The following is a 57142-nucleotide window of genomic DNA, read 5'->3' as shown; positions in this document are numbered from 1 at the left end:
CACCGGCGTGCCTGGGGTCGGCAAATCGACCTTTATCGAGGTCTTCGGCAAGTACCTGATCGATCGCGGACACCGGGTAGCGGTGCTGGCCGTCGACCCGTCATCCAAACTGAGCGGCGGGTCGATCCTTGGCGACAAGACCCGGATGGAGGATCTGGCGCGCGACCCGGCGGCTTTCATTCGGCCGTCGCCGACCGGTCGCACGCTTGGCGGCGTCGCTCGGCGCACCCGCGAAGCGATGTTGATTTGCGAGGCCGCCGGCTTCGATATCGTAATCGTCGAGACCGTTGGTGTCGGTCAATCGGAGACCACGGTCGCCGACATGGTCGACCTTTTCATGCTGCTGCTGTTGCCTGGCGGTGGCGACGACCTGCAGGGCCTCAAGAAGGGTATCGTCGAAATCGCCGATCTGCTGGTCGTCAACAAGGCGGACGGCGATCTGGTCAAGACCGCGGGCCGGACGGTCGCCGACTATCGCAGCGCCCTCCACCTTCTGCGGCCGATGAGTCAGGGCTGGTCGCCGCCGGTGCTGGCGTGCTCGGCCCGCGAGGGCAGCGGTATCGACGCGATTTGGGAGGCGATCGGGGCCTACCGCGAGGCCTTCGGTCCCGACGGGATCGCGGCGCGGCGCGCGGGCCAAGCCAAGGCATGGATGTGGAACGAGATCTCCGAGACCCTTGTCGAGGCGTTTCGCGCCGACGCCGATGTCGCGGCGCGGGTGGTCGAGCTCGAAGCAGAGGCGGCGGCGGGACGGGTAACCGCCGGCCGCGCCGCGCAGGAGCTGCTGGCATTGTTCCTCGACCGCCAATCGGGGTGAGAAATGCGGGCTTTGGCCTTGACGGCGGCTACCCTGGTGGCCTACATAACCGGCCGCGGGCCGCCCGGACTCAGTTCGGCTGACGGCCCCTGTTTTTCGAGAGGATGGGACAATGGCACGACGCTGCCAGATTACCGGTAAGGGCGTTCAGTCCGGAAACAACGTCAGCCATGCGCACAACAAGACGCGCCGTCGGTTTTTGCCGAATCTGCAGACGGCTTCGATGATCAGCGAGGCGCTCGGCGAAGTCGTGAGCTTGCGCCTGAGCGCGCATGCCATCCGCACGATCGATCACAAAGGTGGGCTCGATGTCTACCTGCTCGGGATGCCGAACACCAAGCTTCCGGACGACGCGCGGCGCCTTAAGCGCCGGATCGAGAAAGCCAAGGCGCGGGCCGAGGCGGCCGGCTAATTCGTTTCCAACCGGCGGCCCGTTGTGAGGGCGGCCGGATTTTCGTTCACCGTCAAAGTTCTTCCCATAACGCGATCATGCGGGCCCGTTCGGCCTCGTCCGGCAACCGGCCAAAACCGGCGCCGGTATTGTCGCGCATGTGTTTCGCCTTGCTGGTGCCCGGAATGACGCAGGTGGCGCCCGGATGGCCGAGAATGAATTTGAGGAAGAATTGGCCCCACGACGCGCAATCGAAATCGGCCGCCCACGCCGGTAGCGGCCGGCCCTTGACCCGGCCAAAGACGGCGCCCCGCTCGTAGGGCCGATTGATCAGGGTGGCGACCCCGTGCGCGCGGCACGCCGGCAGCAGCCGTTCTTCCGCCGCGCGGACACTGATCGAATAGGCGCATTGCACGAAATCGAGCGGTTCGGTTTCGACGATCCGGGTGAGCTCGTCGAGCGCCGAGCTGGTGTAGTGGGTAATGCCGAGATATCGGATCAGGCCTTCGTCCTTCCATCGGCGCAGGGTCTTCAAGTGAGTGTGCATGTCGACGAGGTTGTGGACCTGTATGAGGTCGAGCGGCCGCTTGTGCAGCAGGTCGAACGACTCGTTCATCTGCGCGATTCCGTCGGCGCCGCCACGGGTCCAAACCTTGGTCGCGATGAACGGCAGCTCGACGTCATCGAGTTCGACCAGAAGCTCGCCCACGACGCGCTCCGAATTGCCATACATCGGCGAGGTGTCGATGACCCGCCCGCCGGACGCGAACAGGACCTCCAGTACCTCGCGCCGCGGCGCACGCTCGGCTTCGCTGGTGCCGATATTGAAGACACGCGACGTTCCCAGGCCGACCACCGGCAGAGGTTCTTCGCTTTTCGGGATCGACTTGGTCCGCATCGGTTCCCGGGCGGTTGCCCGGAACACGCCGGGACCGGTTGCGGCCGCGAAACCGCCGGCGACGGCGAGTTTCAGAAATTCGGCTCGGCTCAGGTTTGGCATCGGCAGTCTCCGTCAGGCTGAAGCGGGGAGGTCGACGATTTCGGCGCGGCGGTCCTGTTCGCGGCCGAGCCGGTGGCTGACGACGAGCCAGAGCGCGGCGAGCGGAACCGTCACGGCGGCAATCCACGACAGGCTGAGGCCGAGATTCGACGACAACGCCTTGAACAGCCAGCCGCTCAGGGCATCGCCCCCGCGATAGACCAGCGTGTCGATCGCGTTCTTCGCCTTGTACTTCAGCTCTGGGCTGACGACCGTGAACAAGACCTCCCGCGCTGGCCTGGATACGGCGAAATTACCGGCCCGACGCAGGCCCTGGATGACGACGATCGCGGTGAGGGTCGGGGCCACGGCGAGGACGGCGAGGCCGATCATGGACAGCACGGGCAAGAACGCGAGCAGCCATCCGACCCCGAATCGTTTCATCAAGCGCCCCGTCGCGGTCAGTTGAATGGCCAGCGTAAGCACCGCGACGAGCAGATCGATGACGGCGAACACCTGGGTCCGCCGACCCGGATCGTCGAACGCATCGGCGACGATGTTGGCCTGTTGGAAGTACAGAAATGTCGAGGTCGTCGTATAGAACACGATATAGAGGCAAATACCCTGGAGATAGCGAGATCCCGCGATTTCGGTCACCCCCGCCCATATGCTTCCGCCGAGGGGCGCCGATCGGCCGGATGACGTGGCGCCCCGGGGTTGCGGCAGCACACGGAGCAGCCCGGCGATACAAAGCACCGCCGCTTGCAGCAGCACCGCCGAGATCAGCAGCAAATTCGTCGGCCCGAGCGGCACCGCCAGCCCGGCGGTCAGGCTCGGCCCGAGCAACGCCCCGGCCGAACCGCCGGCGGCGATGAAGCCGAACAGCCGCCGTCCCTGGGCGTTATCGAACAGGTCGGCCATGAAGCTCCAGAACACGGAGACGACGAACAGGTTGAATACGCTGACCCAAATGAAGAAGAACCTTGCGGTCCAGGCCCGCACCGCCACGTCGTCGACGAGCGCGAGAACGGCGAAGAAGACGAGCAGGTTGAGGGTGAAGAAGTGATAGACCCACGGCACGAAGCGGCGGCGCGGAAAGCGTTTGACGACGGCACCGAAGACGGGCACCGCGGCCAGCATCGCAATGAAGGTGCCGGTGAACAGCCACTGCAGGTTCTCGACCCCGGCCTGGACCCCCATCTCGTCGCGGATCGGACGCAGGACGTAATAGGCGGCCAGCAAAGCAAAGAAATAGAAGAAGCTGAGGAAGAGAGCGGCGATTTCCCCGTCGCGGACGTCGACCGCGCGGCGGAGGAGAGCGGAGGATGGGGCCGAAAGATTCATTCGGCCGCGGCGCCGCCATCGGGGTCGATCGCGAACATCAACAACAGCGTTTGCTGCAATGGATTGAAATTGTCATCCGAGATGAGAAACAGGCGCGTCTCACCGGAACCCGTCCGGTGGACTGCGATGCCTTCGAAATTATCGATCGGCAGTGGGTCCCGGAGTTCCGCCACGATAGCGGAATCGACGACCGCGCCGGCGACCAAATCGGCGGGCGCGATTCGTCTGATGCGGGTGTCCTGGCCGTCGAGGATGCTGAAATACCGTTCGACCACGATGATGTCGCCATTGGCCAACGCGGCGGCACCGGTCGGCCGGAACTTGTCGTGGCGCTGGTAAAAGAACATCGACCATGCTCCCGGCTCGCCGAACCAGCCGGCAACGGTCTCGGGTCCGGTCTCAAGCCCTTCGGAAAGCATGAGATAACCGCCGTCAGGCAATGCGGTCAGCGCCTCGATGCCGCCATTCGGGGGCGCGAACGCCATTTCCGCCGGGGCCGCGGTTCGCCGTGGCGGCGAGTCGCCGTCATAGAACATCAGGCGGTGATCGTGCTCGAAGGCGACCACCAGGGCATCGTCGCGCGACACCGTCAGCGCTTCCGCATCGGCGCCTTGCTTGATCCCGGGGAGGTCTTTCCCGTTCTCCCTGATAAGCGGCTCGAGGGTAACCTCGCCGAGCCCGGCCAGATTTCCGTCGCTGTCGAGAACGGGTGTCATGGTCAGCAGGTAACCGGTGTCGCTGACGGCGAAGAGGCGACCGCCGTCGGGAGTGACGGCGAGACCGGACAGGCCGCCGAATCGGGAATCGTCCGAATCGAGAACGAGTCCGCCGCGGTAGGCCAGACCGTCGATCTGGGCGACCTCGGGATAGCCCGCCAACAGGGGGATCGGTTCGGCGTCGACGGATATCGGTTCGGCAAGCGTCGGTGGCGCTGCGATCCAAACGACACCGGCCAACAACAATGGGCGGTAAATCGAACCCCGGTTTCGCATCCGCTGAAATTCACCCGATTGTGAAGTCGGTTTGCACAGGACACCGCATATTGTCACGGTTGTGGAGACGAGGCTGCGGTAAAATCCGGTTCAAATTGTGACGACCACGGGAGCGAGACATGACAGCAAATGCGGATATCGGACGGCGTACGGTGATCAAGAGCCTCGCGGGTGCACCGGTGGCCGGATTGTCGCTGGCCGCGGTCCTCGCCGACCCGCTGATTGCGCGTGCCGTCGCGGCCGGCCTGACGACGGTTTCGACAACCACCAAGGGCGGACGCGCGGTCAACGCGGCCCTGGCGCTCCCTGCCGAGACCCCGGCGCCGGCGGTTCTCCTGGTCCATGAATGGTGGGGCCTCAACGACCAGATCAAATCGGTGGCCGCCGAGCTGGCCAAGGAAGGGTATGTCGCGCTCGCCGTCGACTTCTACGGCGGCCGCGTCGCCGACACGCCCGACGCGGCCAGGGCGCTGATGTCGAATGTCGATGGTGCCGCCGCTGTCGAGACTGCGGTCGCCTGGATAGATTGGCTCAAGTCGAACGACCAGACCAATGGTAAGATCGCGACCATCGGCTGGTGTTTCGGTGGCGGATGGTCGCTCAACGCGTCGCTGTCGGCACCGGTCGATGCGACCGTCATCTACTATGGCAGCGTCGGGCCCGAATTCGGCGGCATCGACCGCACGCCGCAATCCCTCGCCAAGCTGGCAGGCCCTGTACTCGGCCATTACGCGGACAGGGACGGTTGGATCACCAAGGATATGGTCGCCGGCTTCGAGGCCGCGATGGCCGAGGCCGGCAAGAGTAATGCGAGCTATTGGTATCAGGCCAACCACGCCTTCGCGAACCCGACCCAGGCGCCCTATGACGAAGCCGATGCCGCTCTGGCGTGGACGCGGACGCTCGATTTCTTGAAGGAGAATCTGCGCGGATAGGGCGCCGCTATGCCGCCCCGCGGCGTCGCCATTGATCGCCGGGCTGTTCGCCGTCTTCGTCGAACAGCTCGGTCAATTTTTCCAGCATCGTGCCCCCGAGCTGCTCGGCGTCGACGATGGTCACCGCGCGCTGGTAGTAACGCGTGACGTCGTGGCCGATGCCGATGGCAATAAGCTCGACCGGCGAGCGCCGCTCGATCCAGCCGATCGCCTCGCGCAGGTGCCTCTCGAGATAGTTGCCGGGATTGACCGAAAGGGTCGAATCGTCAACCGGAGCGCCATCGGATATGACCATCAGGACGCGGCGCTGCTCGGGTCGAGCCAGTAACCGCTCGTGGGCCCACAGCAGGGCCTCGCCGTCGATGTTCTCCTTGAGAATGCCCTCGCGCAGCATCAAGCCGAGGCTCTTGCGTGCACGGCGCCACGGCGCGTCGGCCGATTTGTAGACGATATGGCGCAGGTCGTTGAGTCGGCCGGGGTTGCTGGGTTTGCCGGCGGACAGCCATTTTTCGCGCGCCCGTCCGCCCTTCCAGGCCCGCGTCGTGAAGCCCAGGATCTCGACCTTCACTCCACAGCGTTCCAGCGTGCGGGCGAGGATGTCGGCGCTCATCGCCGCCACCGAAATCGGCCGGCCGCGCATGGAGCCCGAATTGTCGATCAGCAGCGACACCACGGTGTCGCGGAATTCGGTCTCCTTTTCCTGCTTGTAGGACAGCGGTTCGACCGGGTTGACGACGACCCGGGCCAGGCGCGCGCTGTCGAGCAGGCCTTCCTCGAGATCGAACCGCCACGACCGCGACTGCTTGGCCAGGAGACGGCGCTGGAGCCGATTGGCAAGGCGGCTGATCACGCCTTGAAGATGCGACAGCTGCTGGTCGAGGTGATGGCGCAACCGCGTCAGCTCGTCGGGGTCGCAGAGGTCTCCCGCTGCCACGAACTCGTCGAACTCGGTGGTGAAGGCGCGGTACGGAATGTGATCGGGGTCGTTCCAGCGGGACTCATCCGGCCGCAGGCCGCGGCCGGGCTGAGGGTCATCCTCGGTGCCGCTGCCCGGCATGAGCTCTGATTCGGCATCCTCACCGGCACCATCCGGGTTGTCCTCCGATCCGTTCTGATCGGCCTCCGACGCGCTGACAACCTGACCGTTCTCGCCGTCGCTGTCGCCTTCTTCGCCTTCGCTCGCGGCCTGCAGTTCGTCTTCGTTTTGGCCGTCGGAATCGTCGGGCTCCTCGGACAAAGGCTGGTCGTCCGGCAGGTCGAGATCGGCGATCAATTCGCGCACGATATCGGCGAAACCTTCCTGGTCCTCGATCCGGCGGTTCAATTTCTCCATATCCTTGCCGGCGCGGGCCTCGACGATGGGCCGCCACATGTCGACCACCTTGCGGACCTGGGGCGGCGGCGAGCTGCCGGTCATCGCCTCGCGGGCAAGCAAGCCCAGGACTTCGGGAAGCTGGCTGTCCTGCTGTTCGGCGACGGCGTCGTAGCCCTCCGCGCACAATCGACGCTGCAGCGCGGCCGACAGGTTTTCCGAAACGCCGGCCATGCGCCGGGCGCCCAATGCCTCGCAGCGCGCTCGCTCGATCGAATCGTGGATGCGGCGGCCCATCTGGCCGCGCGGCGCGACCCTGGAATGCACCTTGGCATCGTGAAAACGCATGTGGAGCGCGGTCGCATCCGCTTCGCCGCGGACGCAGGCGACCTCTTCGTGCGGCAGATCGCGGGGCGGCAGCGGCAGATGGATCTCTGCGCCGTGGCCGCCCACCGCCTCGGCGGTGAAGGTCACATTGATGTCGTCGCGATGGGCAATCGCGCGCATCGTCGCCGCGGTGGTCCTGCGGAAGGCCTCGACCGGGTTTTCGTTCTCGGACATGGCGCTCTAGACGAGCTGAGCCTTGACCCCGGTCTCCGGCAGCTCGGTGCCGAAGCAGCGCTGGTAGTACTCGGCCACCGTCGGACGCTCCAGCTCGTCGCACTTGTTCAGGAATGTCACCCGGAACGCGAAGGCGATGTCATTGAATACGGTGGCGTTCTCGGCCCAGGTGATGACCGTGCGCGGCGACATGACGGTCGAGATGTCGCCATTGACGAATCCCGAGCGGGTAAGGTCGGCAAGCGCGACCATGGCGCTGATCGTCTGGCGCCCGTCGTCGGTGTCGTAGGCCGGGACCTTCGACAGCACGATCCGTTGCTCGTCCTCGTGCGGTAGGTAGTTGAGCGTGGCGACGATATTCCAGCGATCCATCTGGCCCTGATTGATCTGCTGGGTTCCGTGATAGAGGCCGGTCGTGTCGCCCAGTCCAACCGTGTTGGCGGTGGCGAACAAGCGGAACGCGGGGTGGGGATGGATGACCTTGTTTTGGTCGAGCAGGGTCATCTTGCCCTCGACCTCGAGAACGCGCTGGATGACGAACATCACGTCGGGGCGGCCGGCGTCGTATTCGTCAAAGACCAGCGCGGTCGGATGCTGCAGCGCCCACGGCAACAGGCCCTGCTTGAATTCGGTGACCTGCACGCCGTCCCTGACCACGATCGCGTCCCTGCCGATCAGGTCGATGCGGCTGATATGGCTGTCGAGGTTGATCCGGATACAGGGCCAGTTGATCCGCGCCGCCACCTGTTCGATATGGGTCGACTTGCCGGTGCCGTGATAGCCGGCGATCAGAACGCGGCGGTTGTAGGCGAAGCCGGCCAAGATGGCCAAGGTGGTGTCGTGGTCGAAACAATAGGCGTCGTCGATCGGCGGAACGAGCTCGGCGGCTTGGCTGAACGCCGGAACTTCCATATCGCTGTCGAGGCCGAATGTTTGGCGCACCGAAACCTTGATGTCGGGAATCGACTCGGCGGGCATCGGATCGGATGTCGTTGCTGTCTGGGGCATGAGCTTGCTTTGGTCGCGCTGGTTTACGGATGCGCCGGCCGCTAACGGGCGAGCGCGCTGTTTCTTAACGTGGCATAGGCCTGGTTGACGAGCTTTAATTTCTCCTCGGCCGCCTTGTCGCCGCCGTTGGCGTCGGGGTGCAGCCGCTTCACCAGTTCCAGATACCGAGCCTTGATATGGTCCGGGTTGGCCGGTCCGTCCAGGTCCAAAAGGCTCAATGCACGCTGTTCGGCCGATTTAATGACGGTTTTCTCGTGCCTGCACCGTGTTCCCGGCGTTTCACCGCTCTCATCGAACAGCCCGAAGACATCGGCGAAGGCGTCGCCGGTGGGACCATGCAACCCGGCGCCGCGTCCGCCCAGCGGCCAGGTCGGTCGCCGCCATTGCAAGTCCTGCTGGAGGTGCCACTCGATCTCTTCCGGCGTCATGCCCTTGTAGTAGTCCCAGGCCCGGTTGTAGTCGCGCACGTGGTCGAGGCAAAACCAATAAAAGTCGTCGAGCCGCTGGCGCGATTGCGGCGCCCGGTGTTCGGCGATCGCGGAGCATCCGGGCGCGTCGCAAATCCTGCCTTCCGGTTTTGGCAGGTCCAGCGGTGCCTTCAGGCTTTCTTCGCGGGCGCGTCGCATGGATTTAGTATGGGCAGTCGTCAGAAGCGTGGCAAGGAAAGGTCGGTCTTGACAATCGTCCCTTTAAGCCTCGTTCATAGGGTGTTTCCAGTTACTTAACGGATGCCATACGCGTCGGCGGCGTACCCTCGAGGGAGAGAAGGATCGGCGGAATGAGCGTGGCCCGGATCATCGAAAACAAGCTGAACGCCGAATTCAATCCGGTATCGCTCCGCGTCATCGACGAAAGCCATCTCCATGCCGGTCACGCCGGCGCACGCCCGGAAGGTGAGACACATTTCCGCGTCGAGATGACGGCCCAGGCGTTTGCCGGCCGTTCGCGGATCGAACGCCACCGCTTGGTCCATGATGCGTTGAGTGCGGAACTTAAGGGTCCGGTTCACGCCCTGGCCCTGTCCCTCACGGCACCGGGCGAGTAAGGACGGCTCAATCTAAGCGAGACCTTTGGCTTCGATTTCCTGCTTGCGCTTGGCGACGAAAGCATCGATCGCCTCGATGCGCTCGGGCTCCAGCGTGGGTTCCTCGTAGGCCGCCAGGAGTTGCTTGTAAGTTTCGTGCGCGCGCTGGGTGGCGTCGGGCGAGCCGGCTTCCTCCCAGCTCTCGAAGTTGCGCCAGTCGGATAGGATCGGCGCATAGAACGCACGGTCGTAGCGCTCCAGCGTATGACCGACGCCGAAGAAATGGCCGCCGGGAGGCACCTCCTCGATCGCCTTGAGGCCAAGTTCGTCGTCGTCGAATTTCAACGGCTCCAGGGCGGCCGCCATCATTTGCACCATCTCGGCGTCGAGCACCATTTTCTCGAACGAGGCGGTCAATCCGCCTTCGAGCCAGCCCAGTCCGTGCCATACGATGTTGGCATGGCCGAGGACGACCGCCCACAGCGACATCAGCGATTCATAGGTCGCCTGGGCGTCGACCGCGTTGGAGGCGTTGACGTTGCTCGACCGGTAAGGCAGGCCGAGATGGCGGGCGAGCTGGCCGCCGGCGATAACCGCGCGCACATATTCCGGCGAGCCGAAAACCGGCGCCCCCGACTTCATGTCCACGTTCGAGGTGAACCCGCCATAGACCATCGCCGCGCCGGGGCGGACCATCTGGACATAGGCGAGTATGCCCATCGCCTCGGCATGCTGCTGCACCAGGCTGCCCGCGAGGGTGACCGGGCTCATCGCGCCCGACAGCGTGAACGGGGTGATCATCACCGGTTGGCCGGCCTCGACCAGACCCATCAGGCCGCCGATCATCTCGGCATCGACCCGCCGCGGCGAGTTGGTGTTGATGTTGGCGACGATGCCTGGCCGGTCGAACGCCTCTCGCACGGTCAGCCCGCGCGCGAGGCGGTTGATCTCGACCGCATCGAGGACGCGGCGACGGCCGATGGCGCGCGCGCCCCAGCATTTATCCGTAAGCGTCGCGAAGCTTCGAGACACGTCAAGATGGCGGCTCTCGGCCGGCAGCTCCTGGGCCTCGACCGAGGGTGATGCGAGCATCGTGACGGCGTTCAATTGATGAGCGAGCTTGATCAGGTTGGTCTGGTCCTGGAAATTACCCGGCCGTCGGCCACCGGCGAGATCCGAGGCGTTTGGAGGCCCGGAGACGGTGGTGAAATTGATCCATTCACCGCCGACTACGATGTCGCGTTCGGGGTTGCGGGCGTGGAGCGCGATCTGCGCGGGCGCACGGCCGATCAAATCCTCGACCAGCCCGCGGGAGAAGCGCACCATGGTTCCCGCGTCGGCCGGGCTCAGATCACAGCCGGCATCGCGGAAGATCGGCAGCGCCTCTTCGCTCAGAACCTCGAGACCAAGCTCCTCGAGAATGGCAAGAGCACGGTCGTGGATGAGTTCGACCTGTTCCCGGCTCAGAACCTCAAGCGGCGGATAAGGAACCCGAATGCGGCGCCACGGCGCCTGGACAACGCCGGTTGCGCGCGGCCGGCGGCGTTCTCTACGCGACATCGCGGATCCCTTTTTCTGTGCCTAACCGCGTCGCCGCCACTCCACCACTGAATCGGATAGATGTCGACACTTTCGAAATGCCCAACCGGAGCGCGCGGTGGCCTCAGACTTTAGCGGTATGGATGAATTGATTTGCGGTGTGAGAATCGTCACTGCGTGCGGGGTTTATCTGCCGTTGCATAGGAACGTCGCAGGCACCTCCCTGTCTGGGTCATATCCTTGGCCCCGCTTCGGCGGGGCCATTTTTCAGGAACCGTCTTGTGTCCGCCGTGGAATGGGCGAGGATACCTTGGATGGCAGCGTTTTGCCCGCATAGGTGTCACCCAAAAGCCGCCGTGTTGCCGCGTGCACGTTCAGCCATAGCCGATTTCGACTGCTGTCACCTTTCGCTTGCAACTCATCCGCCCGCCTGGCCGCCTCCCGCGGCGCCGCGGTGCCGTAATTCCGGATCAGGAAATTCGCCAGGCGATAGACCCTTAAATCATCCATCCGTGTTTCTCCTCAGCCACAGGTAGAGCGTCCACGGATTCCCGCAACAGGTCTGTGGGATTCACCACAGGTACCGGCGGAGCCTAGGCCCCGCCCAACGCCACGACCGATCGGCACCGTCCGGTCGCGCATTTCAGTTTGGTACCCAGCCATCACGTCCACCTTGTTAAACTATAGGGCTCCCGATCGGTCCGGTTGGTGACAATAATCGGGCACGAACCGACTGCGGGACGCCGCGGACGGGCGCCGGCGGCCCATTTCCATGCGATTCATGCAACTTCGCACGCGAAGCCATAGGGCGACGGGACATCGCAAAGTAGGTGCAGGGTGAGACGTGATCGTGTCGACAATATGGCCTCGGGTTTCGCATCGGCGGCGGCCGGACGAGCCCACGGCTTGCAATATCGGGTCTGGGAAGGTTTCGCGGCGCGGTTCGGCTCAGCTGATGGCGAATGGCGGCAGAATCACCAGCCGATCATCGATCGCCATGGCGCCGAATTGTCCGTGGCGATGGACCAATTCACCGGTCATCGCGCCGATGAATGCCTTCAACTCCCAGTGTAGAACTCCGGCCAGTGCTGCTTGACAACCGGGCCGTCGCTCGCCAGAGCGTGACAGGTGTCGAGGTGCCCGGGTTTGGTCCGGTTGGGATTTGCCCGCTCCTTCCGATCGCGGGCCGGGAAGATCGTCTGGTAGGTGGTCGTCGCGATGGGGCCCAAGAGCTCGACCAGGTGGGTACAACCCTGGGTGCCGCCGAGCCGCCTGCGCACCTCACCCATCCAGCCCGGGCCAATGCGGAGCCCGATCAGTTTTCGGAATGCCGGCGTAATCGCCGGGCAAGTCGGGAACGGGTGGTCGTCGGTGGCCGCTTCGGCGTCGATGATCTGCAAATCGTCATCGACGGTGACGCGAATCCACATGTCGTGGACCGCATCGCCGGCGCGCAGGATGCCACGGTGCTCGTTGCGGAAATCGTATGCCTTGACGTCCCTGACGCGGCCCTCGATATCCCACAATCCGTCGGCGCGGTGGTAGCCGTGGCAGTCGACGGTCCGGTGGTGCATCGGCTCGCGGTCGACGGACTCGGAAAGCGGCATGGCGTCCTCGTGTCTCAACAACGGTAGCGGCGAATATAGGCGCGGGCATGGCCCCGTCAACCGGTGCCGGCGGCCTCCGTGTCGCCGTCGTCGGGGGGCGGGGGGTGGATTCGAATGAGCGTTATCTGGTTGCGCTGGCGGCGCTGCACGTCGAACTGGAAGCCGAAGAAGCTGAACTTTTGCCCCACCGTCGGAATGACCCGCGCCTCGTGCATGACCAGCCCGGCGATTGTCGATGCCTCCTCGTCCGGCAGCGACCATTCGAATTCCCGGTTCAGATCGCGGATGGTGACATCGCCGTTGACGATCAGCGTGCCGTCCGGCTGCGGCCGCACGCCCGGCAGCTCGACATCGTGCTCATCGGTAATCTCGCCAACGATCTCCTCGAGAATGTCCTCCAGGGTGACGATGCCGAGGAGTGCGCCATATTCGTCGACGACCAGGGCAAAGTGTTCCTGGCGTTCGCGAAACGCCTGCAGTTGGTGGAACAGGTCGGTCGTCTCGGGAACGAACCACGGCGTGGTCGCGATGCGTTCGATGTCGAGCTTGTCGACCGCGCCGTCCAAGGCCCGCACCTCGCGCAGCAGCGCCTTGGCGTGGAGGATGCCGAAAATGTTGTCGGGGTCGTCTCGCCACAGCGGAATACGCGTATAGGGGCTGGCCAGGACGTCGTCGAGGATCTGCGCCGGCGGCAGGTCGCCGTCGATGGTGACCACGCTCTTGCGGTGGGTCATGATCTCGCCGACTTCTACGTCGTTGAGGTCGAGCACGCTGCGCAGCATCTTGCGTTCGTGCGCGATCTCCACCCCAGCGCCTTCGTAGAGGTCTATCGCGCCACGCAATTCCTGCTCGCCATGTTCGGGGTCGAGATGGGTGTCGTAGCCGACGCCGAAGGCGCGGAAGGTAAGGCTGACGATGGACTGAATGGACATCGTGATCGGGCCGAGGACGGAAACGAAGGGGCGCAGCACCGGGCCCACCCGCAACGCCATGGTGTCGGCGTGGTGGATGGCATAGCTCTTCGGCAGCACTTCGGCGAAGATCAGGATCAGCACCGTCATGACGATGGTGGCGTAGACGACGCCGGTGGCGCCGAACCAGGTCACCAAGACGCCGGTCGCCAACGCCGAGGCCATGATGTTGACAAGGTTGTTGCCAAGCAGGATGGCGCCGATCAGCAATTCCTTCCGCTCGCGCAATTGATTGACGGTATCGGCCCGCTGGTCGCCGTCGGCTGCCAGGCGGTGGAGCCGCGGCCGCGAGGCGGCGGTCAGCGCCGTCTCCGATGCGGAGAAGAAGGCGGAGAGGAACAGCAGCGCCAGGATGGCGCCGTAAATCAGATAAGTACCGGTCATGGTGCTATTTCGTTGGTTTGCTGTGGAATAGGAATCAGGCGGCGATGGCCTGCGCCAACACTTCCTCGACCTCGGCGAGGCTGACGTCGGGGGCGAGGAAGGCTTGGCCGATGCCGCGCGCGAGGACGAAGGTGACCCGGCCGCCGGCGACCTTCTTATCGGCACGCATGTGGTCGATCAGAGCCGCCGCACCGCCCCCGGCATGTTCGGCAGGGGTCGTCGGTAGGCCCATATCGGCGAGGTGGCGGCGCACCCGGGTGACATCCTCTGGCGGGCACAGGCCGCGCCGCGCCGAAAGCTCGAAGGCCAGGACCATGCCGATCGCCACCGCCTCGCCGTGCAGCAGAGCGCCGGAATAGCCGGCCCCGGCTTCGAGGGCGTGGGCGAAAGTATGGCCAAAGTTGAGCAGCGCACGCGGACCGGCCTCGCGCTCGTCCGCGGCGACGATCCGCGCCTTGGCACGGCAGCTGGTGGTGATCGCGTGACGCCGTGCGGTGGCGTCGCCGGCGGTAATCGAGGCGCCATGCTCGACCAGCCAATCGAAGAAGTCGGCATCGCCGATGAGGCCGTATTTCACCACCTCGGCATAGCCGGCGAGCAATTCGCGTTGCGGCAACGAGTCCAAGGTTTCGGTATCGGCCAAGACCAATCGGGGCTGGTAGAAGGTCCCGACCAGGTTCTTGCCGTGGGAAGTGTTGATGCCGGTCTTGCCGCCGACCGAGCTGTCGACCTGTGCCAACAGGGTGGTCGGAATTTGGACGAAGGGGAGGCCTCGCAGAGCGATGCTGGCGGCCAAACCGGTAAGATCGCCGATAACCCCGCCGCCCAGCGCGACCAGGGTCGTCGTGCGCTCGATCCGCCGCCCCAGCAAGGCATCGATGAGTTGTTCGAGATGAACGAAATCCTTTGTTCCCTCGCCCGCGGGCAGGACGATGCGCGCGTTGTCGATACCGGCGCCGGCAAGCGACGCGGCCAGCGCATCGCCGTAGAGACCGCCGACCGTTTCGTCGGTGACCACGATGGCCCGATCGGACACCAGGACGGGCTGCAGCAGCGGACCGGCACGCGCGATCAACCCGGCACCGACAACGATGTCGTAGCCGCGTGGGCCGAGATCGAGGGAAATGCGTTCGTCCGTGGTCATGCGGGTATCTCCGCGCGGGTCAGGTGGTTGCGGAGCGCTTCGAGGACACGCTGCAGTGTCGCCTCGGTCGGGCCGTCGACGCTGTCGACGGTGATATCCGCTTGGGCGTAGACCGGGTACCGCTCTTCCATCAGCCGGCTGAGGATGGCTCGCGAATCGCCGGTCTTGAGCAGCGGGCGGTTGTCGCGGCGCGAGGTCCGTTCCAGCAATACGTCGAGTTCGGCGCGCAGCCAAATCGAAATTCCCCGGTCGCGTATACGTTGCCGCGTTTCGTCATCCATGAACGCGCCGCCGCCGGTGGCGAGAACACAGACCGGCCCATCGAGGAGCCGGCTCAACACCCGCCGTTCGCCGTCGCGGAAGGCGGCCTCGCCGTGGAGATCGAATATATCCTCGATCGAACAACCGGCGGCCTTTTCGATTTCGGCGTCGGCGTCGATAAAGGCCAGCCCAAGCAGCTTGGCGAGGTTGCGCCCCATGCACGACTTGCCGGCGCCCATCAAGCCGACGAACACGATGGTCTTGGTCACTTCCGGGAGGTTATAAGGAGTCATTGGCCGTCAATCGGGGCCCGAATCGTTCCGTGTCCATCAGAATGGTTGTCGTCTGGCCAAAGCATCGTAGAATTGCCCTATTGCAACTCTATCACAATATCGGCACCCGGCCAGACCGCGTAAAGGGGGCGCGTGGTTCGAACGGGTTACCACGTTAAGGAACATCGATGAAGAAATTCGTTCTCGCGCTGATAATTCTCGCCGTTCTCTGCGTCGCCGGCGGCATCGTCTTCCTCGGCACCTGGGACTTGCCGGCGCCGACGAAGACGGTCGAAAAGACCATCCCGAACGATCGGTTCGACCGCTAGGATAACGGTTCCGGGTAATGAGGTGACCGCCGCCGCAAAGCCGACATTGCCGCCCTTGGCGGGCGCATTCCTCGAAATGGTCGTCGCCGAGCGCGGCGCATCGGCCAACACCGTGGACGCCTATCGCCGTGACCTGGAGGGGTTCATCGCCATCGCGACGGCGCGCGGGGTCGCGCTCGACGCCGCGGCCGACGATGACGTCCGCGCCTACCTGGACGCCCAGGCGGCGGCCGGAATGACGAGCCGGACCGTCGCCCGCCGCCTGTCGACGCTGCGCCAGTTTTACAAGTTCCTGTTTACCGAGGGCCTGCGCGCCGACAACCCGACCGCCGCCATCGACGCGCCGCGGCGCGCGCAACCGTTGCCAAAAATCCTCTCGATCGACGAAGTCGACCGCCTGTTGGCGGCGGCGCAGGCCCGCGAGGGAGCCGAGGGCGCGCGTCTAGTCGCCTTGCTGGAAACCCTCTACGCCACCGGCCTGCGGGTGTCCGAGCTGGTCGGCCTGCCGCTGGCCGCGGTCAGCCGGGATCAGCGGTTTCTCATCGTTCGCGGCAAAGGAGAGAAGGAGCGCGCGGTCCCGTTGAGCGACCCGGCGCGCGACGCGTTGGTCGCCTACCGGGCGGTCCGCCGGCGCCACCTCAAGGGCGGTGCCGAATCGAAATGGTTGTTCCCGTCGCGGGCGGCGAGCGGCCACCTGACCCGCCACCGCTTCGGCCAACTGCTCAAAGAACTCGCCGCCGCTGCTGGAATCGAGCCGCGGCGGGTATCGCCCCACGTCCTGCGGCATGCCTTCGCCACCCATTTGCTCGACCGCGGCGCCGACTTGCGCAGCGTCCAGGAGATGCTGGGGCATTCCGACATTTCCACCACTCAGATCTATACCCACGTCATCAGTGAACGGTTGAACGCCCTGGTCCGGGAGCACCACCCGCTGGCGCGGAAGCGCAAATAACGCCCCGGCCGCCTGCGGCGGGTTGACATCCGAGACGCCATCGGCTCTTTTCAGCGACCTTGTTTCTGAGGCGCCTGGACGAGCGCCGCCGCCGCCGCCAAGAGAGGGGTAAGCATGAGTTTTCACATCGTTTCCGCCGCCACGGCGCGACTCAACCGCAGCGAACTCGCGGTGCCGGGGAGCCGACCGGAGCTGTTCGAAAAGGCCGCGAAATCGGCTGTCGACGTCATCTTCCTCGACCTTGAGGACGCGGTCGCGCCGGATGACAAGGAAGCGGCGCGCAAGAACATCATCGAAGCGCTCAACGATATCGACTGGGGCGGCAAGGTGATGTCGGTGCGGATCAACGGGCTCGATACCCACTACATGTATCGCGATGTGGTCGACGTCATGGAGCAGGCCGGCGACAAGCTCGACCTGATCATGATCCCCAAGGCCGGTACGGCAAGCGACATCTATGCCGTCGACATGCTGGTCACCCAGATCGAGGACGCCAAGGGCCTCAAGAAACGCATCGGCTTCGAGATGATTATCGAAACCGCGCTCGGCATGATGAACGTCGATGAAATCGCGGCCGCCAGCCGGCGCAACGAATCGCTCCATTTCGGCGTCGCCGACTATGCCGCCTCGACCAAGGCCCGGACCACCAATATCGGCGGCCCCAATGCGCATTACGGCGTTCTCACCGATGCCGATGGCGATGCGCCGCGGGACTTTCATTGGGGCGACATGTGGCACTATGCCATCGCCCGGATGGTGGTCGCGGCGCGCGCCAACGGGCTGCGTCCGATCGATGGCCCGTTCGGCGATTTCTCGGACCCCGAAGGCTTCCGCGCCCAAGCGCATCGGGCGGCGGTCCTGGGCTGCGAGGGCAAATGGGCGATCCACCCGGCCCAGATTGCACTCGCCAACGAGGTCTTCAGCCCGTCCAAGGAAGAGGTCGACAAGGCGCGCCGCATCATCAAGGCGATGAAGGAGGCGACCGCGAAGGGTCAGGGAGCAGTCGCACTCGACGGCCGGCTGATCGACATTGCGTCGATCAAGCAGGCCGAGGTCATGATCAAGAAAGCCAGCCAGATCAAGGCGATAGGCAAATCCGCGGCGGGCAAACCGAAGGCCGGCAAGCGCCGCTCAAAAGCCAAGTAGATGGACAGGTTGCCGCGGCGACCGATATAACGGCGGATCGAAGGGGACGCGGCGCGTCGGCGAAGACGTCGGGGCTGCGCTCCGTGGTGACAGCGGAACGACATGCCGACATTTCTCGACTTTGAGAAGCCGATCGCCGAACTCGAAGGCAAAATCGAGGAGCTGCGCCATCTCAGCGATGACGGCGAGTTGAATATTGCCGACGAAGTATCGGACCTGCAGGAAAAGGTCGAACGGCTGCTCAAGCAGACCTACGCCAAGTTGACCTCTTGGCAAAAGGTTCAGGTCGCACGTCATCCCGACCGGCCGCATTTCCTCGACTATACGAAAATGCTGATCGAGGATTTCACACCGCTCGCCGGCGACCGCAGCTATGCCGAAGACGCGGCGATCATCGGCGGTCTCGGCCGGTTTCGCGGGCGGAACGTAGTCATCATGGGCAATGAAAAAGGCCACGATACGGAATCGCGCGTGCGCCACAATTTCGGCATGGCGCGGCCCGAGGGCTATCGCAAGGCCCAGCGGCTGATGCGGCTTGCCGATCGCTTTCGCCTGCCGATCATCACCCTGGTCGACACTTCGGGCGCCTATCCCGGCATCGGCGCGGAGGAGAGGGGACAGGCCGAAGCCATCGCCCGATCGATCGAATCGTGCCTGTCGATGCGCGTGCCTCTGATTAGCGCGGTCATCGGCGAAGGCGGATCGGGCGGAGCGATCGCACTCGCCACCGGCGATGCCGTGTTGATGCTGGAACACGCGATCTATTCGGTGATTTCTCCGGAGGGGTGCGCGTCCATCCTGTGGCGCAGCTCGGAGCAGGCGCAGGATGCCGCCGAGGCGCTGAAGCTGACGGCCCAGAATTTGTTCAAGCTGGCGGTCATCGACCGCATCGTCGAGGAGCCGCTCGGCGGGGCGCATCGTGACCCGGCCGAAACCATAACGCGCGTCGGAGATGCGCTCGACGGTGAACTTGTTAAGCTAGGGGCGGTGGACGGTGACGAGCTGCGGTCGCGCAGGCGTCAAAAATTCGTAGCCATGGGTCAGAAGGGGCTAGGGTGACCGCTATGGTGTTTAAGGTTACATCGCTGATGATGGTGATGATCGCGTTGGTGCTCAATGACTGCGGACAGAACGAAGGCATCGATGAGGCCGCGCCGCCGCCGGAACGCCCCGGCAAGGAGGAAATTTGCATTGCCGGTACGCTGACCAGCGAAGGCGTCGAATGTCCTGCCTTCCGCAGCGACAAGGGTGATCTTTACAGCCTGCTCGGCGACATCGAAGGCGTCGATACCGGCGATCCGATCTGCGTCTGCGGCGCGCTGGTCGAGCTTTCGACCTGTCAGCAAGGCCAGACCCTGGCGATCAATTATCTCGATATCGGCTGTCCGCAATAGTGCTCTAGGCGGCGATCTGCGGCGCGGCCGCCACGGCACGCGACGGCCGGGTGAGGACCACAACGTTTCCGGCCAGGATCAGGACCACTCCGGCCAGCGCCCACGGCGTCCATTGGTAATCTTCGAACAGGGTCGAAAGGCCGAGGGCGATGATCGGGAATATGACCGTCACGTAGGACGCCCGCGGCGCACCGATGCGGCCCAAAAGGGTCAGGTAAGACGCGAATCCGATGACCGTTGTGAAGACCGCGAGGAAGGCCAGCGAGCCGATATATGCGGGCGAGGGGTCGAAACGCCACGGCACGCCGACAGCGAAGGCGAACACGGTCAGGGCAATCGCTCCATAGGCCATGGCGATGCCGCTTGTCGCCACCACCGGCAGGCGGTGAGACTGCAGCCGCGTCGAAACCATGTTGCCGAGGGAAAACAGATAGGTCCCGGCGATCCCGTAGATGATCGCCAGGCCGTTCGCATCGTCGATACCGAGCGCCCGGATATCACGCCAGAAAACGACGACGATCCCGGTTATTCCGAGCATAGCCGCGATCACCACCCGGCCATCGGCGCGGTGGCCGAGCCATATGCGCGCGTTGATCAGGTTCATGATCACCGATGTCGAAAAGATGACGGCGATCAGCCCGGTGGTCAGACCGAAAGCGGCGGCTTCATAGAACAGGACATAGTTGCCCGAGAACATGGCCAGCCCGAGAATCGCGAGCAGGCCGTGTTCACGGAGTGAAAAGCGAAATTTTTCGCCGCGCAGCGCCGCCCACGTGATCATCAGTGTCGCCGCGACGGCGAACCGGTAGAGCACCGACAGGACCGGTGGCATAGTCTCGACCTGGAGGATGATCACGATCCAGGACGTGCCCCAAAACAGCACCACGATGAGGTAAAGAGCCAGGTTCATGACCGCCGCTCGATGCCGAGAAAAATCTATTTCTGCTTACAGCATTCCTCGGCGCGAGTCGCCCGTCGCGCATGCATGGCAGCTATACGTCAAGATGCCGGTGGGTCCGCATCAGCGTCATCGCGGCTTGCTGGCCGACAGGATGGCGTGGCCGGCCACCATCCAGTGGAGATCGGCTTCGACAAAGCCGGCTGCGGCGAGCAAATCAAAATGCTCGGCCACCGTCGACGGCTTGTCGCCCGGCTCGTCGTCGGGATAGAGGAAATAGTTCCAGTGCCGGTCGTCGAACGATCGAGCCGCACGGTCGTCGCCGTGGAGGGCTTGCGACCGGACGGCGACCTCGGCCGTCCAGCAAGCGGCCGACACCTCCATACCCGTCTCCGAGGCGGCCAGCATCAGGTCGGCGATGACGAAACGTCCGCCGGGCCGAAGTGCTTCGAATAAGTCTTTGAATAGATGTAATTTCCCCCTGCCGTCGAGGTGGTGGATGGCGAGCGAGGAATAGATTGCCGCGGGCCGATCGTCGAATCTTCGCCAATCGTCCGCCTTGAGGTCGAAGTGGCGGAATTCGATGCGGTCCCGATGGTCGATGCAGAGTGCGCGGGCGTGATCGATCATGGCCGGCGAGCCGTCGAAGGCGACAAGGCGGATGGCGGGCGCGCGTTCGAGCACGGCCTTGGCCAGCTCGCCGGCGCCGCAGCAGAGCTCGACAATCAGGCCGGTCGGGGCCGCCGCGGCAATGAGATGACAGACGATATTGTGCTGTCGTTCGCGCTCCGGCGTGAAAGCACGGCCGACCTCGATGAAGAGTTCCGAATCGGCCTCGGTCCAGGTGGCGTCGTCGGCCGGCGTATCGGCGGGATCGCCCACCTCGCCGCCCGCTAGACCTTACCGTGACAGTGCTTGTATTTCTTGCCCGAGCCGCACGGGCAGGGCGCGTTGCGTGGCACTTTGCCCCAGGTCGACGGGTCGTTGGGATCGACGATCGCCGAAGCGCGGCGACTCACCGGGCGCGTTGGCACCGGCCCGTCGGTGCCCGTGGCCTGCCGCGGCACCGCGGCCTCGTCTGCCGCCTGCAAGGCCGGATCGATGCGGGTCTCGTGGATTTCACGCGGTTCGCTCGGCTGCGGGATGGCCGCCACCGATTCTTCCGAGCGAATCTGCAGGTGGAACAGGAACCCGGTTACCGTCTCGCGCAAGCGGCCCAGCATGTCCTCGAACATGTTGAACGCTTCGCGCTTGTATTCGTTGAGCGGGTCGCGCTGACCGTAAGCGCGCAGACCGACGCCCTGCCGCAGATGGTCGAGGGATAGCAAGTGGTCCTTCCACAGTTGGTCGAGGATCTGCAACAGCAAGGATTTCTCCGCCACCCGTATCACGCTGGGGCCGTAATTGGCGGCTTTTTCGGCCATCTTGCGGTCGGCTTCGCGGCGGATCCGTTCTTCGATCTCCTGATCGGCGATGCCTTCCTCCTGCGCCCAGTCCTTGATCGGCAGGTCGAGCCCGGTCAGGCGCACGGTTTCCTCGTGCAGGGTGTCGATATCCCATTGCTCGGCATAGGCCTTCTCGGGGATGCACTTGGTCACCATCAACGAGACGACCTCGTGGCGCATGTCCTCGATGGTGCCGGAGATGTCCTCCGCCTGCATGACCTCCTTGCGCTGCTCATAGACGACTTTGCGTTGGTCGTTCATCACGTCGTCGAACTTGAGCAAGTTTTTGCGGATCTCGAAGTTGCGCGCCTCGACTTTTTGCTGGGCTTTTTCGAGCGCCTTGTTGATCCAGCTGTGGACGATCGCCTCGCCCTCTTTGAGGCCGAGCTTTTGCAGCATGCCGTCCATGCGATCGGAGCCGAAAATGCGCATCAAATCGTCTTCGAGCGAGAGGAAGAACCGCGACGCGCCGGGATCGCCCTGACGGCCGGAACGGCCGCGAAGCTGGTTGTCGATGCGCCGGCTCTCATGGCGCTCGGTGCCCATGACGAACAGCCCGCCGGCTTTCCTGACGACATCCTTGGCGGCTGCGATTTCGGCACGGATATCGGCTTCGATGCGGGTGCGCTCGGCCTCGTCGGTGACGCCGTCCAGTTCCTCGGCGAGGCGCATCTCGATATTGCCGCCGAGTTGAATGTCGGTGCCGCGCCCGGCCATGTTGGTGGCGATGGTCACCGCGCCCGGCTTTCCGGCCTGGGCGATGATTTGCGCCTCTTGCTCGTGGTAACGGGCGTTGAGGACGCTGTGCGGCACCTTTTCCTGTTTCAACTGATCGGCCAGAACCTCGGATTTCTCGATACTGACGGTGCCAACCAGAATCGGCTGTTGCCGCTCCCGGCATTCCTTGATCAGTTCGACGATCGAGCCATATTTCTCCTTCGCCGTGCGATAGACCTCGTCGTCCTGGTCGTCGCGGATGCAGGGCAGGTTGGTCGCGATTTCGACCACTTCGAGCTTGTAGATATCCTCGAACTCGGAGGCTTCCGTCATCGCCGTGCCGGTCATGCCGGCGAGCTTCGGATAGAGCCGGAAGTAATTCTGGAAGGTGATCGAGGCCAGCGTCTGGTTCTCGACCTGGATTTTCACGCCCTCCTTGGCCTCGAGCGCCTGATGCAGGCCTTCCGAATAGCGCCGCCCTTCCATCATGCGGCCGGTAAACTCATCGATGATGATGACCTTGTCGTCCTTGATGATGTAGTCGGTGTCGCGTTCGAACAATTTGTGGGCGCGGAGTGCCTGGTTGACATGGTGAACGAGCGACACGTTGACGATGTCGTAGAGGCTCTCGCCCTCCATCAAGCCCGCTTCCGCGAGCAACTGTTCCATATGCCCGGCGCCATCTTCGGTCAGGGTGACGGCGCGCGATTTTTCATCCTTTTCGAAGTCCTCCGGAGCCAATTTGGGGATCAGGACGTCGACCGACTTGTACATTGCCGAAGAATCCTCGGCGGGGCCCGAAATGATCAGCGGCGTGCGCGCCTCGTCGATCAGGATGCTGTCGACCTCGTCGACGATGGCGAAGTTGAATGGGCGCTGGACCATTTGGTCCAGGCTGAACTTCATATTGTCGCGCAGGTAGTCGAAGCCGAATTCGTTGTTGGTGCCGTAGGTCACGTCCGCGGCATAGGCCAGGCGCCGCTCGTCGTCGTCGAGGCCATGGACGATGCAGCCGACATTGAGGCCGAGGAAATTGTAGATACGCCCCATCCACTCCGAATCCCGGCGCGCCAGATAGTCGTTGACGGTGACGACATGGACGCCGCGGCCGGCGAGCGCATTGAGATAAACCGCCAGGGTCGCGACCAGGGTCTTGCCCTCGCCCGTCTTCATTTCGGCGATCATGCCGCGGTGAAGAACGATGCCGCCCATCAACTGAACATCGAAATGGCGTTCGCCGAGGACACGCTTGGCAGCCTCGCGCACGGTGGCAAAGGCGTCGACCAGGAGGTCATCCAGTTCTTCGCCTTGGCCGAGCCGCTCGCGCAGCCAATCGGTGCGGGCCCGCAATTGCTCGTCGGTCAGGTCTTGGACCTCCGGCTCGGTCGCGTTGATCGCTTCGACGTCGCCGAGCAACCCCTTGAGATAGCGTTCGTTCGCAGAGCCTAAAAATCGCCGAGCCAGATTACCTAACATATCGTCCAATCACTGGAGCAGACCGCCGAGTTGGGAACGCCTCGACCTCATCCGATTGCGGTTTTCCGCGGAGGTGAGTGACAGATAGGGGGCCCAAACCGTCCTGTCAACGACCAACCCACGGCGCCCTATCGACGCCTCATTTCGGCGTTCTCTTGTGCCGAAGTCCATGATGTGCATGATGCGGCCGGGAACCGGGCCTATCGTCGGCCGGGCGGCCGCAAGCGTACGCCGCCATACTGATTCGGGGGGTTGAACCCATGTTGTTTCGCCACATTCCTGTCGTCGGCCTGACCGCGTTATTGATGGCCGGGGCCACGGTCGCGTCCGCCCAGGACAGCGAAAATCCGGTCGTCGGCCGGGTCAATGGGCAAGAAATTCGCCAATCCGCGATCATTGCCGCCCATGGCAGCTTGCCGGCCGAATACCAGGCGATTCCATTGGAGCAATTGTACGGCATCCTGCTCGATCGCACGATCGATGACTCGTTGATCGCCGATCGTGCCGGCGATCTCAACTATGCCGATGACGAAGAGGTTCAGGCGCGGCTCGATCAGGCCAGGAGCCAGGTCTTTCGTGAGATCTACTTCACCCGCCTGGTCAACGAGAAGGTGACCGATGATGCTCTCGACGCGCGCTATCAGGAGGCGTTGGCGGATATCCCGGCGGTAGAGGAAATCCGCGCCCGCCATATCCTGGTCGAAAGCGAGGACGAAGCGGTGGCGATCATCGCCGACTTGGCAAAGGACGGCGCTGACTTCGAAAAGATAGCGGAAGACAAATCGATCGGTCCGAGCGCTGCCCAGGGCGGGGATCTCGGCTATTTCACCGCCGATGTCATGGTGCCCGAGTTTGCCGACGCCGCGTTCGCGCTGGAACCGGGCGCGGTCACGCCGGACCCGGTGAAGACGCAATTCGGCTGGCACGTCATCAAGGTCGAGGATCGGCGTGAAAAGGCGCCGCCCGGCTTCGAAGAGATGCGCGAGCAGTTGTTCAACGATTTATCGCAGATCGCGATCGCAGAGGGTATCGTCGATCTGCGTCGAGGCCAGGAAATAGAGCGCTTCGAGTTCGACGGTTCGCCGATCGAGGAAACGCCGACACAGGAATAAGCGCCCGGCCAAGACCGGGTGCGGGCAAGGAAGGGGATCCGTGGCCACACGTTCGCCGCTCGCACCGGAAGCGTTCCCAAATCTCCGGCCTCTTTCCGGCGTCCGCGCCAAAGGGATCGGATGCGGGATCCGATATAAGACACGCAAAGACCTGCTGTTGGTGGAACTGGCCCCAGGATCGACGGTGGCCGGGGTGTTCACGCGTTCGTTGACCGCCGCGGCGCCGGTGTTGTGGAGCCGCCAGGCCATGGCCAAGGGCCGCGTGCGGGCCGTCGTCGTCAATTCCGGCAACGCCAACGCCTTTACCGGCCGCCGTGGCGAGCAAGCGGTTCTGGACACGGTCTCGGCGACGGCAAGGCTCGTCGGCTGTCGGCGACACGAGGTGTTTGTCGCCTCGACCGGGGTTATCGGAGAGCCGCTACCGGTCGGGCGCATCGTCGCCGCATTGCCGAAATTGCGGCGACAGCTTTCGGGACGCGCTTGGCTGAACGCCGCCGAGACGATCATGACCACCGACACTTTCCCGAAGGGCGCAACGCGAACGGCCGTGATCGGCGGAGCGCGCGTGCGTTTGAACGGGATCGCCAAGGGCTCCGGCATGATCGCGCCGGATATGGCGACGATGTTGGCCTTCGTTTTCACCGACGCCAAGATCCCCCCAACCGTTTTGCAGCGCATGCTGACGCGCGCCAACGCGCGTTCGTTCAATTCGATCACGGTGGATGGCGACACCTCGACCAGCGACACGGTCCTGCTCTGCGCTTCCGGACAGGTACGTCATGCCCGCGTTTCGGCAGTGACCGATCCGCTGTTGGCGGATTTCCGAAGCCAGCTCGAGGATCTGCTGCAGGATCTCGCCAAACAGGTCGTGCGCGACGGCGAGGGCGCGCACAAGCTGGTTACCATCGACGTTGCCGGCGCCGCATCCGAGGGCGCGGCGCGGCGGATCGGCCTGGCGGTCGCCAACTCGCCCCTGGTCAAGACCGCCATCGCCGGCGAGGACCCCAATTGGGGGCGCATCGTCATGGCCGTCGGCAAGGCCGGCGAGCGCGCCGACCGCGACCTCTTGACCATCCGCATCGGCGGCATCGACGTCGCCCGCGACGGCGGCCGTGTGCCCGACTTCGACGAGGCGCCCGTCGCCGCCCATATGAAGGGCGAGGAGATCCATATCGAGATCGACGTCGGCATCGGTCGCGGACGGGCCCGGGTGTGGACCTGCGATCTGACTCACGGCTATATCTCGATCAATGCCGACTATCGATCCTGAGCTCTGTTCCGGCGACACGATCCTGACTTCGGCGCGGCTCTGCCTGCGGCGGCCGGTTGGCGGCGACGCGGAAACGATCGCCAGTCTTGCCGGCGACCCCGAGGTGTCCAGGTTCACCGCGCGCATTCCCCATCCCTACACGGTCGGCGATGCCGAGGCCTTTCTGGTGACCGCTGACGATGGCTGGAACGATGGTCGTGAACGCATTTTCCTGATCACACTGCGCGAACAGGGAACGGCGTTGGGCATGATCGGATTGATTCTCGGCGACGAGGCCGGGTGCGCGGAAATCGGGTTCTTTCTCAGCCGCGAATACTGGGGCCGCGGGTTTATCGTCGAGGCGGTTGGCGCCGTTCTTCGATATGGGTTCGAGAATTTGGCGCTCGACCGGATTCGCGCCAGTGTGGTGCCGGAGAATTCACGTTCCCTGCGCGCCCTGGAAAAGGCGGGCCTGGTCTTCGTCGGCCGCGAGATGGAGGAGGCGCCGGCCCGCGGTCGGTGCTGGGAGGTGATGGTCGGCGAGATCGCTCGCCCGGATTGCCGGCCATGACACTCCCCATCATCCTGGTCGCGGCGGTGGCGTTGATCGACAGCGACGGCCGCGTTCTCCTGCAAGAACGTCCGCCGGGCAAGACGATGGCGGGCCTATGGGAATTCCCCGGCGGCAAGGTCGCACCCGGAGAGACTCCCGAAGCCGCGCTGATCCGGGAACTCGACGAAGAGCTCGGCATCGATACGGTGGAGAGCTGCCTGGCCCCGTTCACGTTCGCGTCGCACGCCTACGACGATTTTCACCTCCTCATGCCGCTCTACGTGTGCCGGGTGTGGAAGGGCCGGGCGCAGTCACGCGAAGGCCAGCAATTGGCCTGGGTCCGTCCCAACCGCATCGCCGACTATCCGATGCCGCCCGCGGACCGGCCCCTGGTGGCGATGTTGCGCGATCTTCTGTGATGGGCAGCGCACCGCTTTGCCATTATAGTGCCGGCATGAAACTGGGGAGAAATCCGTGAACCCATCGGAAATTCAACGGGTCCAACACTACCTGCGGCAGAAGTTTCAGCTCGACAACTTGAAACTCACGCCACAGAAGGGCAAGGACGACTCCGTCGAGGTTTATCTTGGCGATGAATTCATCGGCGTTATCTACCGCGACGATGAGGACGAAGATCTATCCTACGACTTCCACATGAGCATCCTCGATATCGATCTCGCGTCCGAGATCTAACCGAACACCGGACCGGACTATGGCTTGCGCCGCGGCGTTTTGTCGCCGGCCGGCCGTTCGTCGGCTCCCAAGGCGTCGGCGAGGCGCGTCCGCGCCGAACCCGGCCGGAGCGGTTGTTGTTGGGACTCTATATCGGGCGCCCACCCGGTCAGGTAGATGACCTGGAACGTGGCGCGGATGCGTCCCGCCGCGTCGCCGAATTGGGTTGCGTAGATGGCGGCGGCCCGGGCCAGGACATCACGCCGGGTGAAACCCAGCGGCCGCTCCCGCACGGCGCTGGTTTCGCCCATGCCACGCAAGTCGCGCATTAGCGCCATGGCGTCGGCATAGGTCACCGTCACGGTATCGGTATCGACGACCGGCAAGGCGAACCCGGCCCGCTGCAGCAGCCCGCCGGCGTCGCGGACGTCGGCAAAAGGCGAAACCCTCGGCGCGGCCCCGCCGCTGACCTTGAGTTCCGCATCGAGCAGCGCGCTGCGCAACTCATGCAGGGTCTCGCCGCCGAGCAGGCTGGCCAGGAACAGGCCGTCGGGGCGCAGCATGCGGCGAATCTGGATCAGCGCCCCCGGCAGGTCGTTGACCCAATGCAGCGACAGGTTGCTGAGCACAAGATCGAGACTGTGATCGGCAAAGGGCATGAATTCTTCGTCGGCGGCGACACGCAGGCCGCTCGCGCGCTCCGCCATCTCAACCGCGAGGTCGGTTTGGATCAGGGTGTCGATGCCGCCGCGGCCGTGAAGGACGCCGCCGATCTGGCCGCTGTGGCAGCCGACGTCGAGGGCCAGCGGGAACCGCCGCTTGACGTCGACCAGGCGGTCGGCCAGCCGTTCGGCGATTTCGCGGATCAGGAAATCGTGGGATGCCAGGCAGGCTGCCGCCCGTCGACGATGACGGCGGACGACGGCACGGTCGAAGACTTGGGCCGCATCCTGCATGTTTTCTATATGGCATGAGCGCGACGGCATTGACAGAATCGCCGGAACGGATTGACATCGGAAGATGACCCGTTCTGTTTCGACCGGCGCAGTATCACGGTACCGGATGGGCCGTGTCCTCGATGTCCTGTTCCCGCCGAGGTGCCTGAAATGCGGCCTCAGCGTTGACCGGGCGGGGGCGTTGTGCGCCGGTTGCTGGTCCGAAATCAGGTTCATCGCGCCGCCTCTGTGCGCGGCCTGCGGGCTGCCGTTCGATCACGACCCGGGCCCCGACGCGCTGTGCGGGGTCTGTTCCGCGACGGTGCCGCCCTTCGACCGCGCGCGCGCCGTATTCATCTATGGCGAGGAAAGCCGCGATATCATCCTCGGTTTCAAACACGCCGACAGGACACAGGCGGCGCCCGCGTTCGCCGAATGGATGGCGCGATCGGGCGCGGCCTTGATCGCCGATGCCGATATCATCGCGCCGGTGCCCCTGCATCGCCGGCGTCTGTTCTCGCGCCGCTTCAACCAGGCTGCGCTGTTGGCCCGTTACCTCGCGCCGCGGGCGCCCGGCCTAGTGGTCCCCGACCTGCTGATTCGCCATCGCGCCACGCCGTCCCAGGTGCGCATGAATGCGAGCGCCCGGCGCCGCAACGTCAAGGGCGCATTTGCCATGCGGCCCGGCAACCAAATCGACGGAAAGCGCGTGCTGCTTGTCGACGACGTTTACACCACCGGGGCGACCGTGGCCGAATGCGCCCGCGTCCTGGTGCGCGCCGCCGCCAAGGCCGTCGATGTCCTCACCCTGGCGCGCGTGGTGCGCGCCGGCGAACCGTTCTGAGATGGAGTAGCAACATGACCCACAAATGGCATTTCCGGTGGCAGGACGGCGAGGCGAAGTTGCCGGGGCCGGACGGCGAACGGTTTACCGTCATGTTCGAACACGGCAGCCTGGCGTTGGAGGTCTACGCGCCGCGCGGCTCGGACCCGCAACAGCCCCATAGCCGCGATGAGCTTTATGTCGTGGTCCAAGGCAGCGGCACGTTTGTCGTCGGACAGGATCGCCTGGCGTTCGGTCCCGGCGATGCCCTGTTCGTGCCGGCGCACGAAACCCACAGGTTCGAGGATTTCTCCGAGGATCTCGCCGTGTGGGTCATGTTCTACGGGCCCGAGGGCGGCGAGGCGGCCAATCCCTAACCGCGCCGTTTTCATTCGCCCCGACGCGTCCTATATTCAGCGGGTGAGTGCCGCAGCGGTGCGCCGGAGAAATCAAGTTCGATGCCGAAAGTGACCATCTATACGGCCTTTATGTGCCCCTATTGCAGCCAAGCGAAGAAGTTGCTGAAGGGCAAGCTGGTCGAGTTCGATGAGATCGACGTCACGTTCAGCCCGGCGAAGCGGCAGGAAATGTTGGATTTGGCCGGCTCTCACACGGTGCCTCAGATCTTCGTCGATGGCGACCATATCGGCGACTGCAATTCGCTCCACGCCCTCGAGCACAACGGTGATTTGGACCGCATCCTGACGGGGATGCCATGAGCGACAGCTTCATCGCGGCCTGCGTGCAGAATACGGCGGGGCGGGAAATCGAGCCCAATCTCGAACTGACCTGCGCGCTGATCCGCGAGGCCCATGGCCGCGGCGCGGCGTTCGTGTGCTTGCCGGAAAACGTCACCGCGATCGAACTCGACGACGCCCGCAAGGTGGCGCGGGCGCTCGACGAGAAGGATCACATCGCGATGCCGGTCTATGGCGCCTTGGCGGCGGAGCTCGGGATCTGGCTCTTGATCGGATCGCTGACCTGCCGTGCCGGTGCCGACAAGGTCGCCAATCGTTCGATCCTGCTCGATGCGAGCGGCGACGTGGTGGCGCGCTACGACAAACTTCACCTGTTCGATGTCGACCTGCGCGGCGGCGAGGCCTATCGCGAATCGGATTCGGTGGCCCCCGGAGACCGCGCGGTGCTGGCGCCGACGCCGTGGGGGCTGCTCGGCATGACGGTGTGCTACGATCTTCGCTTTCCTCAGCTTTACCGGACCTTGGCGCAGGCTGGCGCGAGCTTCCTGTCCGTGCCCTCGGCGTTCACCCGCACCACCGGGCGCGCCCATTGGCATACGCTGCTTCAGGCGCGGGCGATCGAAACCGGATGTTTCGTCTTCGCGCCGGCCCAGACCGGGACCCACGAGGCCGGGCGCAAGACCTACGGCCATTCGCTGATCGTCGATCCGTGGGGCGAAATTCTCGCCGACGGCGGCGAAGACGTCGGGGTGGTCACCGCGACCATTGATCCGGCGCGGGTCGCCGAATGCCGCCGCATGGTGCCGTCGCTGTCGCACGACCGACCGTTTGCGGCGCCGGAATTGCCGGCTGTTGCCGGGCAAAAGCGCGGCTGAAGTTTTCTATTTTTCCTAGTCGCCGAACAAACTCTTCAGGCCCTCGGAAATTCCTTCGCCGACGTCCTCGACGGCGCCGCCGATGCCCTCGGCCGCGTCTTCGACAACCGTTTTGTCGCCATCGGCGGGGGCCCCTTCGGCGGCTTGCTGTTGCGCTTTTTCGAGGGCGACCAGACACGGATTTTGATCGCTGCCGCTAAGCTGCGAATCGCCGATCATGCTCACGATCGCCGGGATCGGCATAAAAACGGTGCCGGCGATCTTGGCGGCGCCGACCGCCATGGCGGCGGCATCGGGGCTCGCGGAAGGCTGCGCCAGCGTGCCGTGCACATTGAACGCGGTGGCCAGGCTGGTCAGGTTGACGCCCTTCGATTCGGTGTCGAAGGTGAGGTCGATTTCCTCGGTCTTGAGATCGATGGTGCCGCCGCCGAGGATGGTGAACGCGTCGGTGTCGACGATGAGGGCCTTGCTGGTCGCAAGGCCGTCGACGATGTCGAACTTGATGGCCAGGCAATTGAGTTTCATTTTGTCATCCTCGCCCATCATCGGCGACAGGATGTCGTCGAGACCGGCGGCCGCGATGCGGAACAGGCGGTCGTCGATGGTGCCCTGGCCGCGGACGATCTCGAGGCTGCCGTTGAGGCCGGAGGCGATCGCCCGCGGCGACGCCCCGGCGCCTTGGATCGCCGCTTTGCCGTCCAGTTTTCCGGTCACGTCCTGGCTCAGGTCCATGTCCTTCAACAAGCGGCCGAAATCGATGGCGCGGGCGTCGAGGCGCGCGTTGATCCGTGGCGGACCTTTGGAATCGTTGAGATCGAGGTTGATGTCGACGGTGCCGCCGGACAATCCGGTGACGAGCGGCGACAGGGTCAGTCGCCCGTTTGCCAACTTTATCGCCGCGCGTAGATTCTCGGCTCGGAGGCCCGACGCGAGAATCGCCGATCCGATGCGCAGTTCGAGGTCGGCGTCGACCGCATGGAGGCCGTCGAGCGGCAGGGGGTCCTCGGTAAAGACGAAGCGCCCGGCGGGGGCTTCGCCGGCGGCGTCTTTTGCCGGCGGAGCAAGGCTCGTCAGGTCGAGCGTTTCGACGGTCAGCGCGCCATTGATCGCGGGCCGGGATTCGCCCAAGACGAGAGCGATATCGCCGGAGATATGATTGGGGCCGAGACGGGCATCGATTTCAGAGAGGCCGATATCGGCGCCGCTCTTGACCAGTTTGGCCGACAGGTCGATCGGGCCAAGGGCGGGGGCATCGGCGCCCGCGATCGCCGCCAATTTCGCCAGGCTGTCGCCTTTCACGCTAATGCTCGCCTCTACGCCATCGCCCGATAACGGCTTGGCGGCGGATCCGGCGACCGCGAATTCGGCGCCCCCGATCATGCCCTTGAGATCGACCGCATAGGGACCCTCGTTGAGGGTCCGCAGCGCGCCGATCGTGCCCTCGGCGGAGAAGTCCGTCGCGTCATAGGTTCCGTCGACGGCGAGTTGCACCGGACTGCTCATGCTTTCGGCGGTGGCGGTCAATGATTTGAGGGCGAGGGATTGCGTGGTCCCGCTGCGGCCGTCCTTGAAGCTGACCGATCCGTCCTGAATTTCGACCCGGTCGAAGCTGGCGAGCTCGATCTCGTCGTCGCCGCTCGCTGCCTCGGCCTCGGTTGAATCGAACTCCCAGTTGCCACGCCCCTCGGCATCGGTTTCCAGCGATATTCGGGGCTCGACCAGGATCAGGCGCTCGACCCGAATTTCGCCGCCGAGCAAATCGGTCAGCGAAACCTTGAGATCGAATTCCTTGACCGTGACCATCTCCGCGTCGCCGGCCCATTCCGCGTTGGACAACGAGACGTCTTGAATGCGGATGGCCGGGGCCAAGGATATATCCAGCTCGATGGGTCCGGCGATGACGAGGTCGCGACCCGTCGCCTTTTTGGCCTCGGTGCGCACGATTTCGCGCAGATCATCGAAGTTGAGCGTCGAAAGGTAGGCAATGATGCCGCCGACGGCGACGATGACCACCGCCGCCAACCCGAGCAAGATCCATTTAAGTTTCACGACCGAATCCTTTCCGCTGCCAACACCCTACAGTAGCACATTCCGCCGTCGCCGTGGGCTCGTGCGGCCGCCGTCGGCGATCGGCCGGACCGATAGAAAAACGCCCCGCCGGTTATTGGCGGGGCGTTCTCGTTCACGGCCTTTCCCCGGTCAGTCGTTGGGCTGGGGGACGATCCGGATATAGGGCTTGGGCGACTTCCAGCCGTCGGGAAATTTCTCCCGCGCCTCGTCGTCCTTGACCGCGGGAACGATGATGACGTCATCGCCCTCCTGCCAATTGACCGGGGTCGCGACCTTGTGCTTGGCGGTCAGCTGGCACGAATCGAGCAGCCTCAGCACCTCGTCGAAGTTGCGGCCGGTGCTCATCGGATAGGTAATCGTCGCCTTGAGCTTCTTGTCGGGTCCGATGATGAATACCGATCGCACTGTCGCGTTGTCGACCGCGGTCCGCCCTTCGGAGGTGCCGCTGGCGTTGGGGTGGATCATGTCGAACAGCTTTGCGACTTCCAGGTTGGTATCGCCGATCAGGGGATAGTTGATCGTATGGCCCTGGGTCTCCTCGATGTCCTTGACCCATTTCTCGTGGTCGCCAACAGGGTCAATGCTGAGCCCGACAATTCTCGTGTTCCGTTTGTCGAACTCAGGTTTGAGACCGGCCATGTATCCGAGCTCGGTGGTGCACACCGGGGTGAAGTCCTTGGGGTGCGAGAACAAGATCCCCCAACTATCGCCGAGATAGTCGTGGAAACCGATCGTTCCTTCGGTGGTCTCGGCTTGAAAATCGGGCACATCATCGCCCAGGCGCAATGCCATCATATCCTCCCAAAAAATAAACAGGGTACGCCCTGATAATTGGCGCTCGCGCCATCGATTTCAACCGCCATGAGGCGTAGTTGGAGGACGCCGCGGCGGTGCGGTCATGGGGCGAGCGGCCACAGTTTATCGCCCTGTTCGGCGCGTCCGGCACAGAGTCGTTGAATTGCGGCGCGTTGCGGCGGGTCGATAATCCCCTGCTCGAAGGCGATAACATGAAGCGCCGGACCGAAGGCATCGAGCAATTCTCCCGGTCGCAGCAGGTGGTCGGGGTTGCGCGGCCGTCCGAACCGTTCGTTGCCGTGGGCAAACGTCTCGTAGAGGAGGACGCCGCCGGGCGCCAATGCTCCCGACAAGAGCGGGAACAGCGGCCGGTAGAGATAATTCGCGACGACGATACCATCGAAGGTCCGGCCGGCGAACGGCCAGGCACCGCTTTCGAGGTCAGCTTGTACGATTTCCAGGTATGGAAATTCCGTGAGGTCATCGAGGCGGGACACGTCGATGTCCGAAGCGACGACATGATACCCGCGTTCGAGAAAGTGGAGCGTATGCCGACCGCTGCCGCAGGCGACATCCAGTACCGTGCCGCCAGTTCGGATCAGGGCGCCGAACCGCACAATCCAAGGCGCAGGCAAACCTCTTCTATGGTGCCTTGTCATAACGCATTTCCTCTTGCCAGGCGACCGCCGGCGCCCAAAATATAGGTTTGCGGACGAATTGTGACCTCCACCGGTGCCATTGGGCTATCGATGATCAAGTACCAACTACAATGCCAGGAGTGCACCCACGCGTTCGAAGCGTGGTTTCGCAGCAGCGACAGTTTCGATGCGCTTGCGGCGGCCGGGGAGGTCGCTTGTGCGGCCTGTGGCGGCGCCAAGGTCGAAAAGGCAATCATGGCACCCCGTCTAGCCCACTCCGGATCCGAGAAATCGGCGCCGGCCGATGCCCACAAGACGGTCATGGTGGCGCGCAAGGCACGCGAAGCGATGCTGGAATTGCGCCGCAAGGTCGAATCCAATTGCGACTATGTCGGCGAGAAGTTTCCCGAGGAGGCGCGCCGCATTCACTACGGCGAGACCGAAGAGCGCGGCATCTACGGGGAAGCGGACAAGGAAGAACATGACGCGCTCCGCGACGAAGGCATCGAGGTCCAGCGCATACCCTGGGTCGACCGCACCGAACACTAAACTCTATCGTTCAATCGCCGCCGGCCGGCTTGGTGGCGAACGCCATGTAGTTGACGTCGAGATCGCGGCTCGTCGACCAAGCGTCGTTGATCGGGTTATAGATCACGCCGGTCAGTTCGTTGACGGCGACGTCGCCGGCGCGCAGCGCCTCCACCATTTCCGACGGACGGACAAATTCGCGCCAGTCGTGGGTACCTCGCGGCAGCCAGCCGAGGACGTACTCGGCGCCGACAATCGCCAGTGCGAACGCCTTGGCCGTCCGATTGATGGTCGCCGCGACCAGGCAGCCGCCGGGATCGAGAAGGTCGGCGCAGGCCGAGAGGAACAGCTCGACGTCGGCAACGTGCTCGACGACTTCCATCGTAAGGACGACGTCGAAGCGCGCGCCGCTGGCGGCGAGGTCTTCGGCGCTGCCATGACGATAGTCGATATCGAGCCGGCCTTGCTCGGCGTGAATACGGGCCACGGCAACATTTCGCTCGGCCGCGTCGATGCCGACGACCGAGGCGCCGAGCCGTCGCATCGGTTCGCACAGCAACCCGCCGCCACAACCGATATCGAGCAGCCGCAAACCGTGCAGCGGCGCCGGGTCGAGCGGATCTCGTCCGAAATGGTTGGCTACGCGATCGCGGATGAATTTGAGGCGAACCGGGTTCAACTTGTGCAGCGAACGGAGTGGCCCGGTGGGATCCCACCAATCCTCGGCCAATGCGGCAAAGCGCGCGACTTCGTCGTCGTCGATGGTGGAGCCGCGCGATATGCGCTTCGCCTTGGCCTTCGCCGCCGCCATGGGTGCCGTCCTCCGCCACAGCGCGCCCTATTGCGCCGCTGCCATGACTGACAGTATGAATACCCGCTGGTGATACGGCAATAACACCGGCCGGATCGGCGGGCCGGTCGCGGCCCATCTCAGACAACACCCCAATGAGGAGCGGGACGAAAGGTCGCCCATGGCGCGCATTGTGCAGAAGTTCGGCGGGACGTCGGTGGCGGATGTCGATCGCATCCGCGGTGTCGCGGAAAAGGTCAAGCGGGAGATCGACCTCGGCAACGAGGTCGCCGTCGTCGTATCGGCAATGGCCGGCGAAACCAATCGGCTGGCCCGCCTCACCGAGGCGGTGGCGCCGATGCACGACGCGCGCGAATACGATGTTGTCGTTTCGGCTGGCGAGCAGGTTACCTGCGGCCTCTTGGCCATGGCATTGCAGCAAATGGGGATCGACGCCCGCTCTTGGCTGGGCTGGCAGATTCCGGTGCGCACCGACGGCAGCCACGGCAAAGCCAGAATCGAGCACATCGACGCGCGGGAAATCGACCGCCGAATGATCGCCGGTCAGGTTCCTATTCTGCCCGGGTTCCAAGGCGTTGGCTCCGACAATCGCGTCACCACGCTGGGACGCGGCGGTTCCGACACCTCGGCGGTCGCCTTGGCGGCCACGCTTCAAGCCGACCGTTGCGACATCTACACCGATGTCGACGGCGTATATACGTGCGACCCGCGGATCGTCTCCAAGGCCAAGAAGCTACACAAGATCACCTACGAGGAAATGCTTGAGATGGCGTCGCTCGGGGCCAAGGTCCTGCAGACCCGCGCCGTAACCATGGGAATGAAGCATCAGGTCCGTTTGCAGGTGCGGTCGAGTTTCGACGATGTACCGGGGACGCTGGTCGTGGATGAGGGAGAAATCGTGGAAAAAGAAATCGTCAGTGGCATTGCCTACAACCGCGACGAGGCCAAGATAACGCTTGCAAATGTGGCGGACAAACCTGGGATTGCAGCGGCCATATTCGGCCCGCTCGCAGACTCCAACATCAACGTCGACATGATTGTTCAGAATGTGTCGGCCGATGGCTCGACGACGGATCTTACCTTCACGGTGTCGAAGTCCGACCTGGATCGAGCGGTGACGGTCTTGGCCGCCAACAGCGACGATATCGGCTATCGCGAAATCACGCCGGACCCGCATGTCGTCAAGGTGTCGGTCATCGGCGTCGGCATGCGATCCCATGCCGGCGTCGCACAACGTATGTTCAGCACCCTTGCGGAAAAGGGCATCAATATCCAGGTCATATCGACCTCGGAAATCAAAGTCAGTGTATTGATCGCGGAGGAATATGCCGAACTTGCGCTACGCGCCCTCCACACCGCCTACGGGCTCGACGCCGACTGACACGGCGCCGGCGGCGGCGCTGTCAACGTCGACCGCGCGGCCGCATTGAAGTGACCGCACAAATCACGACTTGGGCCGGCGCGCGCAGCTTGATGCGACGCCTGCGTGACGTCATGTCGGGCGGTGGCGACGCCCAGCAGCGCCTCGATCGGATCGTCCACCTGATCGCCGCCGAGATGGTGGCCGAGGTGTGCTCGATCTACATTCGCCGCAGCGGCAATGTCCTCGAATTGTTTGCCACCGAAGGCCTCAAGCAGGATGCCGTGCATAAGACACGCCTGGCCGTCGGCGAAGGACTGGTCGGCGACATTGCCCGCCATGCCCGGCCGCTCGCTCTCGCCGACGCCCAAATCCATCCGGCCTTCGCCTACCGGCCGGAGACGGGTGAGGAGATCTACCACTCCATGCTCGGCGTCCCGGTTATTCGCGGCGGTCGCGTCCTCGGCGTCGTGGTGGTCCAAAACCGCACCCTTCGCGCCTATAGCGACGAAGAAATAGAAACCATGGAAACGGTGGCCATGGTCCTCGCCGAACTCGTCGCCAGCGGCGGCCTGGAGCTGCCCGAGGAGACCGGTACGGTCAACGGCTTCGCCGCCAAACCGTTGCGCCTCCAAGGACTTCGTTTGAGCGATGGCCTGGCTATCGGTCATGCGCGGTTGTTGCTGCCGCATCTCGATGTCGATCGATTGTTCGCCAACGACATGGGGGTCGAACGCGAGCGGTTGAACCAGGCGCTGGCCGCGGTCCAGGAGCAGATCGATGGACTGGCCGCGCTGATCGAGACCGCGGGTCCGGAATCCCGGGATATTCTCGAAGCCTACGGCATGTTCGCGCGCGACACCGGGTGGCGCGAACGCATCCTCGAGGCTATCAATTCGGGCCTCACCGCCGAGGCCGCGGTGAGCAAGGTGCAGGAGGATATTCGCCGCCGCATGTCGGCGGTGTCCGATCATTATCTACGGGAGCGCATGCAGGATTTCGACGATCTCGCCAACCGGCTGCTCAAGCAACTGATCGGCGGCGAACCGATTGAAGCGGATTTCGACGCACCCGAGGACGCGATTCTGGTGGCGCGCTCATTGGGCCCGGCCGATTTGCTCGACTTTCCCCGGCAGCGCCTGAGAGCGGTGCTGCTCGAACAGGGCTCGCCAACGGCGCATGTCGCGATCGTGGCGCGGGCGCTCGAAATTCCGGTCGTCGGGGATTTGAAGGGGCTGCTCGGCGTGATTGAGCCCAACGACGAAGTCATCGTCGATGCCGATAATGGGCAGGTCTTCCTTCGCCCCGGTGGGGCGGTACGCGACACTTTCGCCCGCAGCATGGCGACGCGCCGGCGCCAGCAGGAAACCTATGCCCAAATGCGGGACCTGCCCGCCGAGACCAGAGACGGCGCCAGCCTGTCGCTTTCGCTCAATGCCGGGCTGCTGATCGATCTGCCGCAATTGACTGTCACCGGCGCCGATGGGATCGGCCTCTACCGAACGGAATTGCCGTTCATGGTGCGCTCGGACTTTCCCGACGTGGACGCGCAATGCGATCTTTATCGTCGGGTTCTGGATCAGGCCGACGGCAAGCCGGTCGTGTTCCGCACGCTCGATATCGGCGGTGACAAGCCGTTGCCCTATTTCGAGGGCGGGCCGAGTGAAAACCCGGCCCTCGGCTGGCGCGCCCTGCGCATTGGCCTCGATCAACCGGCGATGTTGCAACGGCAGATCCGCGCCCTGATCAGGGCCGGCGCCGGTCGCGTGATGCGAATCATGTTTCCGATGGTCGCAGAAGTGGCGGAATTCGAGACCGCGCGCGATATCGTCCGCGACGAATTGTCGATCGCCGAGAGCGCGGGCCAGCCGCTCCCCGAAACCGTCCAAATCGGCGTCATGCTCGAGGTTCCGGCGCTGGTCTGGCAAATGCCGGCATTGCTGGACCGGGTCGATTTCGTGTCCGTGGGAAGCAACGATTTGGTGCAGTTCGTTTTCGCCAGCGATCGGTCCGATCCGCGCATGGCGGACCGTTATGATGCGCTGTCCCCGGCGGTTCTGTCGTTGTTGAGACAAATTGCCCAACAATGCCGCGATCAAGACATTCCATTGTCGATTTGCGGCGAAATCGCCGGTCGACCGCTGGAGGCGATGGCCCTGATCGCGATCGGCTATCGCGCGTTGTCGATGCCCGCGTCGGCCATCGGGCCGGTCAAGGCGATGGTGCGGAGCCTGGACCTGGGACGAGTGGAATCCGAGGTCTTGGGCCTGTTGACCCGGCCCGACCACAGTGTGCGCCACGCTCTGCGCTCATTGGCCGTGGCGCACGGCGTACACATCTAGGCGTTGCCTGCAGCGGCGGTAGTTTGATAGTAATAATTGTGCGTGTAATCTTGAAAGACAGACCTGCGCCGTGCATCATTCGCTGCGGGGTCGTGTGGTCTGTCAGCCCGGGCGTGTTCCGGCGGAGTTCGATTTTTCGCCCGGAACTGTGATGCCGGGATTAGGTTACGTGGTAAGATTGTCGATCCCGGCGATTTGAACCGCCGTTGCGGGAACGGGAATAGGGTGATGTCGACGCCGAAGATCATACCGGTTTCGAGGGAGACGCCACAAACCGACCCGGAATCCCAAATCCATTCCGGCGGTGCCGGTGATTCGTCACAAATCTCACCAGCCGGCAAGGATCGGCCGGAACACCTTCGCGCCGTGGCCGAAGGCGATGCGCCGATGGACGCCGATGGATCCGAATCGCTTGGCGGCTTGTTCCGCCGCTCACGCGAAAAATTTGGCCTCTCGCTGGGCGATGTGGAGGCCGATCTTTGCATCCGAAAGGCCTATCTCGAGGCGATAGAGACCGAAAGTTTCGATCAGTTGCCCGGCACGACCTATGCCGTTGGCTTCGTCCGCGCCTATGCCGAACTCGTCGATCTCGATGCCGACGAAATGGTTCGTCGGTTCAAGGCAGAATCGTTGGCGGTGCCGCCACCTATCGTCGAGCCCAAGCGCAAAAAGGTCGGGAGCGCCCTTCCGCCGATCGAGCGCGTGACCACCATCGCCAAGCCACCACCTCCGCCGCCGAAGCCCAAGGCGCCGGTTCGGATCGCCCCCGCCGCGTCCAGGCAGGTCCGCGGGACGAGAGGCGGGTTCCCGATCGGCCGGGCGATCGCTGCGGGGTTCCTGATCGGTGTTGTCGGTGTTGTCGGCGTCGTCGTATATGCGATTTTTGCCGGCGGCCAGGGTGGGGTCGAATCGGCGAGTTCCGAGGTGCCGTCGGCGACCGCGTCGACATCGAATGGCGTTGAGCCGAATGCCGAATCGAATTCCCTCGAAGTCAAGGTCGACTTCCGCGACCCGTCGGCGGCCCAGTCGGGCACCGACGAAATCGCCCGGGTTATCAATCCGCCCATTGCCAGCGGTAATCTGTGGCCCCAAAGGTCGTCGGCGACGGGTACATCGGTTTCGATCGGTCTGGGCACGGGGGGCGACGGTGGTACCGGTGAAGCCCTATTCAAACCGCGCCCCAAGATCCTCCCCTACGAGGTAAGCGGACCGGCACCGGTCGTCACCGTCGATCCATCTCAAGCGACCGGGTCGGTGTCTGCGGATGGGAATGCCACCGCACCGCCGCCCCAACCCGTTCAGCCGGCACAGCTTGAACCAGCGCAGCCCGCGCCACCGGTTGCAGCAGCGAGCGCAGAACCGGCACCCAACGCAAATCAAGTCGCCGCTTTGCCCGTCGAGCCGCCGCCGGTCGAGCCGACCACGCCGGCCAACACCTATGGCGCGCCGTCATCGGATTCGCGGGTGACATTTACCGCCAAGGAAAAGACCCAAATCAGAATCCACAGCACGACCGGCGAAGTTCTGTTCGATGGCATCCTTTATCCCGGCGACACCTATCGGGTGCCGAACCGCACCGGCCTGCTGTTAGGGACCGACAGCGCCGGGTCGCTGAAGATCAGCGTCGATAATGTTTCCGTGCCCTCGATCGGGCCGCGTGGCGCGACCCGCGACAACGTTTTCCTCAATCCGATGCTTCTACGGGAAGGCCGCGCTGCGCCACGGTAATCGGACCCCTACGCCGTCGATGCATTGATCGGACGGCGCTTGGGCTGGCCTTCTAATTAGAGTATATAGCGGCGACGACGGGGTCACGCGACCAGGTGCGAGACCCTTGGCAACACTGGACGAATGAAAGAATGAGCCATGAGCTTACGACCCTATAGGGACATCGAAAGGCGCAAGAGCCGCCAAGTCCGCGTCGGCGATGTCTTGATCGGTGGTGACGCCCCGATCGCCGTCCAGTCGATGACCAACACGCTGACTACGGACGCCGAGGCCACGATTATGCAGATCCGGGCCTTGGAGGTTGCCGGCGCCGACATAGTGCGCGTTTCGTGCCCGGACGAAGGCTCGACCGAGGCGCTGGCCAAGATCGTCCCGGAGGTGACGGTCCCCATCGTGGCCGACATCCATTTCCACTACAAACGCGCCATCGAGGCGGCGGAGTCGGGCGCGGCCTGCCTGCGGATCAATCCCGGCAATATCGGCAGTCGCGAGCGCGTGCAGGAGGTCGTCAAGGCGGCCAAGGACCACAATTGTTCGATCCGTATCGGCGTCAATGCCGGAAGCCTTGAAAGGGAATTGCTGGAACGTTATGGCGAACCCTGCCCGGAGGCGATGATCGAAAGTGCGCTCAACCACATCCGGATTCTCGAGGACGAAGACTTCTTCGAGATGAAGGTGAGCTGCAAGGCTTCCGATGTATTCCTCGCCGTGGCGGCCTATATGGGACTCGCCGAGGCCTGCGACTATCCGCTTCATCTCGGCGTTACCGAAGCCGGTGGGCTGCGGACCGGCACCATCAAGTCATCGATCGGACTCGGCTCTCTGTTGTGGGCCGGTATCGGCGACACCATCCGGGTTTCACTGTCCGCCGATCCGGTCGAGGAGATCAAGGTCGGCTTCGATATACTGAAAAGCCTCAATTTGCGCCACCGTGGCGTCAACGTCATTTCGTGCCCGTCGTGCGCGCGTCAGAACTTCGACGTCATCGAAACCGTCAGGGTGCTCGAGGATCGGCTGGCCCATATCACCACGCCGCTGACGGTTTCGGTTATCGGCTGTGTCGTCAACGGGCCGGGCGAGGCCCGCGAAACGGATATCGGTTTCACCGGCGGGGGCAAAGGCACCCATCAAGTCTATATCGCCGGGCAACCTCACCACCGCCTGCAGAACGAAGACATCGTCGATCATCTTGTCAGGCTGGTCGAGGAGAAGGCGGCGGAGCTCGAAGCGGCCAAGGCCGAGCAAGGTGCGGCGGAAGAATCGGCGACGGTCGCCGCGGAATAATCTGTTCGGGGGAAAGTCTTGGCCCAGCTGCAGCCGGTCCGCGGCACACATGATTTGCTGCCGGACGACGCGCGGCGCCATGCACATGTCGTGCACACCGCGCGCCGGACCGCGGCGCTTTACGGGTTCCAGGAGATCTCCCTGCCCATTTTCGAGTTCACGGAGGTTTTCAAACGGACTCTCGGCGAGACTTCCGACATCGTGTCCAAGGAGATGTACACATTCGAGGATCGCGGCGGGGACCAACTGACATTGCGCCCGGAGGCGACCGCCGGCGTGGCGCGGGCGTTTATCTCCGGCGGGTTGCAACAGAGCCTGCCGCTCAAATTTTTCGTCAGCGGGCCGATGTTCCGCTATGAGCGTCCGCAGAAAGGGCGGTTGCGCCAATTTCATCAAATCGACGTCGAAATTCTCGGCGTCGACGAACCCCAGGCTGATATCGAAGTCATCGCGGTCGGCGCGCATATCCTGGATGAGCTGGAAATCAGGGATGCCACCATGCTCGAACTGAACACGCTCGGCGACGCGGAGAGCCGTGCCGTCTATCGCGACGCGTTGGTCGCCTTTCTCGAAGATCGCCGCGACCGGCTTTCCGAGGACAGCCGAGACCGGCTGACCCGAAACCCGCTGCGCATTTTGGATTCCAAAGACGCCGCCGACCGCGAAATCATCGCCGACGCACCGGTCTATACCGATTATCTCAATGACCGGTCGCGGGAGTTTTTCGACCGTGTCCGACAAGGGCTCGATGATCTAGGCATCGAATTTGAGATCAACCCGCGATTGGTGCGCGGTCTCGATTATTATTGCCATACCGCATTCGAGTTCACGACCGACCGCCTCGGCGCGCAAGGTGCGGTCATAGCCGGTGGCCGCTACGACGGCCTGATCGCACAGATGGGCGGACCGGACACGCCGGGCATCGGCTGGGCCGGCGGCATCGAGCGGTTGGCGATGCTCGCCCAGGACGCGCCGGCACCGCCACGCCCGGTCGCGTTCGTGCCGATCGGCGCCGAGGCCGAACGGCGTTCGGCGGTCTTGGCGTCGTCATTGCGACGCGCCGGAATTGCCGTCGATGTCGGTTATCGGGGGAACTTGTCGCGGCGGATGAAGCGCGCCAATCGGATCGGCGCGCGTTTCGCCGTCATCGTCGGCGATGACGAGTTGAACGAGGCCGGCGCGACGGTTCGCGATCTCGACAGCGGCGAACAAGACTCGGTTCCCTTCGATCGGCTCGTCGACTTCTTTACACAGCACGAGTAGCGCAAGGATGGCCGGCTCCGCTCTAGCGCCGGCCGATCTGTTTGTGGTCGGCGCCAATCACAGGTCGAGTTCAGTCGTCCTCCGCGACCGTTTGTTCGTCGAGGATTCGGCGGCGGCGGAATTCTTCGCCGCTCTACGGGCGGCCGGTATCGGACAGGCCATCGTGCTGTCGACTTGCGACCGGGTCGAAGTGCAGGGAGCCCATCCGGACCCCGAATCGGCCGGCCGCATTATCGTGGACGAATTTGCAAGGCGCAGCGGAATGGCGGTCGCCGATCTTTCCGATGCGTTCTACATCCACAGCGGCCAGCAGGCGATGCGTCAGATCATTGCGGTCACCGCATCACTCGATTCGATGATGATCGGCGAAAGCCAAGTGCTCGGCCAGGTTCGCGCCGGACATCGACTGGCGCGGGCGTCGAACATGACCGGTCCCGAGCTGGAGAGCGCTCTTCAGGCGGCATATGGGGCGGCAAAGCGGGTGCGTGCCGAGACCGCCATCGGGCAGCGGCCGGTTTCGATCGCGTCGTCGGCGGTCCAAGTGGCGCGAGACGTTCACGGCGATCTCGATCGTTGCTCGGCGCTGCTGTTGGGGGTTGGCGAAATGGGCGAGACCCTCGCGATGCGGCTGCGGGACGCCGGATTATCCCGGCTCGTTGTCGCCCATCCGACATCGTCACGGGCCGAGGCCGTCGCCCGGCGACTGGAATGCCATCACCACGCGTTTGAGAATTTCGCCGCCGCGCTGCCGTCCGCCGACATCATCATCACCTCATTGGGCGCCGGCAGCTCGCTGCTGACCTCCGAGATGATGGAAAGCGCGTTGCGCAAACGCCGCCGGCGACCCATGTTCCTGATCGACGCTGCAGTGCCGGCCGATGTCGAACCGGCGGTCAACCGGCTTGACGACCTTTTCTTGTATGACCTTGATGATCTCGAGAATGTCGCGCTGGCCGGGCGCGCGTACCGCGAGGCGGCCTCCCGTCAGGCGTGGGCGATCGTCGATGATGAGGTCCGGGCCTTCATCGGTCGGCAGCAGGCACGACAAATCGCGCCCGCGCTGGTGGCGTTGCGCCAGCATTTCGACGAGGTGCGAGCGGAGGTCTTATCGGCGGGCGAGGATGACGCGGAGGAAGCAACACGGCGGCTGATCAACAGGCTGCTGCACGACCCGTCGGAAGTGCTGCGCCAGCTCGCAGCCGATCCCGGTGGTAGCGCGGAGGCCGACCGCCTGGTCAGGCGCCTGTTTCGGTTGCAGGACCGGAGCTTTGGGTTTGGCGACGGAGACAAGGAGAATGAGGAGTGAGTTTCGAGGACAATCTGAACCGCGTCGTCGCGCGCTACGAAGAATTGACCGAACTCTTGAGCGCCGGGGGCAGCGATGATCCCGAGCGGTTCGCCCAGTTGTCGAAGGAATACGCCGATCTGACCCCGATCGTGAACAGCATCAGAGCGTTCCAGGCGGCGCATCGCGAGCTTACGGAAGCGCAGGAGATCATCGACGACGAGAATTCGGACCCCGAGGTAAAGGTATTGGCCGAGGAAGAATATCAGGAGCTTTCGGCGCAGCTCCCCGAGCTCGAGCACGAGGTCAAGACTCTGCTGTTGCCAAAGGATGAGGCCGACGCGCGTAACGCCATCCTCGAGGTTCGTGCCGGAACCGGCGGCGACGAAGCGGCGTTGTTTGCCGCTGAATTGTTTCGCATGTATCAGCGGTTCGCCGAGTCGCATGGCTGGAAATTCGAGATCATGGGCGTCAACGAAACCGGCATTGGCGGTTACAAGGAGGCGACCGCGTCGATTGTGGGCAAGGACGTCTTCGCCCGCCTCAAATACGAATCCGGCGTGCACCGAGTACAGCGCGTGCCGGAGACCGAATCGGGCGGGCGTATTCATACCTCTGCGGCGACCGTGGCCGTGCTTCCGGAGGCCGAGGATATCGACGTCCAGATCGAAGACAAGGATCTGCGAATCGATGTCTATCGCTCGAGCGGACCCGGCGGACAGTCGGTCAATACCACGGACAGCGCAGTTCGAATCACGCATGTCCCGACCGGCATCGTCGTTCAGCAGCAGGACGAGAAATCTCAACACAAGAACAAAGCCAAGGCGCTCAAGATCCTGAGGGCGCGGCTTTACGATCACGAGCGCCAGATCGCGGAGAGCGAGAGGGCCGCTCAACGCAAGGATATGGTTGGCAGCGGCGACCGATCCGAACGCATACGTACCTACAATTTCCCCCAGGGCCGGGTGACCGACCACCGCATCAATCTGACCCTCTACAAGCTCGATCGCATGATGGCGGGCGAGGTGCTCGACGAGGTCGCCGACGCCTTGACCGCGGAGGACCAGGCACAACGACTCGCGGGGGCGGACGCATGACGATAGCCGCGGTCACCGTGGATCGGGCGCTGCGCCGGGGAGCCGATCGGCTTGCCGCATTGGGCATCGACGATCCTCGCCGCGAGGCCCGGCTGCTGCTGTCGGCCGCTCTCGACACCGCGCCGGCGACATTACTGAGGCGGCCGCAACATCGGCTGGCGCCGGAGATCGCCCAGACTTTCGAATCGTTATTGGATCGTCGGGCCGGGCGGGAACCGATATCGCAAATAATGGGTCGGCGCGAGTTTTGGAGCCTTGAATTCGCGGTCACGCCGGAAATCCTCACGCCGCGCCCCGATTCCGAGACGGTGGTCGAAGCCGCGTTGGCGGCGATCGACGATCACGATATGCCGCTGCGCATCCTCGATCTCGGAACCGGTAGTGGCTGTCTCTTGCTGGCGCTCCTCAGCGAGTTGCCGAGATCCCGCGGCGTCGGCGTCGACATCAGTATGCCCGCCTGTCGGGTCGCCGCCGGTAACGCGTCCGCGCTTGGGATGAGCGACCGCGCGAAATTCGTCGCCGACGATTGGGGAAATAGCCTTGCCGGTCCGTTCGACCTCATCGTCGCCAATCCACCCTATATCCCATCCGCCGATATCGCCGGCTTGATGCCCGAGGTGAGAGATCACGAACCACGGGCAGCGCTAGATGGCGGCGACGACGGGCTCACCGCGTACCGGCGCTTGTTGCCCTTCGCAAGATCGCTTCTCAGCCCGGCCGGATCGTTTCTTGTCGAGATCGGCGCCGGGCAGGCAGACCGGGTCGACGGGCTCCTTCGGGCCGCCGACCTGGAGCCGGGCCCACGCTACCGTGACCTCGCCGGGATCGATCGCGTGCTATCCGCTGCCATTGGCACGTCGTATGCAGTGTGAAAAAAAGGTTGGCTTTTGGCCGGCTCGCGACTACGTTTCTAGGAAGGGTAAACGGCGCCATACGCACGGGCGCCACCCGGGTAATCCCGTCATCGGCCGTTGTGCAGAGATCGGGCTCATGGGTGAGCCTGTCCTGGAAGGGGACAGGCAGTAGCGTGCGTGGAACCAACAACGGAAATTTGTGCAGGATCCATGAGGCAAGGAACCAACAATAGACGTTCGCGCGGACGGACAGGCAGAAAGCAGCCATCCGGACGCTTCCAAACCTTCGACAGCAATGGACCCAATGGCCGGTTGCGCGGCAACGCCCATCAGCTCTATGAAAAATATCTCACACTGGGGCGGGACGCGGCGGGTTCGGGTGACCGCATTACGGCGGAGAACCTATTCCAGCACGCCGAGCACTATTTCCGCATCGTCAACGCAAATGGCGGTGATGGTACCCAACGACCGCGCATGAATGGTGACGGTGAGCAGCCCGAGATAGCGGCGGCCGCCGCCCAGAGTGGCGGCGACCATGTTCCGTCGGCGGAAGTCTCCGCCGGCGAGGAGCCCCGGGCCGATACCGCCGAACCGGTTGAGCCGGCCGCTGCCCAGCCGGCCGCCAAAGAGCCGGCCGCCAACGAGCCGCCGGCCGAGACCGAAGCCGCCGCGGCTCCGGCCAAGGGTAACGGCAAAGGAAATGGGCGCCAGCGCCGCCGCAAGGCAACGGAAGAAACCGACGCCGAACCCGCGGACGGCGATCAAACGCTGGTATCCTAGTAACCCCTAATTGATCGTGATGCCATCGCCGATGGCGACTCGTCCGTCCTCGACGACCCGGGCATAGATACCGCATTCAACATGGCGGAATCCGTCCATCAGACTCTTTGGAATATTGAGATCGCGTTCGGCCGTGTCCGGATTGACGTTGGTTGCCGCACAGCGTTCGATCGATTCGACGACTTCGAGGATTGCGGTGCCAATGGCTAGACGCCTTGCCGGCCAATTCGATTCGATCCACGGCGATGCCGAATCGATATAGAGGTTTGCGCGGAACCGCAGCGGATCGACCGGGTGCCGCACAACCCGTTCGATATCTTCGACCGAGGCCAGATTGACAAGCGACACGAAATTATCAGGCGTGTCCGTGAAACTGACTTCGGGTGCACTGACGATCTTCGGCGCGCCGTGCGTTTCGTCGCCAAAGTAGGCGGCAAGAAACTGTTCCACCAACTGCCGTCCCAAGGGTTCGGTAAGGTTGCCGCGAGCCACCTGTTTGCCGTCCCGGAGGATGGTCAGGGTGCCGGTGTTGTCATCGAATTCCGTACGCAGTCGGGCAAGCCGAGCATTTCGCATCAGCATCAAGAACCGATCCTTGGGCTGCCATCCCGGTGTGCCGTCGTCCAATCGCGTGCCGCCGTGCGCGATCGCGAACGCGCGGTCGTGGGGCAGTCCGGCACCGCATCGAAGCAAAACCAGATCGAGGTCTTGGGCGTCCAGGCCCTTAACCGGATAGCGACATATGCGTGCCACTGTGGTCATGTTGGGGCTCCTGCTCGATGCGATACCGACGCGGATCGGGTACGATAAAGACGGCGATCCGCCGATCGCTCCGGCGCCATCGTGGCGCCGCGATCATTAAGTGCATCGCGCGCGATTTTGCGACAAGTGAAAACCTTGAGTCGGCACTTTTCGGGGCCATATACAGAGTTGGAGATCATGGGTGCCCAATCGGGGCCCTGTTTTCGGCCCGCCTCTAGGAGGGGGCCAGGGAGAATAGAGCGATGAATTTCGAAAACTATACCGACCGTTCGCGCGGCTTCGTACAAGCGGCGCAAGGGCTTGCGCTTCGGCGTGGCCACCAGCAGTTCAAGCCGGAGCACGTCCTGTTGGCGCTCCTCGAGGACAAGGAAGGCCTGGCCGCCAACCTGATTCGGGTGGCCGGCGGCGATCCCGAGGCGGCCCGCCAGGGCGCGGAAGCAACGCTCGCCAAGATACCCAAGGTCGAAGGCGGCAGCGGACAGCTTCAACTGACGCCGGAGACCGCGCGGCTGTTCGAACAGGCCGAAGAATTGGCCGAGAAGGCGGGCGACGGTTACGTCACCGCCGAGCGAATTCTGCTCGCCCTGGCGCTTGCATCGGGAACGGCGCCGGCCGACATCCTTGAAAAGGCCGGGCTAACGCCGCAGAAGCTGAACGAGGCGATCAACGAGATTCGCAAGGGGCGAACCGCCGACAGCGCGACCGCGGAAGACAGCTACCAGGCATTGGAGAAGTATACGCGCGACCTGACCAAGGAGGCGCGCGAAGGCAATGTCGACCCGGTGATCGGCCGCGACGAGGAGATCCGCCGCACCATCCAGGTGCTGTCGCGGCGAACCAAGAACAACCCGGTTCTGATCGGCGAGCCCGGTGTCGGAAAGACCGCGATCGTCGAGGGCTTGGCGCAACGCATCGTCAATGGCGATGTGCCGGAAAGCCTGCGCGACAAACGGCTCCTGGTACTCGATCTCGGCGCCTTGATCGCCGGCGCCAAATTCCGCGGCGAGTTCGAGGAGCGCCTCAAGGCGGTGTTGCAGGAAGTGTCCGCGGCGGCGGGAGAGGTCATCCTGTTTATCGATGAGCTGCATACATTGGTCGGTGCCGGCGCCGCCGAAGGCGCCATGGACGCCTCCAACATGCTGAAGCCGGCGCTCGCCCGTGGCGAGCTGCATTGTGTCGGTGCCACCACGCTTGACGAATATCGCAAGCATATCGAGAAGGATGCCGCCCTGGCGCGGAGGTTCCAACCGGCGTTCGTCGCCGAACCGACCGTCGAGGACACGATCTCGATCCTGCGCGGGCTGAAGGAAAAGTACGAACTGCATCACGGCATCCGTATTACCGACGGCGCCATCGTCGCCGCCGCGACCCTATCCAACCGCTACATCACCGACCGCTTCCTGCCCGATAAGGCCATCGACCTGGTCGATGAGGCCGCCAGCCGGCTGCGCATGGAGGTGGATTCCAAGCCCGAGGACATCGATGAGCTCGACCGGCGCATCATTCAGCTCAAGATCGAGCAGGAAGCGCTCAAGAAGGAAAGCGATGCGGCATCCAAGGACAGGCTTGGCAGGCTCGGCGAGGAGCTCGACGAGCTGGAGCGGAAATCCGCCGATCTGACTGCGGTCTGGCAGGCCGAGAAAGAAAAGTTGGCCAGCGCGCAGAGGATCAAGGAGGAGCTCGACCAAGCCAGAAACGAACTGGAGATCGCCCAGCGAAACGGTGACCTGACCCGCGCCGGCGAACTCGCCTACAGCCTCATTCCCGGCCTGCAGAAGCGTCTGCAAACGGCGGAAGAGGCGCCGGAAGAGGGTGGCGCGATGCTCAATGAAGAGGTGACCGCCGATGGGATCGCCAGCATCGTCTCCCGGTGGACCGGCATTCCGGTCGATAAGATGCTGGAGGGCGAGCGCGAGAAGCTGTTGCGCATGGAAGACGACCTCCATCTGCGCGTGATCGGTCAGGACGAGGCGATCGTTGCGATTTCCAATGCGGTTCGTCGCGCGCGCGCCGGACTGCAGGACCCCGACCGGCCGATCGGGTCGTTCCTGTTCCTGGGGCCGACCGGCGTCGGCAAGACCGAGCTCAGCAAGGCGCTTGCCGCATTCCTGTTCGACGACGAGACCGCATTGCTGCGCGTCGATATGTCGGAATATATGGAAAAACATGCGGTGGCGCGCATGATCGGTGCGCCCCCCGGCTATGTCGGTTACGAGGAGGGCGGTTCGCTCACCGAAGCGGTGCGGCGGCGGCCCTACCAGGTCATCCTGTTCGACGAGATCGAAAAGGCTCACCCCGACGTCTTCAATGTGCTGCTCCAGGTGCTCGACGACGGGCGCCTCACCGACGGCCAAGGGCGCACGGTCGATTTCCGCAACACGCTCATCATCCTGACCTCCAATCTGGGCAGCGAAGCCCTGGCCAATCTCGGCGAGGGCGAGGATGTCGACTCGATGCGCGGGCAGGTGATGGAAGTGGTGCGTGCCGCGTTCCGGCCCGAATTTCTCAACCGCCTCGACGAAATTCTATTGTTCCGCCGGCTGACCCGGGAACAGATGAAGGATATCGTCGATATCCAATTGAGCCATCTGACGGCGCTCCTGGCGGATCGCAAGATCGACCTCGCCCTCGACGAACGGGCCTTGCAGTGGCTGGCCAACACCGGATACGACCCGGTCTATGGGGCGCGTCCGTTGAAGCGCGTAATCCAGCGGCACCTGCAAAATCCGCTCGCCGAGCAGATCCTGGCCGGCCGCATCAAGGACGGCGACACGGTGGAGGTTGCGACCGGAGACGGTGGCCTCGTCATCAACGGCGAGGCGGTCAGGGCCGAGGCCGCTTAACGGCCTTTCAACGGGAACGATCGATACCGCGCGTGCGGCCAATGTGGCTCTACATTGGTCCGCGTGCCTTCGGCCCGCGAAGCCGAAATCACGGCCGCGCCGACATGATGCTGGGCAGATAGGTCGCGATCCCAGGGAAGGCGACGAGCACGGCGACGGCCAGGACCATGATGAAAAAAAGCGGGATCGCGGCACGCGCGATGAAGCCCATGTCGTGCCCGGTCATGCCTTGCAAAACAAACAAGTTGAAGCCGATCGGCGGCGTGATCTGCGCCATCTCCACGACCACCATCAGGTAGATGCCGAACCAGATCATGTCGAAGCCGGATTGGCGCACCAGCGGTTCGATCACCGCCATGGTCAATACCACGGCCGAAATACCGTCGAGGAAGCAGCCGAGCACGATATAGAAAACCGTCAACGCCGCGATCAGCGCGATCGGGCTCAATTCGAGGGCGCCGATCCATAGGGCCAAGGCACGCGGCAAACCGGTGAACCCCATCGCCAGCGACAGGAACGACGAGCCGGCAAGGATGAAGGCGATCATCGCCGACGTTCGGGTCGCGCCGAGTAGCGACGCGAAGAACGAATCCCAGTTCAGTGATTTCTGTGCCGCCGATAGCACGAGGCCACCGATTACGCCAAGGACCGCCGCTTCCGTGGCCGTCGCGTAGCCCAAATAGATCGACCCCATCACCGCGAGAATCAGGGCGATCACCGGCCCCAGAAGTCCAAGCGCGCGTAGCTTCTCACCCCAATTATAGTGCCGCGCGTCGGCCTCTCCTTTCTGCTGCTTGACGATCGCCCAGATCGCGACATAGCCCATGAACATCAGTGCCAGCCCAATGCCCGGCAGGATGCCGGCAATGAACAGCTTGGCGATCGATTCGTTGACCGTGACGCCATAGATGATCAGCGTGATCGAGGGCGGTATCAGCAAGCCGAGCGTGCCGGCTCCAGCGAGCGTGCCGACGATCATGCGTTCGGGGTATTGCCGTTTTCGGAGTTCCGGTATCGACATCTTGCCGACCGTGGCGACGGTTGCCGCGGATGAGCCGGAGATGGCCGCGAAGATCGCCGAGCCGGCGATATTGACGTGCAGGAGCCCGCCCGGCAGGCGCTGCATCCAGGGCGTGAGACCACGAAACAGATTCTCCGATAGCTTGGTGCGGAACAGGATCTCACCCATCCAAATGAACAAGGGCAAGGCGGTCAGAGACCAAGACGAACTGGCGCCCCAGATCGTCGTCGCCATGGCGTCGCCGACCGGCCTCGAGGTAAACAGCAACATGCCGACCACGGCCACGCCGATCAGGCTGAGCGCAACCCAGATCCCCGTTCCGAGGAAGAAGAACAGGATCGCCATGAATATCAGTGTCAGATAAAGCTCGTTCATGGCTCTGGCGGCGCTTCGATCTCGCTGTCGGCAGCCGCCGGTTCGGTAGCGAAAACGAATCGGATCAGATGGTGGGCGATGCAGATTGCCAGGATGGCGGCGCCGAAGGCGGTCACCGCCTGCGGTATCCACAACAGGGTAGCGTCGGCGCCTTCGCTGCGGTCACCGAGCTTCCAGGACACATGGGCCATCTTGACGATGTAATAGGCGAAATAGCCGGCGATGATCGTGGCCGCCGCGAGGCACCATAATTGCAGGGCCCAACGTCGCCGGCCGTGCAGCGCGCCGAGCAGTATGGCGACGCGAATGTGGCCGTTTTCGCGGAAGGTATAGGCGAAGGCGAGAAAGCTCGCCGCTGCCATGGTATAGCCGGAATACTCCGTAATTCCGGGAATGAACACGCTGAACAGACGACTGACGATGCTCGTCGTGACAAGCCCGGCGAGCAGGACCAAGAGGCCGGCCGAGACATATCCGCACCACCCGTAGAGCCGGTCGAGAAACCGGTCGAGGGTGTGAAGCACGGTCATTGATAAGAACCCTGATCAAGTTGGCTGCGGCAGTCCCCGGACCGCCGCAGCCACAGCTGTAAGCTTACATCTGATTGTAGGATTCGACGACCGCCGCACCGGCATCGCCGGCGCGCTCGAGCCATTCCTTGGTCATGGTCTCGCCGATCGCCATGAAGTCGGCCCGCAGCTGTTCGCCCGGCCCCTCGACCACCATGCCGTTGGCCGCCAATTGTTCGGCGTACCAACCGGCCAATTCCTCGGCTTTCTGCCAACCGGCGATCTCGGCCATTGCGGCGGCGCCGAGAACGACGCCCTGGGTCGGCGCGTCGAGCGTGTTCCACGACTCGAGATTGACCACTACCATGTTCTTCGGCAGCCAAGCCTGGACGTCGTACCAGTACTTGACGTGTTCCCAGATCTTGCGGTCGTAGCCGGTCGATCCGGACGAGATCATGCTGTCGGCAACGCCGGTGGCAAAGGCCTGGGTCAGTTCGGCGGCCTCGATCTTCGTCGGCACGGCTCCCATCAACTCGGCCAATCGGGAGGTCGCCGCATTGTAGGCGCGGAATTTGACGTCCTTCATATCGGCGGTGCTGGTGACCGGGGTCTTCATGTAGAGGCCCTGGGGCGGCCACGGCACCGCATAAAGAAGTTTCAAGCCCTTCTCTTCGAGCACCGCCACCATCGCCGGCTTCGATGCCTGATAGAGCTTGAATGCGCCGTCGAAGCTGGTGGCGAGAAACGGAAGGGCGTCGATTTCAAAGATCGGGTCCTCGTTGCCGAGAGCGGAAATCAAGCGCTCGCCAATCGGTGCCTGTCCGGTACGAACGGCGCGGAATATCTCGCCGCCCTTGAACAACGAACCGGATGGGTGCGTTACGATCTCGAGTTCACCGCCGGTCGCCTCTGTGACCGCCGCCGCGAAATTGGTCGCATTCTGCGAGTGGTAGTTGGTTGCCGAATAGGCCAGCGGCATGTCCCATTTCTCCGCCGCCATTGCTGCAGTGCCTGCATAAATGATGCCGAGCGCTGCGATCCCGGACATGATTCGTGCCGTCGTATAGTTCATGATTGCACTCCCTGGAGTTCGATTCTTGGTAGATGGCTTGGCGCTATGCTAGGCGTTCCGCGCCCCGCAGCCAAGAAGTTCGTGGCCGCCGGCGTGGTCGACGATCGCCTGATTGATGTCGAAGACCGGCAAGCCCGTGGCGGCGGCGACCGCGTCGCGGTAGGGCGACAGATTCGTGCATTCGAACAGGATCGCACGGAGTCCGTTATACCGAGCCACCAGGCGTTGCGCGGCGGCAACGGTATCGGCGGCGGCGCGCTCGACGTCCAATTGGTCCCGGTCCTCGTCGATCACGGTATAGAGTTCGGCGCCGCTCTCGATCCCCTCGACGACGTCGCCGGAATCGAAATAGGGGCCGAAATGGCGCGGCGAAAGGCGGCGCGAATCGAAGGTGAGAATTCCTACCGGCCCCGCGCCGCAGCGGGCCCGGATGGTTGGCAGAAGCAGCAGCGACGAGGTTAGCACGGGGACCGCGACGCGCGCTTGCAGCCGGTCCTGAAGCGGGGCCAGGAAACCGCAACTGGTGGCGATCAGATCGGCGCCCTCGGCGGCGAGGTCGAGCGCCGCGCCGGTCACGGCGCCGACCAGGCTCTCGGCTATGTCTTGCGCGGTTGCGACCGACGCAACCGTAGCTTTTGGCACCGTGCGATACCGGGTCGCGAACGGGAACGTCGCCGGATTGCCGATGTCGCCGACCGGTCGCGGAAAGCGCGTGTCGAGCATGACGACCCCAAGGGTAAAGTCGCTGACACACGGATTCACGATCAGGCTCCACCCGCCATCGATCGATCCGACTCAGGTTGGGTTACGGCCGATGCGGCGGCGCGACGCTGGCCGGCGCCCGCATTCAGGTCCGAAAGGCTGCTATTGGTGGGCGTTCTGAGCGACTCGTGTGACGCCGGCAACGCTAGCATAGGTCCGTTCGATTTCCGCCTTCGCGGTCCGAAACGCCTCGAGTTCGTTGCCCTTGAGTTTCTCTCCGGCCGGCAGCTTCACGCTCAGCGGGTTGACCTGACGGCCCTTGACATGAACCTCGTAGTGCAGGTGTGGGCCGGTCGACCGCCCGGTCGAACCGACATAGCCGACGACCTGGCCCTGCTTGACGCGTTTCCCGGGCTTGATGCCCTTTTGGATGCGGTGGAGATGGGCGTAGGCCGTCTTGTAGTCGCCGCTGTGGCGGATGCGGACATACTTGCCGTAGCCGCCGTTGCGTCCCGCTTTCTCGATCTTGCCGTCGCCGGCGGCGTAGATCGGTGTGCCACGCGCGGCCGCGAAATCCAGGCCCTTGTGCATCTTGTTGTAGCCGAGGATCGGGTGCCGGCGCTTGCCGAAACCGGACGAAATGCGCGCGCCGTCGATCGGTGTCCGTAGCAGGGCGCGCCGAACGCTGTGCCCGTTGTCGTGGAAGAAATCGGTGATCCCGCTCTTCGGTGTGAACCGGAATAACCGCTTTTCCTTGCCGCTCAACACGAGCTCCGCGTAGACCACCTTGCCCGGGTGCACGACTTCGCCGGTGTCATCCTTGATCCGCTCGTAAAGGACTTCGAACGAATCGCCCTGTCGGATCTCGCGCTGGAAGTCGACGTCGTAGCTGAACGCGCGAATCATCTCGACCAGGACGGCCGGCGGCATGCCCGCGGCCGCGCCGGTCTCGAACAGGCTGCTGGTGATCACGCCGCCGCCGATTCGCGGTTCCTGCGTCAGCGCACGACGAACTTCCTTGGCGCCGAAGCTGCCATCGTCGTCGCGCGCGACGACGATCTGCCGATCGTAACTGCGATCGATGCTGAGGCCCTGATACCCGGCCGGATCATCGACCAGCGGATCGAATTTCAAGGCGATCTCTTGGCCCGGCCAAATGCGCCGCGGGTCGTAAACCCGCTTCAGCGCACTCACCGTCTGCAACGCGTCTTCGCGTGCGACGCCGGCACCGGTCAACAACGTGCTCAAGGTGTCGCCTTTGCCGACACGAATGATTTGCCGGCTGCGCTCGCGCATCAGGTTTTCTTCAAGGCGCCAATCGGCGACACCGACCAGGCGAACCAAGCTATCCGCATCGCGCAGGGAATCCAGGTCGGCCGTGCCCCACATCTGTGGCGCGATCCGTGTCGGCGCCGGAGCCGGGACCGCCGCGGTCACGAACAACGGTGCCGGCGGATCGGTCATGTCCTTGGTCGGCAGGCTCGCGTTCGCCGATTTGAACGATTTGAATGTTTTGGCTTCGTTGTAACCGAGGAGGCCGGCAACGCTCGCCGTCGCCAGGGCCAGCAGAGGAAGCATCATGGCGGCGCGCAAGGCCGCGACGCGTCCGCGTGGCAATGCCGGTTTCGGCACCTTGCTTTCATAGCGCTCGGCTACCGGTGACACACTTTCGCCCGTTGCGTCGTGGGTCCGCTGATCATTGTCAAATTGCCCGCTACTCGCGAGTCTGTCAATCTTAATTTGTTTATTTTCCAAGGGCTTCCACGTTTATTTTGATGTTTAGCTCAAGTCATTTCGTGGCGCGCAAAAGTAGCTGCAGCGTGGATATCCGATTTCCGCGCGAATGTACCATTCAAGAGGCCTTGATCGGTCCCCCAGAAAGTCTCGCTGCGCCGCCTCCCTGCGGGCGCTCGCGATAGCCCTAACATTCCTCAAATCACTTATAGCTGTCAACGGCTTAACGCAGAGTTAGCGAAAAGTTACAGAGATTTGATAAAGGGTTTGACAGGTTGGGGTCCGGCCAGTATAAACCCGGCCCTGCAGCACGGCTCGGGAGCCCGCTCCCGTGCCGTGTTTTTTGGTCTGGCGTTTGTTTTTTTGGCGCTTGGCTAATGTTTATTGTTGTTTGAGATTGTGAATCTGGAAGGGATGCGCGGGCGGCGGTGCTGTTTTGTTTGGCACTGACCGTTCGTGATGCATTCCATGCGT

Annotated in this window: 51 protein-coding genes and 2 pseudogenes (1 of these 53 cut by a window edge); 28 read left to right on the top strand and 25 right to left on the bottom strand. The window is 63.7% G+C overall.

Annotated features, from left to right (window positions below; all coding sequences use genetic code 11):
- Window positions 1-817, top strand: partial view of a methylmalonyl Co-A mutase-associated GTPase MeaB gene (gene meaB / locus GY791_12265; protein ID MCP4329199.1) — the 3' portion only. 176 nt of this gene lie to the left of the window's left edge; the window shows 817 of its 993 coding nt (coding positions 177-993); the start codon falls outside the window, past its left edge; the stop codon is at window positions 815-817.
- Between the two features lie 112 nt (window positions 818-929).
- Window positions 930-1229 carry a 50S ribosomal protein L28 gene (rpmB, locus tag GY791_12260; GenBank protein ID MCP4329198.1) on the top strand — a complete coding sequence of 100 codons (300 nt, stop codon included), beginning with the start codon at window positions 930-932 and terminating at the stop codon, window positions 1227-1229.
- A 52-nt stretch (window positions 1230-1281) separates the two neighbouring features.
- On the opposite strand, the gene GY791_12255 is transcribed toward rpmB, so the two are convergent.
- The 3 genes from GY791_12255 to GY791_12245 form a co-directional block, all read right to left on the bottom strand.
- Entirely contained in the window at window positions 1282-2106 is an 825-nt protein-coding gene (locus GY791_12255; GenBank protein ID MCP4329197.1) for an aldo/keto reductase, read from the bottom strand.
- A 114-nt stretch (window positions 2107-2220) separates the two neighbouring features.
- Complete coding sequence (locus GY791_12250) at window positions 2221-3531, bottom strand: MFS transporter (protein ID MCP4329196.1); 1311 nt, start codon at window positions 3529-3531, stop codon at window positions 2221-2223.
- Window positions 3528-4523: an esterase-like activity of phytase family protein gene (locus GY791_12245; protein MCP4329195.1), complete on the bottom strand. Its 996-nt coding sequence runs from the start codon at window positions 4521-4523 to the stop codon at window positions 3528-3530. The genes GY791_12250 and GY791_12245 overlap by 4 nt, the downstream gene beginning before the upstream one ends.
- A 119-nt stretch (window positions 4524-4642) precedes the next feature.
- Between GY791_12245 and GY791_12240 the strand changes: the two genes are divergently transcribed.
- A complete protein-coding gene (locus tag GY791_12240; GenBank protein MCP4329194.1) occupies window positions 4643-5458 on the top strand; it encodes a dienelactone hydrolase family protein in 816 nt (271 codons plus the stop codon).
- 7 nt (window positions 5459-5465) lie between these two features.
- Here GY791_12240 and cobT read toward each other — a convergent pair whose 3' ends face one another.
- From cobT to GY791_12225, 3 genes are read right to left on the bottom strand one after another with little or no spacing between them, the layout of a single operon-like run.
- Window positions 5466-7331, bottom strand: coding sequence for a cobaltochelatase subunit CobT (gene cobT, locus GY791_12235; GenBank protein MCP4329193.1), 1866 nt, complete (start codon window positions 7329-7331; stop codon window positions 5466-5468).
- A 6-nt stretch (window positions 7332-7337) separates the two neighbouring features.
- A complete protein-coding gene (gene cobS, locus GY791_12230; protein ID MCP4329192.1) occupies window positions 7338-8339 on the bottom strand; it encodes a cobaltochelatase subunit CobS in 1002 nt (333 codons plus the stop codon).
- A gap of 41 nt (window positions 8340-8380) precedes the next feature.
- Complete coding sequence (locus tag GY791_12225) at window positions 8381-8965, bottom strand: J domain-containing protein (GenBank protein MCP4329191.1); 585 nt, start codon at window positions 8963-8965, stop codon at window positions 8381-8383.
- Between the two features lie 152 nt (window positions 8966-9117).
- Here GY791_12225 and GY791_12220 point away from each other — a divergent pair, with 152 nt between their 5' ends.
- Complete coding sequence (locus tag GY791_12220; GenBank protein MCP4329190.1) at window positions 9118-9384, top strand: BolA family transcriptional regulator; 267 nt, start codon at window positions 9118-9120, stop codon at window positions 9382-9384.
- Window positions 9385-9396: 12 nt separating this feature from the next.
- Here GY791_12220 and GY791_12215 read toward each other — a convergent pair whose 3' ends face one another.
- The 5 genes from GY791_12215 to GY791_12195 all read right to left on the bottom strand — a co-directional run bounded on the left by GY791_12215 (window position 9397) and on the right by GY791_12195 (window position 15562).
- Window positions 9397-10923 (bottom strand): trimethylamine methyltransferase family protein, encoded by a 1527-nt coding sequence (locus GY791_12215; GenBank protein ID MCP4329189.1) that lies wholly within the window; start codon window positions 10921-10923, stop codon window positions 9397-9399.
- A 1037-nt stretch (window positions 10924-11960) separates the two neighbouring features.
- Window positions 11961-12509 carry a DUF2889 domain-containing protein gene (locus tag GY791_12210; GenBank protein ID MCP4329188.1) on the bottom strand — a complete coding sequence of 183 codons (549 nt, stop codon included), beginning with the start codon at window positions 12507-12509 and terminating at the stop codon, window positions 11961-11963.
- 56 nt (window positions 12510-12565) lie between these two features.
- A complete protein-coding gene (locus GY791_12205; GenBank protein ID MCP4329187.1) occupies window positions 12566-13864 on the bottom strand; it encodes an HlyC/CorC family transporter in 1299 nt (432 codons plus the stop codon).
- A 34-nt stretch (window positions 13865-13898) separates the two neighbouring features.
- Window positions 13899-15008, bottom strand: a complete 1110-nt coding sequence (locus GY791_12200; protein MCP4329186.1) for a 3-dehydroquinate synthase — start codon at window positions 15006-15008, stop codon at window positions 13899-13901.
- Window positions 15005-15562, bottom strand: coding sequence for a shikimate kinase (locus tag GY791_12195; GenBank protein ID MCP4329185.1), 558 nt, complete (start codon window positions 15560-15562; stop codon window positions 15005-15007). The genes GY791_12200 and GY791_12195 overlap by 4 nt, the downstream gene beginning before the upstream one ends.
- Window positions 15563-15946: 384 nt before the next feature.
- Here GY791_12195 and xerD point away from each other — a divergent pair, with 384 nt between their 5' ends.
- The 4 genes from xerD (at window position 15947) to GY791_12175 (ending at window position 19362) form a co-directional block, all read left to right on the top strand.
- Window positions 15947-16822 (top strand): site-specific tyrosine recombinase XerD, encoded by an 876-nt coding sequence (gene xerD / locus GY791_12190; protein ID MCP4329184.1) that lies wholly within the window; start codon window positions 15947-15949, stop codon window positions 16820-16822.
- Window positions 16823-16936: 114 nt separating this feature from the next.
- Window positions 16937-17968 (top strand): CoA ester lyase, encoded by a 1032-nt coding sequence (locus GY791_12185; protein ID MCP4329183.1) that lies wholly within the window; start codon window positions 16937-16939, stop codon window positions 17966-17968.
- Window positions 17969-18070: 102 nt separating this feature from the next.
- Window positions 18071-19027, top strand: a complete 957-nt coding sequence (locus GY791_12180) for an acetyl-CoA carboxylase carboxyltransferase subunit alpha (GenBank protein ID MCP4329182.1) — start codon at window positions 18071-18073, stop codon at window positions 19025-19027.
- Between the two features lie 5 nt (window positions 19028-19032).
- Complete coding sequence (locus tag GY791_12175; protein ID MCP4329181.1) at window positions 19033-19362, top strand: hypothetical protein; 330 nt, start codon at window positions 19033-19035, stop codon at window positions 19360-19362.
- Window positions 19363-19366: 4 nt separating this feature from the next.
- Here the strand turns inward: GY791_12175 and GY791_12170 are convergent, their stop codons facing one another.
- The 3 genes from GY791_12170 to secA all read right to left on the bottom strand — a co-directional run bounded on the left by GY791_12170 (window position 19367) and on the right by secA (window position 23898).
- Window positions 19367-20272, bottom strand: coding sequence for an EamA family transporter (locus tag GY791_12170; GenBank protein ID MCP4329180.1), 906 nt, complete (start codon window positions 20270-20272; stop codon window positions 19367-19369).
- Between the two features lie 117 nt (window positions 20273-20389).
- On the bottom strand, window positions 20390-21142 hold the full coding sequence (locus tag GY791_12165; protein MCP4329179.1) for a class I SAM-dependent methyltransferase: 753 nt from the start codon (window positions 21140-21142) through the stop codon (window positions 20390-20392).
- 11 nt (window positions 21143-21153) lie between these two features.
- Entirely contained in the window at window positions 21154-23898 is a 2745-nt protein-coding gene (secA, locus tag GY791_12160; protein ID MCP4329178.1) for a preprotein translocase subunit SecA, read from the bottom strand.
- 260 nt (window positions 23899-24158) lie between these two features.
- On the opposite strand from secA, the gene GY791_12155 reads away from it, so the two are divergent.
- From GY791_12155 to GY791_12135, 5 genes are read left to right on the top strand one after another with little or no spacing between them, the layout of a single operon-like run.
- Window positions 24159-25010: a peptidylprolyl isomerase gene (locus tag GY791_12155; GenBank protein ID MCP4329177.1), complete on the top strand. Its 852-nt coding sequence runs from the start codon at window positions 24159-24161 to the stop codon at window positions 25008-25010.
- Between the two features lie 40 nt (window positions 25011-25050).
- Window positions 25051-26280, top strand: a complete 1230-nt coding sequence (gene argJ / locus GY791_12150; protein ID MCP4329176.1) for a bifunctional glutamate N-acetyltransferase/amino-acid acetyltransferase ArgJ — start codon at window positions 25051-25053, stop codon at window positions 26278-26280.
- The gene (locus GY791_12145) at window positions 26261-26830 is read left to right on the top strand and encodes a GNAT family N-acetyltransferase (GenBank protein ID MCP4329175.1); all 570 of its coding nucleotides are present in this window, start codon (window positions 26261-26263) and stop codon (window positions 26828-26830) included. The genes argJ and GY791_12145 overlap by 20 nt, the downstream gene beginning before the upstream one ends.
- Window positions 26827-27231: a (deoxy)nucleoside triphosphate pyrophosphohydrolase gene (locus GY791_12140; protein ID MCP4329174.1), complete on the top strand. Its 405-nt coding sequence runs from the start codon at window positions 26827-26829 to the stop codon at window positions 27229-27231. Before GY791_12145 ends, GY791_12140 begins: the two co-directional genes overlap by 4 nt.
- Window positions 27232-27286: 55 nt before the next feature.
- Window positions 27287-27505, top strand: coding sequence for a DUF3126 family protein (locus GY791_12135; GenBank protein ID MCP4329173.1), 219 nt, complete (start codon window positions 27287-27289; stop codon window positions 27503-27505).
- Between the two features lie 17 nt (window positions 27506-27522).
- On the opposite strand, the gene GY791_12130 is transcribed toward GY791_12135, so the two are convergent.
- Window positions 27523-28440, bottom strand: a complete 918-nt coding sequence (locus GY791_12130) for a methyltransferase domain-containing protein (protein ID MCP4329172.1) — start codon at window positions 28438-28440, stop codon at window positions 27523-27525.
- Window positions 28441-28546: 106 nt separating this feature from the next.
- On the opposite strand from GY791_12130, the gene GY791_12125 reads away from it, so the two are divergent.
- The 4 genes from GY791_12125 to GY791_12110 all read left to right on the top strand — a co-directional run bounded on the left by GY791_12125 (window position 28547) and on the right by GY791_12110 (window position 30815).
- Complete coding sequence (locus tag GY791_12125) at window positions 28547-29263, top strand: ComF family protein (GenBank protein MCP4329171.1); 717 nt, start codon at window positions 28547-28549, stop codon at window positions 29261-29263.
- Between the two features lie 14 nt (window positions 29264-29277).
- A complete protein-coding gene (locus tag GY791_12120) occupies window positions 29278-29619 on the top strand; it encodes a cupin domain-containing protein (protein ID MCP4329170.1) in 342 nt (113 codons plus the stop codon).
- 81 nt (window positions 29620-29700) lie between these two features.
- Window positions 29701-29961 carry a glutaredoxin 3 gene (gene grxC / locus GY791_12115; GenBank protein MCP4329169.1) on the top strand — a complete coding sequence of 87 codons (261 nt, stop codon included), beginning with the start codon at window positions 29701-29703 and terminating at the stop codon, window positions 29959-29961.
- On the top strand, window positions 29958-30815 hold the full coding sequence (locus tag GY791_12110; protein ID MCP4329168.1) for a carbon-nitrogen hydrolase family protein: 858 nt from the start codon (window positions 29958-29960) through the stop codon (window positions 30813-30815). Before grxC ends, GY791_12110 begins: the two co-directional genes overlap by 4 nt.
- Before the next feature lie 15 nt (window positions 30816-30830).
- On the opposite strand, the gene GY791_12105 is transcribed toward GY791_12110, so the two are convergent.
- The 3 genes from GY791_12105 to GY791_12095 all read right to left on the bottom strand — a co-directional run bounded on the left by GY791_12105 (window position 30831) and on the right by GY791_12095 (window position 34339).
- Window positions 30831-32864: an AsmA family protein gene (locus tag GY791_12105; GenBank protein ID MCP4329167.1), complete on the bottom strand. Its 2034-nt coding sequence runs from the start codon at window positions 32862-32864 to the stop codon at window positions 30831-30833.
- A gap of 150 nt (window positions 32865-33014) precedes the next feature.
- Window positions 33015-33677: a peroxiredoxin gene (locus tag GY791_12100; GenBank protein MCP4329166.1), complete on the bottom strand. Its 663-nt coding sequence runs from the start codon at window positions 33675-33677 to the stop codon at window positions 33015-33017.
- Between the two features lie 104 nt (window positions 33678-33781).
- Window positions 33782-34339, bottom strand: coding sequence for a class I SAM-dependent methyltransferase (locus GY791_12095; GenBank protein MCP4329165.1), 558 nt, complete (start codon window positions 34337-34339; stop codon window positions 33782-33784).
- Between the two features lie 90 nt (window positions 34340-34429).
- On the opposite strand from GY791_12095, the gene GY791_12090 reads away from it, so the two are divergent.
- Complete coding sequence (locus GY791_12090) at window positions 34430-34867, top strand: DUF1178 family protein (protein ID MCP4329164.1); 438 nt, start codon at window positions 34430-34432, stop codon at window positions 34865-34867.
- 10 nt (window positions 34868-34877) lie between these two features.
- On the opposite strand, the gene ubiG is transcribed toward GY791_12090, so the two are convergent.
- Complete coding sequence (ubiG, locus tag GY791_12085; protein ID MCP4329163.1) at window positions 34878-35657, bottom strand: bifunctional 2-polyprenyl-6-hydroxyphenol methylase/3-demethylubiquinol 3-O-methyltransferase UbiG; 780 nt, start codon at window positions 35655-35657, stop codon at window positions 34878-34880.
- A 160-nt stretch (window positions 35658-35817) separates the two neighbouring features.
- On the opposite strand from ubiG, the gene GY791_12080 reads away from it, so the two are divergent.
- The 9 genes and pseudogenes from GY791_12080 (at window position 35818) to GY791_12040 (ending at window position 47347) form a co-directional block, all read left to right on the top strand.
- The gene (locus GY791_12080; GenBank protein ID MCP4329162.1) at window positions 35818-37038 is read left to right on the top strand and encodes an aspartate kinase; all 1221 of its coding nucleotides are present in this window, start codon (window positions 35818-35820) and stop codon (window positions 37036-37038) included.
- 92 nt (window positions 37039-37130) lie between these two features.
- Entirely contained in the window at window positions 37131-39359 is a 2229-nt protein-coding gene (gene ptsP, locus GY791_12075; GenBank protein ID MCP4329161.1) for a phosphoenolpyruvate--protein phosphotransferase, read from the top strand.
- A gap of 228 nt (window positions 39360-39587) precedes the next feature.
- The gene (locus GY791_12070; GenBank protein ID MCP4329160.1) at window positions 39588-41087 is read left to right on the top strand and encodes a helix-turn-helix domain-containing protein; all 1500 of its coding nucleotides are present in this window, start codon (window positions 39588-39590) and stop codon (window positions 41085-41087) included.
- Window positions 41088-41225: 138 nt separating this feature from the next.
- The gene (ispG, locus tag GY791_12065) at window positions 41226-42371 is read left to right on the top strand and encodes a flavodoxin-dependent (E)-4-hydroxy-3-methylbut-2-enyl-diphosphate synthase (protein MCP4329159.1); all 1146 of its coding nucleotides are present in this window, start codon (window positions 41226-41228) and stop codon (window positions 42369-42371) included.
- Between the two features lie 18 nt (window positions 42372-42389).
- The gene (locus tag GY791_12060; protein MCP4329158.1) at window positions 42390-43634 is read left to right on the top strand and encodes a histidine--tRNA ligase; all 1245 of its coding nucleotides are present in this window, start codon (window positions 42390-42392) and stop codon (window positions 43632-43634) included.
- Window positions 43635-43641: 7 nt separating this feature from the next.
- Window positions 43642-44940 carry a glutamyl-tRNA reductase gene (locus GY791_12055; GenBank protein ID MCP4329157.1) on the top strand — a complete coding sequence of 433 codons (1299 nt, stop codon included), beginning with the start codon at window positions 43642-43644 and terminating at the stop codon, window positions 44938-44940.
- Window positions 44937-46016 carry a peptide chain release factor 1 gene (gene prfA, locus GY791_12050; protein MCP4329156.1) on the top strand — a complete coding sequence of 360 codons (1080 nt, stop codon included), beginning with the start codon at window positions 44937-44939 and terminating at the stop codon, window positions 46014-46016. The genes GY791_12055 and prfA overlap by 4 nt, the downstream gene beginning before the upstream one ends.
- Window positions 46013-46888, top strand: a complete 876-nt coding sequence (prmC, locus tag GY791_12045) for a peptide chain release factor N(5)-glutamine methyltransferase (GenBank protein MCP4329155.1) — start codon at window positions 46013-46015, stop codon at window positions 46886-46888. Before prfA ends, prmC begins: the two co-directional genes overlap by 4 nt.
- Window positions 46889-47080: 192 nt before the next feature.
- A pseudogene (locus tag GY791_12040) lies at window positions 47081-47347 on the top strand (DUF4167 domain-containing protein).
- Window positions 47348-47656: 309 nt separating this feature from the next.
- Here the strand turns inward: GY791_12040 and GY791_12035 are convergent.
- Window positions 47657-48412 (bottom strand): MOSC domain-containing protein, encoded by a 756-nt coding sequence (locus GY791_12035; protein ID MCP4329154.1) that lies wholly within the window; start codon window positions 48410-48412, stop codon window positions 47657-47659.
- Between the two features lie 242 nt (window positions 48413-48654).
- Between GY791_12035 and clpB the strand changes: the two genes are divergently transcribed.
- On the top strand, window positions 48655-51255 hold the full coding sequence (gene clpB / locus GY791_12030; GenBank protein MCP4329153.1) for an ATP-dependent chaperone ClpB: 2601 nt from the start codon (window positions 48655-48657) through the stop codon (window positions 51253-51255).
- Window positions 51256-51343: 88 nt separating this feature from the next.
- Here clpB and GY791_12025 read toward each other — a convergent pair whose 3' ends face one another.
- The 5 genes and pseudogenes from GY791_12025 to GY791_12005 all read right to left on the bottom strand — a co-directional run bounded on the left by GY791_12025 (window position 51344) and on the right by GY791_12005 (window position 56599).
- Window positions 51344-52651: a TRAP transporter large permease subunit gene (locus GY791_12025; GenBank protein MCP4329152.1), complete on the bottom strand. Its 1308-nt coding sequence runs from the start codon at window positions 52649-52651 to the stop codon at window positions 51344-51346.
- Window positions 52648-53181, bottom strand: coding sequence for a TRAP transporter small permease (locus tag GY791_12020; GenBank protein MCP4329151.1), 534 nt, complete (start codon window positions 53179-53181; stop codon window positions 52648-52650). The genes GY791_12025 and GY791_12020 overlap by 4 nt, the downstream gene beginning before the upstream one ends.
- 64 nt (window positions 53182-53245) lie before the next feature.
- A complete protein-coding gene (locus GY791_12015) occupies window positions 53246-54208 on the bottom strand; it encodes a TRAP transporter substrate-binding protein (protein MCP4329150.1) in 963 nt (320 codons plus the stop codon).
- Between the two features lie 138 nt (window positions 54209-54346).
- Window positions 54347-54955 (bottom strand): annotated as a pseudogene (locus tag GY791_12010) (aspartate/glutamate racemase family protein).
- Window positions 54956-55096: 141 nt separating this feature from the next.
- On the bottom strand, window positions 55097-56599 hold the full coding sequence (locus tag GY791_12005) for a peptidoglycan DD-metalloendopeptidase family protein (protein ID MCP4329149.1): 1503 nt from the start codon (window positions 56597-56599) through the stop codon (window positions 55097-55099).
- Window positions 56600-57142 lie beyond the last annotated feature (543 nt).

The sequence above is a fragment of the Alphaproteobacteria bacterium genome (assembly GCA_024244705.1).
Classification (GTDB): Bacteria; Pseudomonadota; Alphaproteobacteria; order JAAEOK01; family JAAEOK01; genus JAAEOK01.
The sequence above is the reverse complement of the archived record's forward strand: the minus strand, read 5'-3'. Positions and strand labels throughout refer to the sequence as shown.

What these genes read in the sequence shown, in the direction of transcription:
- cobT (MCP4329193.1), bottom strand. Translation starts at nt 7,331, where the DNA reads ATGTCCGAGAACGAAAACCCGGTCGAGGCCTTCCGCAGGACCACCGCG.
- clpB (MCP4329153.1), top strand. Translation starts at nt 48,655, where the DNA reads ATGAATTTCGAAAACTATACCGACCGTTCGCGCGGCTTCGTACAAGCG.
- GY791_12120 (MCP4329170.1), top strand. Translation starts at nt 29,278, where the DNA reads ATGACCCACAAATGGCATTTCCGGTGGCAGGACGGCGAGGCGAAGTTG.
- GY791_12015 (MCP4329150.1), bottom strand. Translation starts at nt 54,208, where the DNA reads ATGTCCGGGATCGCAGCGCTCGGCATCATTTATGCAGGCACTGCAGCA.
- GY791_12250 (MCP4329196.1), bottom strand. Translation starts at nt 3,531, where the DNA reads ATGAATCTTTCGGCCCCATCCTCCGCTCTCCTCCGCCGCGCGGTCGAC.
- GY791_12100 (MCP4329166.1), bottom strand. Translation starts at nt 33,677, where the DNA reads ATGGCATTGCGCCTGGGCGATGATGTGCCCGATTTTCAAGCCGAGACC.
- GY791_12185 (MCP4329183.1), top strand. Translation starts at nt 16,937, where the DNA reads ATGAGTTTTCACATCGTTTCCGCCGCCACGGCGCGACTCAACCGCAGC.
- GY791_12090 (MCP4329164.1), top strand. Translation starts at nt 34,430, where the DNA reads ATGATCAAGTACCAACTACAATGCCAGGAGTGCACCCACGCGTTCGAA.
- ubiG (MCP4329163.1), bottom strand. Translation starts at nt 35,657, where the DNA reads ATGGCGGCGGCGAAGGCCAAGGCGAAGCGCATATCGCGCGGCTCCACC.
- GY791_12225 (MCP4329191.1), bottom strand. Translation starts at nt 8,965, where the DNA reads ATGCGACGCGCCCGCGAAGAAAGCCTGAAGGCACCGCTGGACCTGCCA.
- GY791_12025 (MCP4329152.1), bottom strand. Translation starts at nt 52,651, where the DNA reads ATGAACGAGCTTTATCTGACACTGATATTCATGGCGATCCTGTTCTTC.
- GY791_12255 (MCP4329197.1), bottom strand. Translation starts at nt 2,106, where the DNA reads ATGCGGACCAAGTCGATCCCGAAAAGCGAAGAACCTCTGCCGGTGGTC.
- GY791_12035 (MCP4329154.1), bottom strand. Translation starts at nt 48,412, where the DNA reads ATGACCACAGTGGCACGCATATGTCGCTATCCGGTTAAGGGCCTGGAC.
- ispG (MCP4329159.1), top strand. Translation starts at nt 41,226, where the DNA reads ATGAGCTTACGACCCTATAGGGACATCGAAAGGCGCAAGAGCCGCCAA.
- ptsP (MCP4329161.1), top strand. Translation starts at nt 37,131, where the DNA reads ATGCGACGCCTGCGTGACGTCATGTCGGGCGGTGGCGACGCCCAGCAG.
- GY791_12205 (MCP4329187.1), bottom strand. Translation starts at nt 13,864, where the DNA reads ATGACCGGTACTTATCTGATTTACGGCGCCATCCTGGCGCTGCTGTTC.
- GY791_12200 (MCP4329186.1), bottom strand. Translation starts at nt 15,008, where the DNA reads ATGACCACGGACGAACGCATTTCCCTCGATCTCGGCCCACGCGGCTAC.
- GY791_12180 (MCP4329182.1), top strand. Translation starts at nt 18,071, where the DNA reads ATGCCGACATTTCTCGACTTTGAGAAGCCGATCGCCGAACTCGAAGGC.
- GY791_12210 (MCP4329188.1), bottom strand. Translation starts at nt 12,509, where the DNA reads ATGCCGCTTTCCGAGTCCGTCGACCGCGAGCCGATGCACCACCGGACC.
- GY791_12240 (MCP4329194.1), top strand. Translation starts at nt 4,643, where the DNA reads ATGACAGCAAATGCGGATATCGGACGGCGTACGGTGATCAAGAGCCTC.
- GY791_12175 (MCP4329181.1), top strand. Translation starts at nt 19,033, where the DNA reads ATGGTGTTTAAGGTTACATCGCTGATGATGGTGATGATCGCGTTGGTG.
- cobS (MCP4329192.1), bottom strand. Translation starts at nt 8,339, where the DNA reads ATGCCCCAGACAGCAACGACATCCGATCCGATGCCCGCCGAGTCGATT.
- GY791_12055 (MCP4329157.1), top strand. Translation starts at nt 43,642, where the DNA reads ATGGCCGGCTCCGCTCTAGCGCCGGCCGATCTGTTTGTGGTCGGCGCC.
- GY791_12220 (MCP4329190.1), top strand. Translation starts at nt 9,118, where the DNA reads ATGAGCGTGGCCCGGATCATCGAAAACAAGCTGAACGCCGAATTCAAT.
- GY791_12195 (MCP4329185.1), bottom strand. Translation starts at nt 15,562, where the DNA reads ATGACTCCTTATAACCTCCCGGAAGTGACCAAGACCATCGTGTTCGTC.
- grxC (MCP4329169.1), top strand. Translation starts at nt 29,701, where the DNA reads ATGCCGAAAGTGACCATCTATACGGCCTTTATGTGCCCCTATTGCAGC.
- xerD (MCP4329184.1), top strand. Translation starts at nt 15,947, where the DNA reads ATGGTCGTCGCCGAGCGCGGCGCATCGGCCAACACCGTGGACGCCTAT.
- GY791_12020 (MCP4329151.1), bottom strand. Translation starts at nt 53,181, where the DNA reads ATGACCGTGCTTCACACCCTCGACCGGTTTCTCGACCGGCTCTACGGG.
- GY791_12130 (MCP4329172.1), bottom strand. Translation starts at nt 28,440, where the DNA reads ATGCAGGATGCGGCCCAAGTCTTCGACCGTGCCGTCGTCCGCCGTCAT.
- GY791_12215 (MCP4329189.1), bottom strand. Translation starts at nt 10,923, where the DNA reads ATGTCGCGTAGAGAACGCCGCCGGCCGCGCGCAACCGGCGTTGTCCAG.
- prmC (MCP4329155.1), top strand. Translation starts at nt 46,013, where the DNA reads ATGACGATAGCCGCGGTCACCGTGGATCGGGCGCTGCGCCGGGGAGCC.
- rpmB (MCP4329198.1), top strand. Translation starts at nt 930, where the DNA reads ATGGCACGACGCTGCCAGATTACCGGTAAGGGCGTTCAGTCCGGAAAC.
- GY791_12140 (MCP4329174.1), top strand. Translation starts at nt 26,827, where the DNA reads ATGACACTCCCCATCATCCTGGTCGCGGCGGTGGCGTTGATCGACAGC.
- GY791_12125 (MCP4329171.1), top strand. Translation starts at nt 28,547, where the DNA reads ATGGGCCGTGTCCTCGATGTCCTGTTCCCGCCGAGGTGCCTGAAATGC.
- GY791_12245 (MCP4329195.1), bottom strand. Translation starts at nt 4,523, where the DNA reads ATGCGAAACCGGGGTTCGATTTACCGCCCATTGTTGTTGGCCGGTGTC.
- GY791_12110 (MCP4329168.1), top strand. Translation starts at nt 29,958, where the DNA reads ATGAGCGACAGCTTCATCGCGGCCTGCGTGCAGAATACGGCGGGGCGG.
- GY791_12170 (MCP4329180.1), bottom strand. Translation starts at nt 20,272, where the DNA reads ATGAACCTGGCTCTTTACCTCATCGTGGTGCTGTTTTGGGGCACGTCC.
- GY791_12095 (MCP4329165.1), bottom strand. Translation starts at nt 34,339, where the DNA reads ATGACAAGGCACCATAGAAGAGGTTTGCCTGCGCCTTGGATTGTGCGG.
- GY791_12145 (MCP4329175.1), top strand. Translation starts at nt 26,261, where the DNA reads ATGCCGACTATCGATCCTGAGCTCTGTTCCGGCGACACGATCCTGACT.
- secA (MCP4329178.1), bottom strand. Translation starts at nt 23,898, where the DNA reads ATGTTAGGTAATCTGGCTCGGCGATTTTTAGGCTCTGCGAACGAACGC.
- GY791_12070 (MCP4329160.1), top strand. Translation starts at nt 39,588, where the DNA reads ATGTCGACGCCGAAGATCATACCGGTTTCGAGGGAGACGCCACAAACC.
- GY791_12080 (MCP4329162.1), top strand. Translation starts at nt 35,818, where the DNA reads ATGGCGCGCATTGTGCAGAAGTTCGGCGGGACGTCGGTGGCGGATGTC.
- GY791_12155 (MCP4329177.1), top strand. Translation starts at nt 24,159, where the DNA reads ATGTTGTTTCGCCACATTCCTGTCGTCGGCCTGACCGCGTTATTGATG.